General features: G+C 38.5%; 56 protein-coding genes and 1 riboswitch (2 of these 57 running past the window's edge). Of the genes, 21 read left to right on the forward strand and 35 right to left on the reverse strand.

The genetic code is table 11. From position 1 onward, the window contains the following. Together hfq and hflX are read left to right on the forward strand one after the other, a co-directional pair. On the forward strand, positions 1 to 8 hold the end of the coding sequence (gene hfq, locus L5B71_RS04945; protein ID WP_265757268.1) for an RNA chaperone Hfq. It extends 286 nt beyond the left edge of the window; only the last 8 of its 294 coding nucleotides appear in the window; its start codon lies off the left edge, out of view; the stop codon is at positions 6 to 8. Between the two features lie 2 nt (positions 9 to 10). Next, a complete protein-coding gene (gene hflX / locus L5B71_RS04950; RefSeq protein WP_265757269.1) occupies positions 11 to 1,387 on the forward strand; it encodes a ribosome rescue GTPase HflX in 1,377 nt (458 codons plus the stop codon). A gap of 25 nt (positions 1,388 to 1,412) precedes the next feature. Here the strand turns inward: hflX and L5B71_RS04955 are convergent, their stop codons facing one another. The 3 genes from L5B71_RS04955 to L5B71_RS04965 form a co-directional block, all read right to left on the reverse strand. Next, a complete protein-coding gene (locus L5B71_RS04955; protein WP_265757270.1) occupies positions 1,413 to 2,357 on the reverse strand; it encodes a sigma 54-interacting transcriptional regulator in 945 nt (314 codons plus the stop codon). Between the two features lie 95 nt (positions 2,358 to 2,452). Next, complete coding sequence (locus L5B71_RS04960) at positions 2,453 to 3,514, reverse strand: TIGR01620 family protein (protein ID WP_265757271.1); 1,062 nt, start codon at positions 3,512 to 3,514, stop codon at positions 2,453 to 2,455. Between the two features lie 22 nt (positions 3,515 to 3,536). Then, on the reverse strand, positions 3,537 to 4,940 hold the full coding sequence (locus L5B71_RS04965; protein ID WP_265757272.1) for a YcjX family protein: 1,404 nt from the start codon (positions 4,938 to 4,940) through the stop codon (positions 3,537 to 3,539). Positions 4,941 to 5,005: 65 nt separating this feature from the next. Between L5B71_RS04965 and L5B71_RS04970 the strand changes: the two genes are divergently transcribed. Genes L5B71_RS04970 through L5B71_RS04990 form a run of 5 tightly spaced genes read left to right on the forward strand, consistent with a single transcriptional unit; the run spans position 5,006 to position 10,416 of the window. Next, positions 5,006 to 6,688 carry an ABC transporter substrate-binding protein gene (locus L5B71_RS04970; RefSeq protein WP_265757273.1) on the forward strand — a complete coding sequence of 561 codons (1,683 nt, stop codon included), beginning with the start codon at positions 5,006 to 5,008 and terminating at the stop codon, positions 6,686 to 6,688. Positions 6,689 to 6,699: 11 nt separating this feature from the next. Continuing rightward, on the forward strand, positions 6,700 to 7,665 hold the full coding sequence (locus tag L5B71_RS04975; protein WP_265757274.1) for an ABC transporter permease: 966 nt from the start codon (positions 6,700 to 6,702) through the stop codon (positions 7,663 to 7,665). Continuing rightward, positions 7,655 to 8,545, forward strand: coding sequence for an ABC transporter permease subunit (locus L5B71_RS04980; protein WP_265757275.1), 891 nt, complete (start codon positions 7,655 to 7,657; stop codon positions 8,543 to 8,545). The genes L5B71_RS04975 and L5B71_RS04980 overlap by 11 nt, the downstream gene beginning before the upstream one ends. Positions 8,546 to 8,553: 8 nt before the next feature. Then, the gene (locus L5B71_RS04985) at positions 8,554 to 9,612 is read left to right on the forward strand and encodes a peptide ABC transporter ATP-binding protein (protein ID WP_265757276.1); all 1,059 of its coding nucleotides are present in this window, start codon (positions 8,554 to 8,556) and stop codon (positions 9,610 to 9,612) included. Positions 9,613 to 9,621: 9 nt separating this feature from the next. After that, positions 9,622 to 10,416 carry a peptide ABC transporter ATP-binding protein gene (locus tag L5B71_RS04990; RefSeq protein WP_265757277.1) on the forward strand — a complete coding sequence of 265 codons (795 nt, stop codon included), beginning with the start codon at positions 9,622 to 9,624 and terminating at the stop codon, positions 10,414 to 10,416. 36 nt (positions 10,417 to 10,452) lie between these two features. Here L5B71_RS04990 and L5B71_RS04995 read toward each other — a convergent pair whose 3' ends face one another. The 16 genes from L5B71_RS04995 to kbaZ form a co-directional block, all read right to left on the reverse strand. After that, entirely contained in the window at positions 10,453 to 11,184 is a 732-nt protein-coding gene (locus L5B71_RS04995; RefSeq protein ID WP_265757278.1) for a carbohydrate-binding family 9-like protein, read from the reverse strand. A 36-nt stretch (positions 11,185 to 11,220) separates the two neighbouring features. After that, positions 11,221 to 11,724 carry a YgjV family protein gene (locus tag L5B71_RS05000; RefSeq protein ID WP_265757279.1) on the reverse strand — a complete coding sequence of 168 codons (504 nt, stop codon included), beginning with the start codon at positions 11,722 to 11,724 and terminating at the stop codon, positions 11,221 to 11,223. A gap of 201 nt (positions 11,725 to 11,925) precedes the next feature. Continuing rightward, positions 11,926 to 12,876 (reverse strand): tagatose 1,6-diphosphate aldolase, encoded by a 951-nt coding sequence (locus tag L5B71_RS05005; protein WP_265757280.1) that lies wholly within the window; start codon positions 12,874 to 12,876, stop codon positions 11,926 to 11,928. 38 nt (positions 12,877 to 12,914) lie between these two features. Then, positions 12,915 to 14,069, reverse strand: a complete 1,155-nt coding sequence (gene nagA, locus L5B71_RS05010) for an N-acetylglucosamine-6-phosphate deacetylase (protein ID WP_265757281.1) — start codon at positions 14,067 to 14,069, stop codon at positions 12,915 to 12,917. A gap of 12 nt (positions 14,070 to 14,081) precedes the next feature. After that, positions 14,082 to 14,855 (reverse strand): transcriptional repressor AgaR, encoded by a 774-nt coding sequence (gene agaR / locus L5B71_RS05015; RefSeq protein ID WP_265757282.1) that lies wholly within the window; start codon positions 14,853 to 14,855, stop codon positions 14,082 to 14,084. Between the two features lie 132 nt (positions 14,856 to 14,987). Next, positions 14,988 to 15,779, reverse strand: a complete 792-nt coding sequence (locus L5B71_RS05020; protein ID WP_265757283.1) for a hypothetical protein — start codon at positions 15,777 to 15,779, stop codon at positions 14,988 to 14,990. A 50-nt stretch (positions 15,780 to 15,829) separates the two neighbouring features. After that, positions 15,830 to 17,455 (reverse strand): sulfatase family protein, encoded by a 1,626-nt coding sequence (locus L5B71_RS05025; protein WP_265757284.1) that lies wholly within the window; start codon positions 17,453 to 17,455, stop codon positions 15,830 to 15,832. Between the two features lie 21 nt (positions 17,456 to 17,476). Continuing rightward, positions 17,477 to 18,673, reverse strand: coding sequence for an anaerobic sulfatase maturase (locus L5B71_RS05030; RefSeq protein ID WP_265757285.1), 1,197 nt, complete (start codon positions 18,671 to 18,673; stop codon positions 17,477 to 17,479). A gap of 107 nt (positions 18,674 to 18,780) precedes the next feature. Continuing rightward, positions 18,781 to 19,422, reverse strand: coding sequence for an RpiB/LacA/LacB family sugar-phosphate isomerase (locus L5B71_RS05035; protein WP_265757286.1), 642 nt, complete (start codon positions 19,420 to 19,422; stop codon positions 18,781 to 18,783). Positions 19,423 to 19,454: 32 nt separating this feature from the next. Next, positions 19,455 to 20,504, reverse strand: a complete 1,050-nt coding sequence (locus tag L5B71_RS05040) for a glycoside hydrolase family 88/105 protein (RefSeq protein ID WP_265757287.1) — start codon at positions 20,502 to 20,504, stop codon at positions 19,455 to 19,457. A gap of 36 nt (positions 20,505 to 20,540) precedes the next feature. Further along, a complete protein-coding gene (agaF, locus tag L5B71_RS05045) occupies positions 20,541 to 20,978 on the reverse strand; it encodes a PTS galactosamine/N-acetylgalactosamine transporter subunit IIA (protein WP_265757288.1) in 438 nt (145 codons plus the stop codon). Between the two features lie 72 nt (positions 20,979 to 21,050). Further along, a complete protein-coding gene (locus L5B71_RS05050; protein WP_265757289.1) occupies positions 21,051 to 21,917 on the reverse strand; it encodes a PTS system mannose/fructose/sorbose family transporter subunit IID in 867 nt (288 codons plus the stop codon). Continuing rightward, complete coding sequence (gene agaW / locus L5B71_RS05055) at positions 21,907 to 22,677, reverse strand: PTS N-acetylgalactosamine transporter subunit IIC (RefSeq protein WP_265757290.1); 771 nt, start codon at positions 22,675 to 22,677, stop codon at positions 21,907 to 21,909. The genes L5B71_RS05050 and agaW overlap by 11 nt, the downstream gene beginning before the upstream one ends. A gap of 19 nt (positions 22,678 to 22,696) precedes the next feature. Then, complete coding sequence (gene agaV / locus L5B71_RS05060; RefSeq protein WP_265757291.1) at positions 22,697 to 23,185, reverse strand: PTS N-acetylgalactosamine transporter subunit IIB; 489 nt, start codon at positions 23,183 to 23,185, stop codon at positions 22,697 to 22,699. 14 nt (positions 23,186 to 23,199) lie between these two features. After that, positions 23,200 to 24,360: an SIS domain-containing protein gene (locus L5B71_RS05065; protein ID WP_265757292.1), complete on the reverse strand. Its 1,161-nt coding sequence runs from the start codon at positions 24,358 to 24,360 to the stop codon at positions 23,200 to 23,202. 15 nt (positions 24,361 to 24,375) lie between these two features. Continuing rightward, positions 24,376 to 25,659 (reverse strand): tagatose-bisphosphate aldolase subunit KbaZ, encoded by a 1,284-nt coding sequence (gene kbaZ / locus L5B71_RS05070; protein WP_265757293.1) that lies wholly within the window; start codon positions 25,657 to 25,659, stop codon positions 24,376 to 24,378. Positions 25,660 to 25,934: 275 nt separating this feature from the next. Here kbaZ and L5B71_RS05075 point away from each other — a divergent pair, with 275 nt between their 5' ends. Next, complete coding sequence (locus tag L5B71_RS05075) at positions 25,935 to 27,506, forward strand: sulfatase family protein (RefSeq protein WP_265757294.1); 1,572 nt, start codon at positions 25,935 to 25,937, stop codon at positions 27,504 to 27,506. A gap of 65 nt (positions 27,507 to 27,571) precedes the next feature. Further along, positions 27,572 to 29,065: a DUF2264 domain-containing protein gene (locus L5B71_RS05080; protein WP_265757295.1), complete on the forward strand. Its 1,494-nt coding sequence runs from the start codon at positions 27,572 to 27,574 to the stop codon at positions 29,063 to 29,065. Between the two features lie 95 nt (positions 29,066 to 29,160). Here L5B71_RS05080 and kdgR read toward each other — a convergent pair whose 3' ends face one another. Then, a complete protein-coding gene (gene kdgR, locus L5B71_RS05085) occupies positions 29,161 to 29,949 on the reverse strand; it encodes a DNA-binding transcriptional regulator KdgR (protein WP_265757296.1) in 789 nt (262 codons plus the stop codon). Between the two features lie 169 nt (positions 29,950 to 30,118). On the opposite strand from kdgR, the gene L5B71_RS05090 reads away from it, so the two are divergent. Together L5B71_RS05090 and L5B71_RS05095 are read left to right on the forward strand one after the other, a co-directional pair. Further along, positions 30,119 to 31,060, forward strand: coding sequence for a sugar kinase (locus L5B71_RS05090; RefSeq protein ID WP_265757297.1), 942 nt, complete (start codon positions 30,119 to 30,121; stop codon positions 31,058 to 31,060). A gap of 10 nt (positions 31,061 to 31,070) precedes the next feature. Then, positions 31,071 to 31,706, forward strand: coding sequence for a bifunctional 4-hydroxy-2-oxoglutarate aldolase/2-dehydro-3-deoxy-phosphogluconate aldolase (locus L5B71_RS05095; RefSeq protein ID WP_265757298.1), 636 nt, complete (start codon positions 31,071 to 31,073; stop codon positions 31,704 to 31,706). Between the two features lie 132 nt (positions 31,707 to 31,838). Here the strand turns inward: L5B71_RS05095 and efp are convergent, their stop codons facing one another. Next, on the reverse strand, positions 31,839 to 32,405 hold the full coding sequence (efp, locus tag L5B71_RS05100) for an elongation factor P (protein ID WP_103854617.1): 567 nt from the start codon (positions 32,403 to 32,405) through the stop codon (positions 31,839 to 31,841). Between the two features lie 34 nt (positions 32,406 to 32,439). Here efp and epmB point away from each other — a divergent pair, with 34 nt between their 5' ends. The 6 genes from epmB to L5B71_RS05130 all read left to right on the forward strand — a co-directional run bounded on the left by epmB (position 32,440) and on the right by L5B71_RS05130 (position 37,121). Further along, positions 32,440 to 33,453: an EF-P beta-lysylation protein EpmB gene (gene epmB, locus L5B71_RS05105; protein WP_265757299.1), complete on the forward strand. Its 1,014-nt coding sequence runs from the start codon at positions 32,440 to 32,442 to the stop codon at positions 33,451 to 33,453. Positions 33,454 to 33,546: 93 nt separating this feature from the next. Beyond that, positions 33,547 to 34,743 carry a LysM-like peptidoglycan-binding domain-containing protein gene (locus tag L5B71_RS10600; protein ID WP_265757300.1) on the forward strand — a complete coding sequence of 399 codons (1,197 nt, stop codon included), beginning with the start codon at positions 33,547 to 33,549 and terminating at the stop codon, positions 34,741 to 34,743. 177 nt (positions 34,744 to 34,920) lie between these two features. After that, the gene (gene raiA, locus L5B71_RS05115; RefSeq protein ID WP_265757301.1) at positions 34,921 to 35,241 is read left to right on the forward strand and encodes a ribosome-associated translation inhibitor RaiA; all 321 of its coding nucleotides are present in this window, start codon (positions 34,921 to 34,923) and stop codon (positions 35,239 to 35,241) included. A gap of 104 nt (positions 35,242 to 35,345) precedes the next feature. Beyond that, positions 35,346 to 35,389: riboswitch (PreQ1 riboswitch) on the forward strand. A 3-nt stretch (positions 35,390 to 35,392) separates the two neighbouring features. Then, on the forward strand, positions 35,393 to 36,076 hold the full coding sequence (gene queC, locus L5B71_RS05120) for a 7-cyano-7-deazaguanine synthase QueC (RefSeq protein WP_265757302.1): 684 nt from the start codon (positions 35,393 to 35,395) through the stop codon (positions 36,074 to 36,076). Next, positions 36,069 to 36,491 (forward strand): 6-carboxytetrahydropterin synthase QueD, encoded by a 423-nt coding sequence (gene queD, locus L5B71_RS05125; protein WP_265757303.1) that lies wholly within the window; start codon positions 36,069 to 36,071, stop codon positions 36,489 to 36,491. Before queC ends, queD begins: the two co-directional genes overlap by 8 nt. Before the next feature lie 3 nt (positions 36,492 to 36,494). After that, positions 36,495 to 37,121: a 7-carboxy-7-deazaguanine synthase QueE gene (locus L5B71_RS05130; protein WP_265757304.1), complete on the forward strand. Its 627-nt coding sequence runs from the start codon at positions 36,495 to 36,497 to the stop codon at positions 37,119 to 37,121. Positions 37,122 to 37,267: 146 nt separating this feature from the next. Here the strand turns inward: L5B71_RS05130 and L5B71_RS05135 are convergent, their stop codons facing one another. The 8 genes from L5B71_RS05135 to L5B71_RS05170 form a co-directional block, all read right to left on the reverse strand. Next, the gene (locus L5B71_RS05135; RefSeq protein ID WP_265757782.1) at positions 37,268 to 38,521 is read right to left on the reverse strand and encodes a capsule biosynthesis protein; all 1,254 of its coding nucleotides are present in this window, start codon (positions 38,519 to 38,521) and stop codon (positions 37,268 to 37,270) included. A 24-nt stretch (positions 38,522 to 38,545) separates the two neighbouring features. Then, the gene (locus tag L5B71_RS05140) at positions 38,546 to 40,576 is read right to left on the reverse strand and encodes a capsular polysaccharide biosynthesis protein (protein ID WP_265757305.1); all 2,031 of its coding nucleotides are present in this window, start codon (positions 40,574 to 40,576) and stop codon (positions 38,546 to 38,548) included. Positions 40,577 to 40,653: 77 nt separating this feature from the next. Further along, the gene (gene galU, locus L5B71_RS05145; protein WP_265757306.1) at positions 40,654 to 41,520 is read right to left on the reverse strand and encodes a UTP--glucose-1-phosphate uridylyltransferase GalU; all 867 of its coding nucleotides are present in this window, start codon (positions 41,518 to 41,520) and stop codon (positions 40,654 to 40,656) included. A gap of 20 nt (positions 41,521 to 41,540) precedes the next feature. Continuing rightward, positions 41,541 to 41,942, reverse strand: a complete 402-nt coding sequence (locus L5B71_RS05150) for a capsular polysaccharide synthesis protein (RefSeq protein ID WP_442780740.1) — start codon at positions 41,940 to 41,942, stop codon at positions 41,541 to 41,543. 46 nt (positions 41,943 to 41,988) lie between these two features. Next, complete coding sequence (locus L5B71_RS05155; RefSeq protein WP_265757307.1) at positions 41,989 to 42,624, reverse strand: capsular polysaccharide synthesis protein; 636 nt, start codon at positions 42,622 to 42,624, stop codon at positions 41,989 to 41,991. 29 nt (positions 42,625 to 42,653) lie between these two features. Then, positions 42,654 to 46,256 carry a CDP-glycerol glycerophosphotransferase family protein gene (locus L5B71_RS05160; protein WP_265757308.1) on the reverse strand — a complete coding sequence of 1,201 codons (3,603 nt, stop codon included), beginning with the start codon at positions 46,254 to 46,256 and terminating at the stop codon, positions 42,654 to 42,656. Between the two features lie 14 nt (positions 46,257 to 46,270). Further along, positions 46,271 to 47,374 carry a CDP-glycerol glycerophosphotransferase gene (locus L5B71_RS05165; RefSeq protein WP_265757309.1) on the reverse strand — a complete coding sequence of 368 codons (1,104 nt, stop codon included), beginning with the start codon at positions 47,372 to 47,374 and terminating at the stop codon, positions 46,271 to 46,273. Further along, positions 47,364 to 48,809, reverse strand: a complete 1,446-nt coding sequence (locus tag L5B71_RS05170; RefSeq protein ID WP_265757310.1) for a bifunctional cytidylyltransferase/SDR family oxidoreductase — start codon at positions 48,807 to 48,809, stop codon at positions 47,364 to 47,366. Before L5B71_RS05170 ends, L5B71_RS05165 begins: the two co-directional genes overlap by 11 nt. A 120-nt stretch (positions 48,810 to 48,929) precedes the next feature. On the opposite strand from L5B71_RS05170, the gene L5B71_RS05175 reads away from it, so the two are divergent. Genes L5B71_RS05175 through L5B71_RS05190 form a run of 4 tightly spaced genes read left to right on the forward strand, consistent with a single transcriptional unit; the run spans position 48,930 to position 52,698 of the window. Beyond that, a complete protein-coding gene (locus L5B71_RS05175; protein ID WP_442780734.1) occupies positions 48,930 to 50,117 on the forward strand; it encodes a polysaccharide biosynthesis/export family protein in 1,188 nt (395 codons plus the stop codon). Positions 50,118 to 50,126: 9 nt separating this feature from the next. After that, positions 50,127 to 51,260 (forward strand): capsule biosynthesis protein, encoded by a 1,134-nt coding sequence (locus L5B71_RS05180; protein WP_265757311.1) that lies wholly within the window; start codon positions 50,127 to 50,129, stop codon positions 51,258 to 51,260. Further along, entirely contained in the window at positions 51,260 to 52,057 is a 798-nt protein-coding gene (locus tag L5B71_RS05185; protein ID WP_265757312.1) for an ABC transporter permease, read from the forward strand. Before L5B71_RS05180 ends, L5B71_RS05185 begins: the two co-directional genes overlap by 1 nt. Continuing rightward, complete coding sequence (locus L5B71_RS05190; RefSeq protein ID WP_265757313.1) at positions 52,054 to 52,698, forward strand: ABC transporter ATP-binding protein; 645 nt, start codon at positions 52,054 to 52,056, stop codon at positions 52,696 to 52,698. The genes L5B71_RS05185 and L5B71_RS05190 overlap by 4 nt, the downstream gene beginning before the upstream one ends. A gap of 58 nt (positions 52,699 to 52,756) precedes the next feature. On the opposite strand, the gene hemB is transcribed toward L5B71_RS05190, so the two are convergent. The 6 genes from hemB to L5B71_RS05220 all read right to left on the reverse strand — a co-directional run. Next, a complete protein-coding gene (gene hemB, locus L5B71_RS05195; RefSeq protein ID WP_265757784.1) occupies positions 52,757 to 53,779 on the reverse strand; it encodes a porphobilinogen synthase in 1,023 nt (340 codons plus the stop codon). 78 nt (positions 53,780 to 53,857) lie between these two features. Further along, positions 53,858 to 54,628: a Sec-independent protein translocase subunit TatC gene (gene tatC / locus L5B71_RS05200; protein WP_265757314.1), complete on the reverse strand. Its 771-nt coding sequence runs from the start codon at positions 54,626 to 54,628 to the stop codon at positions 53,858 to 53,860. A gap of 9 nt (positions 54,629 to 54,637) precedes the next feature. Continuing rightward, positions 54,638 to 55,192 (reverse strand): Sec-independent protein translocase protein TatB, encoded by a 555-nt coding sequence (gene tatB, locus L5B71_RS05205; protein ID WP_265757315.1) that lies wholly within the window; start codon positions 55,190 to 55,192, stop codon positions 54,638 to 54,640. 3 nt (positions 55,193 to 55,195) lie between these two features. Beyond that, complete coding sequence (gene tatA, locus L5B71_RS05210) at positions 55,196 to 55,423, reverse strand: Sec-independent protein translocase subunit TatA (RefSeq protein ID WP_265757316.1); 228 nt, start codon at positions 55,421 to 55,423, stop codon at positions 55,196 to 55,198. A 126-nt stretch (positions 55,424 to 55,549) separates the two neighbouring features. Beyond that, positions 55,550 to 57,187, reverse strand: coding sequence for a ubiquinone biosynthesis regulatory protein kinase UbiB (gene ubiB, locus L5B71_RS05215; protein WP_265757317.1), 1,638 nt, complete (start codon positions 57,185 to 57,187; stop codon positions 55,550 to 55,552). 4 nt (positions 57,188 to 57,191) lie between these two features. Beyond that, positions 57,192 to 57,671: the 3' portion of a ubiquinone biosynthesis accessory factor UbiJ gene (locus tag L5B71_RS05220; RefSeq protein WP_265757318.1), read on the reverse strand. Its footprint extends 150 nt past the window's final position; 480 of the gene's 630 nt are visible here — the last part of the coding sequence; its start codon lies off the right edge, out of view — the gene reads right to left on this strand; it ends in the stop codon at positions 57,192 to 57,194.

Consider the following 57,671-nt stretch of genomic DNA (forward strand, 5'->3'; position numbering starts at 1 on the left):
CTGAATAATTTTGGGTAATTCAACCGTTCCAAATATAGCAGGGAAAAGTGCGGTAGAAAATTTAGAGGAAATTTCCACCGCACTTTCACCTTTTTACTCCTCTTCTTCATCACAAGATATGCCAGCAGATCGTGGCATTATTGTGCAAGCCTTTTTTTCTGCGGATAAAAATCTGGACGATTTAGCTGAATTCCAGCTTTTAGCTGAATCTGCCCAAGTAGAGGTTGCCACCATTATCACCACCAGCCGTGCTACACCACAAGCGAAGTATTTTATCGGGTTGGGTAAAGCAGAAGAAATTGCCCAAGCGGTAAAAGATCACAATGCCAATGTGATTTTGGTGAATCATTGCCTTACACCTGCGCAAACGCGAAATTTAGAGCATCTTTGTGAATGTCGCGTAGTCGATCGCACGGGGCTGATTTTAGATATTTTCGCCCAGCGTGCACGCTCTCACGAAGGGAAGTTGCAAGTCGAGTTGGCTCAATTAAAACACCTTGCGACCCGTTTAGTGCGGCGTAAAACAGGCTTAGATCAGCAAAAAGGTGCGGTAGGCTTGCGTGGACCAGGGGAAACCCAGCTGGAAAGCGATCGCCGTTTGATCAAAGTTCGCATTGCTCAGTTACAAAATCGCTTGAATAAAGTGGAAAAGCAACGCAATCAAAATCGCCAAACCAGAAAGAAAGCGGATATTCCGACTATTTCCTTAGTGGGCTATACCAATGCGGGCAAATCAACGCTGTTTAATTTGCTCACCAATGCAGAGGTTTATGCTGCGGATCAGCTTTTCGCCACCCTTGACCCTACCCTACGCCGTTTAAGCATTCCCGATATTGGCACTACGATTTTAGCAGACACCGTCGGCTTTATTCGTGATCTGCCACACGATTTAGTTTCTGCTTTTAAATCCACGCTGCAAGAAACCACGGAAGCCAGTTTGTTATTGCACGTTGTGGACTGTGCCGATGCTCGAAAAGAGGAAAATATCCACGCGGTGAATGAAGTTTTACAAGAAATCAACGCTAACCAAGTGCCTACTTTGCTGGTTTATAACAAAATTGACCAAGTGGAAAACCTTGCACCACATATTCAATATGATGAGCAAAATCGCCCTGTGGCAGTGTATATTTCCGCTCATTTGCAACAAGGTATTGCCCTATTATTCGATGCTATTCGGCAAAAATTGAGCAAAAGCATTGCGCAATTACAGCTTTGTTTACCGCCACAAGCGGGTAAAATTCGCCATTGGCTGTATGAAATGGATTGTATCCGTGAGGAAAACATCAGTGATCAAGGGGAATTTTTACTGAAGATAAATATTGAGCAAAGTGAATGGCAAAAATTATTGAAAAAACAACCGCACTTAATAGATTATTTAGGTAAATAAAGAACGTTTTTCCTTTGTTTGATCGCTATTTCCCGATACCATATTGTTTTAATTTATTCGCAATCGCTGTATGCGAAACGCCTAGTCTTGAAGCAAGCTTTCTGGTGCTAGGATATTCTTCATAAAATTTCTGCAGCACCATCGCCTCAAAATTATTCATCATTTCATCAAGGGTTTGATTACCAAATTGTTCAATACTTGGCAAACAGATTTGTTGTTGCTCCAAGCCTAAATCGGCAATCGTAAGCTGATTATTTTCGGACAATGAGCAGGCTCGATATAATGCGTTATATAATTCTCGCACATTGCCTCCCCAAGTATAATGAGTGAGATAATTCAATAAAGTCTCATCAAGGTGTGGAACCAAAATGCCTAATTCTTGGCTAATTTGATGAATAAAAATCTCACTAAGCACAGGTATATCTTCTTGGCGCTCACGTAGTGGAGGAATATTTAAGCTAAGCACATTCAAACGATGAAATAAGTCTTCACGCATTTTGCCTTTTTCCACATAATGGCTAAGGGGAACTTGCGAGGTGCAAATCACTCTCACATCGGCATAATGCTCTTTTTCTTCCCCCACACGGCGAAATGTCCCATCGTTAAGAAAACGCAATAATTTTGCTTGCAGGATCAAAGGTAACTCTGCGACACTGTCTAGTAGTACCGTACCACCGTTGGCGTACTCAAAAAAGCCTTGGCTTTCCGCTTGAGAATTAGCCCGTCCAAACATTTCACTTTCTGCATCTTCACTAGGTAAACCCGCACAATTTACGGCAATAAATTTATTTTCCCCTCGCGGGCTATAAAAATGGCAGGCTTTTGCAATAAGATCCTTGCCTGTTCCCGTTTCACCTTGAATGAGCAAAGGAGCGTCTAGCAAAGCAAATTTTTTGGCTTTTTCCACCATAGCTTTCATTTTATGGCTTCGCATAACCATCTGTGAAAAAAGATCTTTCTCTGCTGACATCACTCCTCCCGACTTGAACTTACTAGTGAAGCTTGCCCATCATTGTAAACTTTTTAGTAAAAATGGAAACAAAAATTTACAACTTTAGGTAAAAATTAATTACTTTGCTTTTTACCCGACAATAATAACGCTTTTAAATTAGATAAAACTTCTGTCTGAATATGTTTTAGACGTGGACGTTCTTCTTGTTTAAAAGCAAGTGGTCGGCAAAACTCCATCGCTTTAATACCAAGTCTTGCGGTGAGTATCCCTACGCCAATTCCTTGTGCAATACGAGCGGAAAATTTTGCTGTCACATCTTGCGAAAGCCAATCCATTCCAAACTCTTGTATTAGTTCTGTTGCCCCAGCAAAAGCCATATTTAACAATACCATTCGTAATAAACGCAAACGACTAAAATACCCCAATTCAATATGATAGAGTTTAGCTAATTGATTAATTAAGCGAATATTTCGCCAGGCTATAAAGAACATATCTATCACAGCTAGCGGACTAATTGCGACAATTGCTGCAGATTCAATCGCATTTTTGCTAATCAGCTTTTGTGCCTGCTTATCAATTGGCTTCAGTACAATTTGACTGAATAAATAAGCCGTTTCATTGGCAGAATACCCTTCATTTGTTTGTTTTTGCCATTGAATAACTTCCGGTGACTGTGGTGAAATATCCATTGTCTTAATAATATCTTGACATAGCTGTTGCACAGTTTGACTTTCTTGTGGAGAAAAACCTTGCAGAAGATCAGCCTGACTTTGATTAAGCAAAGATTGGCTTTTTTCTTGTAGAAGCATACGTTTTTTCAATTTCACCAGTTTACGCCATTCATTAATAATCGCACTAAGCCCTAATATCACTAATGAACTACCGGCAAGCGCAAAAGAAAAATAAATCCATTGCTGATTTTGCCACGTATCCACTAACCATTGCACTGATTGAGCAATCACTGCGCTGCCAAAAAAGATGACTGAACCAATAAGCCATTTTCTCCACCAACGGGGTTGAGGTTTTATCGCTTGCTCAAATTGAGGGCTGAGTTCACCCAGTTTATCTTCCTCATCAGGCGCTATCACTACATTTTCTTGTGAAAAAGTCTGCTTAGGTGCAAACGCTTGTTGTTCTTGCTCTTCAAGTGGGGGATGAAAAATTTGTTTTTCCATTAGTTATATGTCTCCATTGCATTCAATCTAGCTTATCTGCTAGCAAGAATTGTAACACTGCATCCATCCTTAAATGAGGGATTAGACCGTCTTGTTCAAGGGGCTGTGGTTCAAATTGGTCAAATTCAAAACGCTGTGTTTGCCAAAATGGGGCATTTGGCAAACGGCTCGGCACTTCACCTGGGTATAGGGTAATTTTTTGCTGATCCTTTTGCCTGATTCCTTGGATTGCGGAATACAGTTTTCCATTTTGATTTACCGTCACTTGCTGAGTTGCACGAATTGCGGCAATAACACTATATGCAGTTTCAATCCCTTCGTATTCCACATAACGCCCCCCTTCCTGCACTAACTGACGTAATAGGCTAGCAAGATTATGACGTTGCTCTTTAGTGATATGATCTGCTTTTGTTGCAAGGAACATTAATTTATCAATTTGGGGAGAAAATATTCGGTTAAGAAAGGTTCGCTTTCCATAGTGAAAACTTTGAAATAGTTGTTGCAATCCCTCTTGCATATCTAAAAATGCCTGTTGGCTATGATTGAGAGGTGTCAGACAGTCAGCAAGAATCACTTGTCGATCAAAGGTAGAAAAATAATCTCGATAAAAACCTTTTACAATATGTTGGCAGTAATAATCATAACGCTTTGCCAAAACAGCAAAATAGCTACTTCCAGAAGCCTTTTTTAACAAGTTCCATTGCTCTGAATTAAGGTGCACTAAGGGGAAAAACTGCACTGCTGGTGACCCTTCCAACTCACCTGGTAAAACAAACCGTCCCGGCTGGATAAAATGCAAGCCTTTCTCTTTACAAGCCAGTAAGAATTGCGTGTAATCTTTGGCAAGCTGTGCCAAAACCTCCTCATCAGCCTTAGCCAATAAATCAATTTGCGCTAATTTAGTCATCCATTGGCGTGCTAATTCAAGACGTTGTCCCTGCATAAATTCACGCTGCTGCTCACTCCATTGCTGAAAATTTAACTCAAGCAAAGGCAAGTCTAAAAGCCATTCACCTGGATAATCAAAAATATCAAGATACAATGTACTCGTTTCTTTTAAATGCCGTAATAACCCAGTTTGCTGATAACGGATTGCCAAGCGTGTTTCGCTTACACCACGAGTAGAATTTGGCCAATGAGGTGGGTCATCAGCTAAACATTTTAAATTATTTTCATATTCAAAACGTGGGATATGCATTAGTCGCTGCTCAATACGCTTCACCGCTAAAATGCGTTTCTCTCGCGCGGCATTAAACAATGGTAAATGCGTATTATCAACCATATTAATATGTAAAAGCTGATTTACAAGACTTGTGATAAATGCCGTCTTTCCACTGCGACTTAATCCCGTTACCGCTAAACGCAAAGTGCGATCAAACCCACGATCAATTAAATTATCTAGCTCTTTTTGAATATAATTAAACATTTTATTTCTCTATTTCAGTAATATACTTTAAAATTTACCCATAATTTATCACAAATATGCCTATTATGTTGACAAGAAAAATCATTACGCACGGTATTTCAATACTTGTGGGCTTAATAAGTTTATCTAGCCACGCGGCGCCAAGAATCCCCGATATACTCACTGAAAACGGATTAATTTATTGTACGCAAGCAAATGGTTTATCATTTAACCCACAAACCAGTGATGCTGGAACAAGTATGAATGTGGTTACCGAGCAAATTTACAATAAATTATTTGAAATTAAGAATAACAGTGCGAATGTTGAGCCAGTTCTTGCTAGAAATTATAGTTTATCCGATGATGGTAAGACGATTACTATCAATTTACGTAAGGGAGTTAAGTTTCATCAGACAGATTGGTTCACACCAACACGTGATTTTAATGCAGAAGATGTGGTCTTTTCGCTGAATCGAGTGCTAGGCCATAATACCGCGTTACCAAACTTAGAAACGGCTATGGATTATACAAATCCTCAATACCGCATTTTCCATGAACAGGCTCGTAAAGTGCGCTTTCCTTATTTTGAAAGCATTAAATTACGTGAAAAAATCCAATCAGTCATTGCTACAGCACCTGACCAAGTGCAAATTCATCTTTATCAACCCGATGCCTCTATTATCTCGCATCTAGCTAGCCAATACGCAATTATATTTTCTCAGGAATATGCTTTACAACTTAATGCAGATGACAACCTTTCTCAATTAGATACGTTACCTGTCGGGACAGGCCCTTATAAACTCAAAAATTTTATTCATAACCAATATGTTCGTTTAGTCCGAAATGACGATTATTGGCGTAAAAAAGGCAAAATTGAGCATGTCATTATTGATCTTTCTACCGATAGAACTGGACGTTTGATTAAATTTTTAAATGGTGAATGTCAAATTACCTCTAGCCCAGATGTAAGACAACTAGGAATTTTAAAACAATTTAATGAGCGCTATTATTTGAAATCAACAGAAGGCGTAAATTTATCTTATTTAGCGTTTAATTTTCTTAAACCGACAATGAATAATTTATACCTTCGCCGAGCTATTTCTCAAGGAATTGATCGCAGAAAAATTATTCATCGTATCTATCATAATACAGCAAGTGTAGCAAATAATATCATTCCTAATATTTCTTGGGCGGCAACGGTGAACACACCTGATTTTGCTTATGATTACAATCCACAAGCTGCCAAAGCTTTTTTACAAGATAAACATCTTAAATTAATAATGTGGGTGCTAAATGAGGAACAAGTCTATAATCCTTCTCCAATCAAAATGGCTGAGTTAATTAAGCAGGATCTTGCTAAAGTAGGCGTTGAGGTGTCCATTCGTCCTGTTACGCGCACTTACTTGATTGAACAGCTTAAGAATGGCTCAGAAGATTATGACCTAATTCTCACAGGCTGGCTCGCGGGGAACTTAGATCCTGATAGTTTTATGCGCCCAATTTTAAGTTGTGGCACGCTCAATGACATTACCAATTTATCGAATTGGTGTTATCAACCGTTTGAGCAAGCAATGAATAGTGCATTAAATACCTCTACTTTACGAAATCGACGTTATTATTATAATATTGCACAAGAAATTATTTTATCGGAGTTACCCATTATCCCCGTTGCGAATGTGAAGCGAATGCTAATCGCAAATTCTCGCGTTAAGGGATTAGAGCTTGCACCTTTTGGTAGTATTAACTTCGCTACGTTATCCTATCAATGAGGAAAAGAAGAATGATTTTATCTTTTTTTAGACATCTTATCTTGTTAGCAATTACTCTCATTGTTCTATCTCTTATTAGCTATGCTGTTCTTATGAGAGATCCACTGAATGAAACCTTAGCTGTACCTTATTTTTATTCAGGCTATTTACCTTATATACAAAACTTGCTGAAAGGCGACCTAGGGATTAGTTACAATGGTGGAGAATCGCTAAGCAATTTAGTATTAACCGTACTACCTCCGACTTTAGAATTATGTGTTAGTGCCATTTTACTTGCAATTATTTTTGGTATCCCATTAGGCCTAATCGGTGCAATGTATCGAAAAAAAACCTTAGGAAAAATGGTCCGCACTTTATCTGTTATTGGTCTTTCGCTTCCCGTATTTTGGCTTGCGCCTCTATTACTTTATGCAGCGGCTATTTATGGCTGGGAAATTGCTGCTATTGGGCAATATAATTTGCTTTATGAAATTCACCCCATAACGGGATTTCCTATTATTGATGTATGGTTTATCGATGAACCTTATCGAATCAAAGTAATTCAAAACGTATTGCAACACTTGATTTTACCTACTTTAGTACTGACTATCTGGCCAATGATGGAAATCATCCGTATTGTGCAAGGACGTGCAGAATATTTATTTGAACAAACCTATATCAAAATTGCTACGACAAGAGGTTGGTCTATGTGCAAAATTTTACGCGTACATATTTTACCTAACACCTTGCCACTGCTGGTTCCACAAATGACTCGTTTATTTACGCTTGTAATCGCACAATGTATGCTTGTAGAGGGTACATTCGGCTGGTCTGGTATTGGACGCTGGTTAATTAATGCTGTTGCACAGCAAGATTACAACAGTATTTCCGCAGGTATTATTGTGATTGGATTATGTATTATTGTGGTGAATTTATTGGTAGAAACCCTCACCTTCATTTTAGATCCGCTAAATAAGAAAGGCTGGTATGCAAGATAAAGATACTACTGCAACATTCCGTGATACGGGGACGCTAACAACAATTTGGAAACTTTTTCGGCAAGATAAAGTAGCACTCGCTAGTTTTTATCTTTTTTTGTTGTTTATTTTAACCGCAATTTTTAGCCCTTTCATTGCGCCTTATTCTAGTGATGCGCAATTTGTTGGTTTTGAATTAATGCCACCGTCTTGGGTAAATGGTGGAAAGATTGCTTATTTCTTTGGTACCGATGATATTGGACGTGACGTATTAAGCCGTTTAATTACTGGCGCACGCTATACACTAGGCTCAGGGCTGATTGTAGTAATTTTTACTGCGTTTTTAGGTGGCATAATGGGGATTTTGGCAGGGATGTCACAAGGAATTAAATCTCGTATCTTAGGGCATTTTCTGGATGCCTTTTTGTCCACCCCGATTTTGCTGATTGCAATCATTATTGCCACATTAATGCAACCTAGCCTTATTAATGCGATGCTAGCTATTACTTTGGCATTATTACCGCACTTTATCCATGAAATTTATCAAGCAATTCAGAAAGAGTTGAAGAAAGAATATGTCTTAATGCTCCGTCTTGAAGGCGCGTCAAATTGGATATTACTCAAGGAAGCAATTTTTCCAAATATTTGGGTAAAATATATCCAAGAGATCACTCGAGCTTTTGCTATTGCAATCCTAGATATTAGTGCATTAAGTTTTATTTCTCTAGGTGCACAAAGCCCTATACCTGAATGGGGAGTAATGATTAAAGATTCTCTCGAACTGATTTATCTTGCACCTTGGACAGTTATCCTGCCTGGACTAGCTATTATGGTAGTGATCTTAATAGCTTTATTACTTGGTAATGGTGTCAATAAAGCAATTGAAAGATATTATGAATAGGGATTCCTATGGCACTACTTGATATTCGCAATCTTTGCATAGAAATAAAAACACCAAATGGTCGCGTGAGAATCATCGATAATGTGAATCTTACCTTAAATGAAGGGGAAATCTGTGGCTTGGTCGGGGAATCAGGCTCTGGGAAAAGCCTGATTGCAAAAGTGATTTGTAACACCATTAAAGATTCGTGGATTGTTACCGCCGATCGCTTTCGTTTTAATGATGTGGAATTACTCAAGCTTAGTCCACATAAAAGACGGAAATTGGTTGGTAAAGAGATCTCAATGATTTTCCAAGAACCACTTACCAACTTAGATCCAAGCACAAAAATTGGTAAGCAACTTATTCAAAATATCCCATCTTGGACATTTAAAGGGCGTTGGTGGCAGTGGTTTGGCTGGAAAAAGCGACGTGCAATTGAATTATTACACCGCGTGGGGATTAAAGATCACAAAGATATAATGAACAGTTACCCCGATGAAATTACCGAAGGGGAAGGACAAAAGGTAATGATTGCCGCTGCTGTTGCCAATCAACCCCGCTTATTAATTGCTGATGAGCCGACCAACTCGTTGGAATCTATTACCAAGGTGCAAATTTTCCGCCTATTATTGAGTATGAACCAAAATCAAGGCACATCTATCTTGCTAGCAAGCAATGATATAAATAGTATCCGTGAATGGTGCGACAGTTTCAGTGTGCTTTATTGTGGACAAAATGCGGAATCAGGGCCAAAAGAAAGTGTGCTAAACACACCACACCACCCTTACACCAATGCCTTATTGCATTCTATTCCTGATTTTAAACAGCCGTTGCCACTCAAAAACCGCCTAGGTACATTGCGTGGTAGTGTTCCCCTGTTAGATCAACTGCCTATTGGCTGCCGCCTTGGTCCTCGTTGCCCATTTGCACAGAAAAAATGCATCAATAAACCGCCTACAAGACGAATCAAACATCACGAATTTGCCTGTCATTTTCCCCTCAATTTGCGTGAAAATCAGCGAAAAGAAAACGAAGACGTGATAACACCACTTATCATTAATACGGATGAAAATAACGAAGAATAGGAAAATTGAATGAGTGCATTGTTAGAAATTAAAAATTTATCCAAATCCTTTGATGATAATGTCGGAATTTTTTCATCTAGCCAGTTTGTTGCGGTGGAGAATGTCAGCTTTCAGTTAGAACACAAAAAGACCTTAGCCATTATGGGCAAAAATGGCTCAGGTAAATCTACTTTGGTTAAAATGATTGTAGGAATTATTGCCCCAAGTGCGGGGGAAATTTTGTTTAAAAATAATCCCCTACAGTTCGGCGATTACCACTACCGTTCACAGCATATTCGAATGGTTTTTCAAGATCCTAATAGTTCCTTCAATCCCAAACTCAATGTTGGGCAGATTTTAGATACCCCATTACGCCTTGCCACACATTTAAGCGAACAAGCTCGTAATGAAAAAATCTTCTCCACTCTGAAACTCGTTGGACTTTATCCTGATCATGCTAATATCAAAATCAACACGATGTCAGTAAGCCAAAAACAGCGTGTAGCCCTTGCTTGTGCCTTAATCCTTGAGCCTGAAATCATCATCACCGATGATGCACTTGGCTCACTAGATGCCACAGTAAAAACGCAACTAATGAATTTAATGCTTGAAATCCAAGATAAGCTGGGTATTTCTTATATTTATGTCGGGCAAAATCTGGGAATCATTAAACATATTTCTGATAATGTATTGGTGATGGATGAAGGAAAAATGATTGAATACGGCACAACCCGAGAAACGTTCATCCATCCTCAAAATGATATTACCAAACGCCTTGTAGAAAGCCATTTTGGGCAATTACTAACAGATGAATCTTGGCAATAAAAAGGCTGAATAAAACTCAGCCTTATATACAACAATTTATTTCTTCGGCTCTAACACAAATTCACCAAAAGAAGAGTTAATGTGGAAATTTGGTTTTTCGGTTTTTGGATCAACCCAAGTAATCCAGTTAGTTTGCTCTTTACCTTTTCCTTTCATAATTGAGAATTCTGCTCGGTAAGCTCCAGCACGAATTTTGCTACCTTGAATTAAATGATGTTCTTTTAATTCACTGAGTGCTATTTTACCCTCTAATGTATAACCTTTCTCCGTGCGAATCCCCACAGTTTCTAAAGTTTTTGGATCCCATTCTGCATTAATATTTTTTTCAACATCACGCAACATTGATAAAGTGCGGCCTTTGTAATCCATTTCTAAAGCAACATATTTCGGATATTTTCCATCGGCTTGCTGTTTATCAATTTCACCTGGTGCCATAAATAATTCTACACGGTCTTCACGCGCAACCATCCATTCGTGATCAGTTGTGTCATAAATTAAAACATTCGGATCTTCTACATCAAAAGAAAAATAAAAATTTTGATCATCGTGGAATGCCTTAAATTCTGTTTTTGGCATTTGCGCCTGCTCCCAAGGATTCACAAAATCTGTTACCCCTTTGACTTTGCCCCACACCGCTTCATCAAGCTTACCATCTAATACTGGCGCTTGTGATTCAAATGCCACGTTATAGCTCTTAGCAGGTGCTTCTGCTGCCGCATTCATTGAAAATAATGCCCCAAAAAGGGTTGCAATTAATAATTTCTTCATAAAAATTCTCCTATGAATTAAAGATAAAATGAATCATTATCTATGAGTTTGACGCATTAAACGAACAATGGTAATGGTGTTTACTACCATAACCGTACTTTCTAATAACACGCCGCCTAAAGATCCCACTAAAATATTATTTATTAACCAACAAGCTGAGCCGACTAGCATAAATAAACGCATTGGAATGCCTTTTAATAAAAATAATGAAATCGTTCCAATGGTTGAAGCAATAATAGGGAAAACTTGCCAAACGGAATCTGCAATCACATAGCCAAAAATAATCCCTAATAAAACAAAAAATAAGGCAATATATTTTGATAAAACAAAAATAGACATTGCCGTTCTTAAGGTGGAAAGCAACGAGCTTAATGCTGCCACATTCGCACCTAATAAAATAAAATGACTCATATAAGTGATATTTTGAATCAACATCACAATTTTGAGTTTTTTATCATTCTTTTGATAAAAACAAATTACCCCTAATATAAAAGCTAAAATACCAAGTAATTGTGGAATGTTTATAATATTGTCTAGCATAAAATGTATTAATTAATATTCTGTAAACTTATATCTCTAGCCAAACAAAATTGAATTTAAACTAGAATAAAGTTTCAGTCTATGAATAAGTTTTGATTTTGTGATCTTGATCTAAAATTTTCAAAACGATGTTTCAAATAAAAAGCGGTCTAAAATAGACCGCTCTTTTTATATGTATCTTCTCTGCATCACACCATCAGATTAAATGTCTAACGGCTGTGCTGTTTCTTTTAGTACGGCATTAAGGGCTTCAATATTAGCTTTACCTTCGTTGAGTAGCCATTGTTTTGCCGCTTCTGCACCCTCTGCTTTAAAGATTTCTGCTGCACCTGCCCAAGTAGCACGTCCACATAATACGCCGTTGAAATCACAGCCTGCGTCTTTAGCAAAACGGAGTGTATCTAAGAATAATTGCGCGCTCACACCTGCACTTAAGAAGATGAATGGAATCTCGGTGGCATCGCTTTGTTCTTTGAAGTAAGCTTTCGCTTGTGCTTGGCTATATACCGCTTCTTGCTCTGCAAACCCTTCCACAAATTTCATATCCACTGGTACTTCCACTTTTAATACATCAACACCAAAACGAGGTTCGGAGAATAATTTCATTGCTTCGATCACTTTACGTGGTTTAATTTTCGCATACGCTTTTGGATCAGAAATATTCGCGTCATAGCTCACAAGCTCTAAGAAGAATGGCATCTCTTCTGCTTTACATTCTGAAGCCACACGTTCTACAAAGGCTTCTTTACGATCATTCACTTCTTTGCCTTCGTCAATGTCGATATAAAGCAATAATTTGATCCCGTCTGCTCCTTTGGCTTTTAAGCGCTGTACAGACACATCGTCAATTAAGTCAGGGTAACGACCTGGTTGGGTTTTGTCGTAGCCTGTTTTTTCATAAGCCATTAATAAACCTGCGTTGGCTGCACGTTTTTCAGCCGCTTTCCAGCCCACTTCAGGATCAAGCAAAATAGATGAGGAATAAGGCGTTAAGTATTCAGATACCAATACTTTAAACTCTGCAAGCTGTTCATTACTTGCAGATTCGCCAAGCATGCGTCGTAATGCACCACGTTGGTCAATAGCTAGTGCTGCAATTAAATTGTCTTGGCTGCATAATTTTTTTAAACGTTCAGTTCTTAAATTTGACATTGTTTTCTCTCCATCTTTGTAAATATAAAATACTCAAATTATTCACCACAGTTATATACAGGCTCACCTTTAATATAAGTGGCTTGAACGTGTAACGCTTTGTCTAATAAGGTGAAATTTGCTTCTTTACCCACGGCAATATCACCAATGCGATCTGCCACACCTAAATAAGTGGCGGGAATAGTGGTAACCATTTGAATAGCTTCCCATACTGGCACATCGGCTTTAAATACCATATTGCGTAAAGCTTGATCTAGGCTGCAAGTGCTACCCGCTAGTGAACCGTCAAAGGTTCTTGCTTGACCGTCTTTCACTCGCACCGTTTGCACACCGAGAGTATATTCACCATCTGCTAAACCACCTGCACGCATACAATCTGTAATCAACACCATTCTACGATAAGTTTTTAATTTATAAGCTAAATTTAATACGGCAGGATGAACGTGAATGCCATCTGCGATAATTTCTGCCAGCATATCGTGATATAACACCGCCCCCGTACAACCTGGCTCACGGTGATGCAAGGCACTCATTCCATTGAATAAATGCACACCACAATCTGCCCCTAAATAATAAGCTTTAGTAATCTGCTCAAAGGTCGCATTGGTATGTGCCACTGAGACTTTGACGCCATTTTCTATCAACCATTTAATGGCTGGTTCAGCATTTTCAATTTCAGGCGCAACCGCTACGCGTAATAAAGTGCGGTCGGAAATTTGCAATAATTCTTCTAACTGAGAAATAGTTGGCGACATTAAATATTCTGTTGGATGTGAACCACGATGGCGTTCAGTGAAATACGGCCCTTCCATAAAGCTACCCAACAATTCTGCGCCAGATTGCTTACCTCGCTGGATATAATCTTTCATTCGTTGCATTGATGAAAGAATATTTTCCCAAGGGGCTGAAACGGTCGTTCCCACCCATGCGGTAACTCCGGTTTGTGGTAAGGCTTGTGCAATGGTAGCAAGGGCGGTGTCGTTTTCATCCATCACATCAGCCCCTGCTCGTCCGTGAATATGCACATCAATAAAACCAGCAGAAAGATAACTGTCGGGATAATAACGCACATCGCAATCAGTAGGCTTTTCTTCCTGGATACTTTCAATTTTACCTTGATTTATCACCACATATTTATTCAGTAATTCTCCTGATGAAGTCATTACTTTTTCGGGTTTAATGGCATAACGCATTCTTTTTTCCTCTTAATCTACAATAATCATTTCAATATTATTTTCTTGAAGTGCGGTCAAATATTCGGGAGAAATTCCAGAATCAGTAATTAATACATCAATATCGGCAAACTTGCGGATAATATGGCAGCTTTTCTTGCCAAATTTACTGGAATCGGTTACCGCAATCACTTGATTAGAAATATCACACATAATACGGTTCAAATTGGCTTCTTGTTCATTATGGGTGGTAATGCCAGCCTGAATATCAAACCCATCCACACCAAGAAAAACCTTGCTAAAACAGTAGTTAGCCAAACTTGCATCGGCTTGTGGTCCTGAGAAAGACATTGCATTTTTGCGTAATTTCCCGCCTGTCATTAACACTTCTACATTTTCGGCATCAGCTAATTCAGAGGCAATGTCCAACCCATTTGTCATAACAAGCACATTTTTAATTGTCGATTTTTTCAACGTAGCAGCGATTTCTCGCGTGGTTGTACCTGAATCTAAAATAATAATATCATCATCATTGATCAGTTTTAGTGCAGCTTCCGCAATCTTATTTTTCGCCCCTAAATTACGATGTCTTTTTTCGGCATTACTTAATTCTGCAATCATTCCTTTATTCGGTACAGCACCACCGTGAGAACGAACAATATAGCCATTTTTTTCTAAAAAATTGAGATCTTGCCGAATAGTAACCGTAGAAACAGAAAAGGTTTCAGCCAAATCCTCCACGCGTGCGGAAGAATTTTTATTGACTATTGCAACAATCTCCATTCGCCTTTCAATTGCACTCTTCATCTTTTCGTCCTTTAAGATGTTGCGTTAAAAAATTATAGCTCAAAATAAAGCCAAATGAAATAAAATGAGTTAAAAGAGATGAGCTTATAAACGATAAAATGTTGCTCACTTTCAACCCTTTATCTTTCATTCTTAAACATTTCTTCCTAGTACTTCAATTTGGCTTAATGCCGTAAATGGTGAAGGATCTTTCGCTTTCACAAAATGTGTTAATTGCAAATGCTCGCATTGACGTTTGGCAAATTGGAAAAACTGAGGTTGCCCTGTTCTTTCCAAATTTAAGAGCTCTTCTGAACCATCAGAAAATTGTACGCTAACTTGCTGCCACCACGCATCGTGTGGAAAATCTGCGCGCAAAATTAGCACAAGCCCATCAACTTCTACATTGCGTCCAAATTCAATTTTTAATTCTGCGTTCGGATCTTGTGCGTTACTCCAAGAAGTGAAAGGATAGGAACCGTGTGCATTACTGTCAAAAATACCATCAATGACATTGTATGACGCAAAACGAATGTTGCTCGCCACAATGTTGCTACTAATGCGTGGATAAACGCTCGTTTGCTGTGGTTGAAAATACGGATTAAAGGCAAGATTACCATATTGCGCCACTTCGTAATCTCTGGCAACACGTACCCATAGAAAATGAATGCCGCCTTGGAATGCCTTATCACTGTTAAATAAACGTCTGTCATCGCCAAAAGGAATGCGGTATTCAAAGCAATTTTCAGTTAAATAGACAAGGCTACTTTCAAGGCTATCTTCTAAACGTAATTTTAAATAACAAGGTGCATTATCTGTTTCAATACAAATGCGATCGCCTGCTTGATACTCACCTTTGTAAGTGAGCATTAAGAAATCAAACGCACTTTTACACAATTTAATATTATCATCTTTATCTAAAATGCTTAGAGTAATTTTTGTCATCATTTCTCCTCAAAAAAATCAGCCACAATAATAGTGGCTGACTAATCAGATTATTTTGCTTTTGCTGAAGCCTCAATGGCTTGGAATTCTTCTGGATTCCATACCATCGGTTTTGGCTGGGCGCTGATCCAGTCGTAGAACGCTTTTTGCAATTCTTTCACTTTTTCTGGATATTTATCTGCCACATCTTGGCTTTCTGCTGGATCAACTTTGTCGTGGTAAAGGTGAAGTTTGTTACTTCCGTCATTGTAGAAGTATAACGCCCAATCTTGATCACGAATTGCCCAAGCGCTTTTTGATAATTTTTCTAAGTTTGGATTTTTTGGTGCCTCATTAGTGTTATAAGTGATGTATTTCCAATAATCTGCCCAGAATTGTTGGTTTTCTTCACTATAATGTTTCGCACCAGGGCCTGCCCAATATAAGTATTTATGCGGAGAAACTTTTTCTTTCCCTTCTAATACAGGTAAAATATCACGGCCATCTAATTTCAATGAATCTGGCACTTTAATATTTGCTGCTTTCAATGCACTCGGCAGAATATCCATCGCAGAAATTAACATATCGTTTTTGCTATCTGCGGGAATATGTCCTGGCCAAGATACGATAAATGGTACACGTACCCCACCATTATACATTTGTCCTTTGAACCCACGATCCATACCATTTAATGGCATTGGCGCTTCGTGTACAGAACCGTTATCGGATAAGAAGAAAATAATGGTATTATCTAATTTGCCATCGGCTTTCAATTTATCGATGATTTTTCCAATACCTTCATCCGCTGCATTAATTGCCGCAAAATATTTATCCGCTTCAACGTTACCTGTATTGAATTGATCCATATATTTTGCCGGTGAAGCTTCTTCTAATGGAATGTGCGGTACGCTATAGGCAAGATTTAAGAAGAAGGGTTTATCGCCTGCTTTATCAATAAATTGTAGCGCTTCATTGGTTAAATTATGAGTTAAATAACCCGGTGCTTCGATAGGTTTGTCATTACGCCATAATGCAGGGGAATTCCATAATGCTGCCCCAGATACAAAGTAGCTATAAGAATAATCAAAACCACGATCTGTTGGGAAATAGCCTTTATCTGGTACAGATGAGAAGTTATCGTGATAATCACGAGTTTTCACATCATCAGGCTTAGTGATACGTCCAATTTTTCTGTCTTTGTTTACGCGTGCATTGTGATATTTCCCGATATTTGCAGTGGTGTAACCGTTTTCTTGGAACAACGCAGGTAATAATTTCACATCAAGTGGAATACCGTTAAATGAATCATCGTTACTATAAATACCAAACGAAGCAGGATAACGTCCTGTTAAAATCCCTGCACGAGATGGCCCACAAACAGGGTGAGCAACGAACGCATTGGTCATTTTTACCCCGCTAGCCGCTAATTTAGATACATTCGGCATTGCGCGTTGTGCAGCATCGATCATTTTATCTAAATCACCTTGATAACGCGCTGCAACAGGACGTTTGCTTAGTTCATTTTTGTCTAACGAATCAATGGCAAAGTCTAGTTGCCCCGTACCAAGATCATCCATCACTATCACTAAAACGTTCGGATGCTGAGTATTGTTCGTTTGTGCATAAAGTGGCTGAGCTGCCGCACCACCTACTACTAATGCTGATAACAAACACTTATTGAGTAATGAAAGTTTCATTAAATTCTCCTTTATTAGGTGTTAGTTGATAATTCGCATAATCTCTTCTGCTAAACCACCTTGTTGAATAATATCGCGCATACGATGCATTAAAGGTGCAGTTTGGCGGAAGAAAAGTTGGTAAGAAGGACAAAGATAATTGTGTTTAAATTTTTCCCCTTTCAGATTCACAATACGGTGTTTTGGACAACCGCCTTGACAAATCATTCGTACATCACATTTTTCGCAAGCTTTAGTGAGCGTTTCTTTTTTCGCATTACCAAATTTTTGTTGCTTAGTTGAAAGGGCAATTTGATTGAGTGGCTGTTTATTGACATTGCCTAAACGATAATCAGGATAAACATAGTGGTCACAAGAATACACATCACCATTGGCTTCTACGATCATCGCTGTACCACAGGTTTCCGTATGAATACAGCTGGTTGATGGATAGCCTAACCATTGCCCAAGTAAGTTATCAAATTCACGCACGAAAATACGCCCTACATCTTGGCGAACCCATTCGGTAAATACATCTAACAAGAAATGTCCATAACCATCTGCTGGCACAGAAAAAGGTGCCATTCGATAATTTTTACCTGGGTTATAATCACTGCGTTGCAAGGAATAATTAGCCACTTCTACAATAGGAATAAACTGCATAAAGGTTGATCCCAGCTCTTTCAATGCATGGTAGGTTTCTTTCCCTTTATTCCAGTTTTTATCATTGATCACAGTAAGCGTGTTGAAATCCACTTCGTATTCTTTGAATAAATCAATCGCTTTTTTCACCCGTTCAAAGGTAGGTTGCCCATTGACAGAAATACGATAGCGGTCGTGAACATCACTTAATCCGTCTACCGAAATCCCAATAAGAAAATTATTCTCTTTAAAAAACTCTGCCCATTGGCGATTAATCGCAATGCCATTGGTTTGAAAACCATTGGTGATGGTCTTGCCATTAGCAAATTCTTTCTGAAATTGCACCGCTCTTTTGAAAAAATCTAAACCAAGTAAAGTTGGCTCACCACCTTGCCAAGCAAAATCAACGTGATCACCTGCGTGGGATTCAATGTAGTTTTTAGTGTATTGGCGTAACGTTTCTTCTGACATTAGGCGTACATTATGCGTTAGCACCTGCTCTTTCTCTAAATAAAAGCAGTATTCACATTTAATATTGCAGTGAAAGCTACTTGGCTTTGCCATCATATGAAAATAAGCGGGTTGAGATTGACACATAAACGACTCCTAATGTGAAAGATATGATAGAGAAAAGATAATTTTAGTTTAAACAGAATTATCTTTGAAAGGGGAAATGTCCTTTTTCCCCTTACATCAATAGCAAATTAGCTATTTAATACTTCAGTAACGTAAGCGCGAATTTCATCATCTTGACAGTTGTCGAAGAAGCATTGTTGGAAACGCTCGCCACTTACTGCGGTTTTTACCAATTCAGGATCGATCGCACGTAATGTATCTAAGTAGTTATCTTTTGCTACCGCTGCTTTCACTTGATTTAAGATGCCAGCATTGCGTACTTGCGGCTCGCGACGTTCTACAGGGTAACCTTGCCCACGTTCACCTTCAAATGCTTTTTCAAACATATAACGAACGTTTAATTCAGCCCCCCAGCCAAACCCTTTCGCAAATGCTAAAGCTAATGCATTACCATTATTAATTTGAGAGAATAAGAATGCATCAGCAGGATCTAAACAGTAACCACATACAACCCCAGGATGAAGATTTAATGACATCAACGCACCTTGACCAGTTCCGCAACCAGCGATCACAAAATCAACAGCCTTAGAATTAAGCAAAATACTCGCCATAATCCCTAAGTGGATATAGGTTAAGTGGTGATCTTGCTCACTGTTCATTCCCACGTTATAAACACTATAACCTTTTGGTTCAACCACGTTTTTTAATTCATTTAAAATAATTGGGTTTTTCGCCGCTTGGCTATTTTCCATCATTAATGCAATTTTCATTTTTCTTTCCTTTAATTAAATAAAATCAATCATTATTTCGCTTGTAGCTGATAAATCTCAGCTCCAGCTAACAAGAATGCGCCAACACCATAATCAATATTGTGTTCCGCTTTTACTTCTCTTGGATTAAATGCAGGCAATTGGATCCAACCTAATTTTCCTTCAGAATCCACCGCACTTACTAATCCCGCCCACGCCTTCTCAACCGCAGGTTGGTATTTTTCACGCGCTAATACGCCTTGATTTACCCCCCACGCTAAAGCATAGCAGAACAATGCGGTAGCGCTACTTTCTTTGGCTGGGAAAGTTTGTGGATCAAGTAAGCTTGCACGCCAGAAACCATCTTCTTGTTGGAATGGTAAGAGCGTTTCCGCAAGATGGCGATAAAGTGCTAAATAACGCTCACGATCTGAGAAATCTGCCGGCATATCTCTGAATAAACGTGGAATGGCAGCAATAACCCAACCTACGCCACGCCCCCAAAAGACTTTCTCACCATTGGCTTCACGCAATTCACCGCCTTTACCATCTGGAATATAACGATAGTCGCGGTAGAACAAACCGGTTTCTTTATCTTGTAGATGATCAACAGAATCCCACCAAGCTTGGTTCGCATAATCACGATATTTACTTTCACCCGTTAATGTGGATAAAGCAAAAAAGACTTGTGGTGCCATAAAGAGTGAATCGCACCACCACCAGTCTTCACGCCCTGGTTTTGGATTCGCCAATATATCTTCGACAAAATTAACCGTCGGTTCTAACGCTTCTGGCTGGTTAAATAAAGGATACACATCAAGATAGGATTGCGCACAAACCAAATCATCGGCAAAGCGTAAATGAGGCCCAGTGCGAAAACCTGTGTGTAAGGTGTAGCTTAATACACCATCTAAAAAAGTTTGTTCACCTGTTACTTTCCACGCATTAGAAACGCTCGCCCAAAATACGGCGCGATCCCAGTCGGTATCTTTAATAAATCTAACACGACCTGTACGGCGTACCACAGTACGAGTTTGATTTGCCGCCTGCCATTGATAAACCTTTTTCATCAATGCAAGGGTTTGCTCTTGTTGAGGTTTCATAAACTCTTCCTCTTACATAGTTGATAAGCTAAATGCTTATAATCCGTCTGTTTCGTCTTGTTCATCTTGCGAAAGTGCGGCAAGATCTTGGCGCAAATCTTTAATCTGGCTAAATTCGCCATTCGCTAGGCAATCAGTTAATTCACGCAAGGTGAATTCTTCGCGTTCTAATGCTGCATTTACAATCATTGATAAATTCGCACCTGCGACCACTTCTACGTTAGGATCTTGTAATAGAATATTGACAGCTCTATTACAAGGCGAACCACCATAAAGATCCACTAAAAACAATACACCATCACCTGTATCTACTCGTTGTTTTGCCGCAAGAAGTTGAGCTTCTAATTCATCAGTAGACATTGATTCTAAAAAATCAACAAATTCTAACTGTGCTTGCTGTCCAGCAATAGCCTCTACAGCTGAACGCATACCTGAAGCAAAATTAATGTGACCTGATACTACTATACCTAACATAATTGTTCCTTATCTATACTAGTAAGGAAATGGAGAATCCCCATTTCCTTATTAACTATCGTTTATTATCAATTAAATAATACCAATTAAGTGTCCAATCACACCAAAAGCAAGTGTACTGAAAATAAGAACAGGAGGTTTAGCCCAGAATCCAGTCCCTTTCACGAGTTTAAACATTAGGAACACTAACGCCAATGGTAAAAGATTAGGCATTATCTTATCGAAAAGGGCGGTCTGTAATTCTACTACTTTACCACCTAACTCAATGGTTGCTGTAGTCTTAAATCTTATAAAGGTAGCACATAATGCCCCAATTACGAAGATCCCCATAATATTTGCAGCTTTTGCCAAGCGCTCAGTTGAATCACTCATATTCACCATCGCGGCTGTACCGGCTTTATATCCCATAAACATCAAGCTGAAGTACACAAAGAAGTGTAAAATCTGATAAAGGATAAAGAATACAAATGGACCTGCAACAGAACCTTCAATCGCGATAGACGAACCTAAAGCCAAAGTAAGTGGCATAATCGTCATATGGTCAATACCATCCCCAATCCCACCTGTTGGCCCCATACCTGCTACTTTCATTACATTGATAGTAGAAGGTTTTTCTTTATTTTCTTCCATCGCAATAGCAGTACCAAGCAAGAAAGTAAACAGTTTTGGACTCGCATTAAAGAATTGTAGATGATTTTTTAATGATTTAGCCAAATCATATTTATTATTACCGTGGATTTTTTTCAATGCTGGAATGATTGAATATGCCCAACCACCACCTTGCATACGCTCGAAGTTAAAGTTACCTTCCATGAACAAACCACGAATCGCACATTTCCAAAGATCGCCTTTTGTAATTACTTTACGAACAGTTTGGTCTTGATATGCATCAATATCATCAACAAGGCTTACTTGATTATTTACATTTTTAGATTCCATCTTCGAACTCCTGTGCTTGAGATTGGTTGTTATTATTGCCATTACCTGAGAAGTAGAAATAAAGTACTGCGATTGAACCACCGATGATTGCAACAGCCATAATTGGTAGTTTTAGGTAAGTCGTTGCAACGAAACCGATGAAAAATACCCCCGCAACTTGTTTTGACCACATAATTTTTAATAACATTGCAAAACCGATTGCTGGAACTAAACGCGCACCTAAGCCTAAACCTTCTAATAATGCTTTTGGTGAATTGTTGTTGATCCAATCTGCAGCGTGTTCACCGAAGTACACGGTAACAAAAGCAACAATTGCGTATAATAATGAGCGTAATGAAATAGTTGAAATTAATAAGAAATCAATTCCATTTGGATTAGCTTGTTCAGCATATTCATCCGCTTTTCCCATAGTAAATGAAGTTAATGCAAAGAAACCGATAACCAACATTTGCATTAACACCGCAATTGGCATACCTACACCCATTGCAACTTCCGCACTTTGCCCTGTCATTGCTGCGAAAGCAACCGCTGCAATAGTACCCATTGTTACATCTGGCGGCTGAGCCCCAGCATTAGGCACTAAACCTAACCAAGCTAATTCAAGTGTTGCACCTGTAATTAAGCCTAATTGTAAATCCCCCATAATTAAGCCTACAACAGGCCCCGTGATTAACGGACGGTGGATATTTAATGCGACATCGTATTTATCGATACCACAGAAGAACGCCCAAACGGCGACTAATAATGCTTCAGTTAACATAAACGCTCCTTATTGAGTATTAAAGATATTGTTTAATATCGATTTCTTGTGCGTCCGGCGTATTTTGGATTGTGCAAGTTACCCCTGCGTTCACCATACGGCGGAATGCGTCAAGATCCTTTTCATCAACAGAAACCGTTTTGGTTAATTGCGTTTTGCCTTCGTGGAAATGCATATTACCGATATTGCAATGTTTGATAGGCACCCCACCTTCAACTAAGCGGGCGACATCTGTTGGATTGTTACATAAAATAAAAATCTTTTGTTGTGGTGATGCTTTATGAATCACATCAATGGTTTTTTGGATTGTGAAGAAACGCACAGCGTATTCACCACCCGCTGAAGCTTTCATTCCTGCTTGCATAAATGCTGCATTTGGGCCTTCTGCTGCTTCATCGTTCGCCACTAAAATTAAATTAGCTTCCGAATGTTTACCCCAAGTAATACGGATTTGTCCGTGTAGTAAACGCTCGTCAATTCGTGTCCATACAATATTAGGTGCTGACATAAAAATCTCCTTAATTATGAATTAAATGGGTGAATAATAACACCTTGAACCACTCGGTTTACTTCACCTGTTGGGCAAGGATTGTCAGTGGTAATACCACGACTGAAAGAACTATAAAATGAATTTACTTGTGCAAAGACAATGTATGGGAACAACAAGGCATAATCTGGTGCATTGCTAAAGCCTTCCACTTCAATCACATCATTGCCTTCCACACCAGCCTGTGCGGTTAAACACACAACGCGACTTGCAATATTATCGCGACGTAATTCATTATATAAATCAACATCATATAAACGGGTATAAGGTTGATTTGATAAAAATTCCACCACAACAGTTTTAGGATTCACAATAGATTTAGGTCCGTGACGGAAACCTAGTGGTGAATCATAGGTTGCAACAATGCGTCCTGCGGTTAATTCCAAAATTTTCAAGGCAGATTCCTGCGCAAGGCCTTGTAAGCCACCGCTGCCTAAATAGATAATGCGTTCCATATCGACTTTAGAAAGCTGGCGAGCATAATCCACATAGCGTGGAATCAGTTTTGCTGTGGCATCGCAAATAAATTGTAGTTGTTCAACCACTGACCCTTTTGGCAATAAGAACACGGAAAGTGCTGATAACATCATTGAACTAAAGCTAGATGTCATTGCAAAACCGCCATCATTAGTTTGTGGTGGCATTAATAAGGCTAAAGTGCGGTCATTTTTTTGCGCATTTTGATATAACGCGCCTTGCTCATTACAAGTAATAAATAAATGATAGCAATTGGTTAAACATTGATTAGCTAATTCTACTGCTGCCACACTTTCCGGACTGTTACCTGAGCGTGCGAAAGAAATTAATAACGTTGGCACATCCTGTGCAAAATATTGGTAAGGATTAGACACGATATCCGTTGTCGCAATGGATTCCACACGTTTATCTGTTAAAGTTAAAACGAAAGGCTGTAAGGAATGCCCCACGAATGCAGAAGTTCCTGCACCAGTGAAAATCACACGTCCGTTTGCCGCATTCATTACAGGTGCAATAAAATCTAAAATTTGCTGGCGTTGTGCTTCCACAGTATGTAATGCTTGCAACCAAGCCTGAGGCTGATGCTCAATTTCTTTTGCGGTCATAATGGCTTTGCCTGCCACTAATTCGCTTTCTGAAAACCCTAAATAACTTGTCATCTTATCTATCCTCAATTATTTATTGAAAAAACTTGCTAAAGCATATTGACGAACAACAGCACGCACTTTGTCTAGCACTAAATCTTTACCACGCGGAGCAAGCGTTCCTTCGCGCACGGCAACATATTGTTCTGGTAAATATTGGCTTAATAGCGGTAATGGAATATCGACATTATCAAAATTCGCTAACAATTTCTCTACCGCCGCACCAATTTCAGGATTTGTCCAGTAATAACGAATACGATCGCTAAAGCTAAAACTTCTTGCAAAACGTTGCTCTAACTCTGTACCGTGATAGTATTTTTGCCAGTTTTCTGGGTGTGCCAACATTTGCTCTTCAAGCACAGCAAGCAAGTTAGAACGTTGTTCTGCTGGGAATAAATAATCTTCCATTGAGCATAATGCATATAAGCCTTCGCGTAATGCGAAAGTTAACGCTGGTCCTACTTTCAAAATCGCAAAATGATTTTTTACTAAGGCTTTGTAAGCCTCTTCTGTTTGATAATCGGTAGAATGGGCTTCAAACACTAAATTTTCATAATCGTTTACCACTTGACTTAAGGCTTGGGCTTTCTCAGGAATAAAATCAATCACTTTGGTGTGGTCAAACTCTACCCCTGGCTGCACCACTAAACCAATTACGCGTGACCAAATATTTTCTAACCCAACACGCGCGAAAGCTTGTTGGTGAGCATTAATCGTGGCTTTCGCTGCACTTGGTGAAGTTACTTCTAATTCGGCAATTTCTTCTGCTTCCCCACCAGGTACAGGAACTTCTGTGCCAACAATGTATACAATACGATCTGCAAAACCATTTTTTGCTGCGGTTTGTTCTGCAATCACAGCCAGACGTGCGGCACGTTCAGCCACAATTTCATCAGAAAGTGGAACAGGATCGCCTTTGCAAGACATACTGCAATCTAAGTGGATTTTTTCAAATCCTGCTGCAACATAAGCTTCAATCAGCTTCTCTGCATTTGCCATTGCTTCATCCGCGGTCAATCCTTGCCAACGGTTAGGTCCTAAATGGTCACCACCTAAAATTAATTGATCACGCGAAAAACCCACTTGATCAGCAAGTTGTTCAACAAAATGACGAAAATCTGCTGGTGTCATTCCTGTATAACCACCAAATTGATCCACTTGGTTAGACGTCGCTTCAATCAATAATGGTGTGTTATCTTGCTTCGCTTGTAATAATGAGGCTTCTAATACGAGAGGATGAGCAGAACACACGGAATAAATCCCCACGGCCTCCCCTGATTTATGTTGTTTGATTAATTTCAATAATATACTCATTTTATTTAATTTCCTTTTTTGACATTAAGGGGATTTTGTAAGCTTTTACTTTCAAATTGTTTTGACAAGATTATAACGAAAGAAATCAAAAGATAGAAATACAAAAATCGAAATATGTGATCTAATTCACAAAATTACATTTTTTTTATAAAACGACGTTTTAAAATGTGGAGATTGGCATTTTTTTATGAAAAAATATCTTTACTTTGTTCAATAAAAAAGTACTGAAAAGTGTAATAAACCTACCCTACTTAGTGAAAATAAGGAGTAATCAGATGAGTATTTCACGCCGTAATTTTATTAAGGGCGTTGCAACCACTGGTGCAGCAGCGGCTCTGTCTTCTACTGCTGCAGTAAATGCAGTCGCCAATACTAATGATAAAAATCAAGCAAAAAAATCTAGTAATCCGCCACTTAATCTACTCATCGTATTTCCAGACGAAATGCGTGCAATGGCGCAAGGCTTTAAAAAACAAGATCCTGCAATTACACCACATTTAGATGCTTTTGCAAAAACAGCCAAAGTAATGGATCAAATGGTATCAAACTATCCTCTTTGCTCGCCATTCCGTGGAATGTTTATGACTGGTAAATATCCGCAACATAGTGGCGTAACTGGTAACACCCACGATTATGGCGGAAAAGTAGGGATTGAACTTTCGCCTTACTCAAAATGCTGGTCTGATGTACTTAAAGATGAAGGCTATTCTTTAGGTTATATTGGTAAATGGCATTTGGACGTACCAAAAGAACCTTACATTAAGAGTTATAATAACCCTATGGAAGGTCGTTATTGGAACGACTGGACGCCGCCAGATCGCCGTCATAGCTTTGACTTCTGGTATTCTTATGGTACTTATGATCTCCATTTAAAACCGATGTACTGGGGTAATGATACACCGCGTGAATACCCTGAATATGTCGATCAGTGGGGACCAGAACATGAAGCAGATATGGCGATTAAATATCTTCGTAATGAAGAAAACAAATATCGTGACCCAAGCAAACCATTTGCTCTAGTAGTATCAATGAATCCACCACATTCTCCTTACGATCAAGTGCCTCAGAAATATCTTGATATGTATCCACAAAGCTCTAAAGAGTTAAATACTCGTCCAAATGTAGATTGGGATAAAAAATACCAAGATGGCTACGGTCCACAGTATTTCAAAGAATATCTAGCAATGGTTTCAGGAGTGGATGAGCAATTTGGACGTATTCTTGCTGAACTTGATAAACAAGGATTAGCGGACAACACATTAGTCGTGTTCTTCTCCGATCACGGTTGCTGTTTAGGTGCTCACGGCGCACCAACCAAAAATAATGTGTACGAAGAATCAATGCGTGTTCCAATGATGTTCCGTTTACCAGGTAAAATTCCTGCTGGTGTAAACGAAAGCCTAATGTCTGCGCCAGATATTTATCCAACGATTCTTGAGTTACTAGGTTTGAAAGAGAGCATTCCTGATAGTGTCGAAGGGGTGAGTTTAGCAGAACAAGTGCTACACGATAAAGGCCTTAGCCCAACATCTCAGCTCTATCTATTTGTGCCTTACGGTCAACCATCTTTCGGCAGACGTGGGGTGCGTACCGCAACGCATACACTAGAGATAGATCGTCAAGATGGCGAACCATTGAAATATAAACTCTTTGATAATGTAGCAGATCCATATCAGATGAAAAATATTGCTGATAGCAACCCTGATCTAGTACAAAAATTAATCAAAGAAGAATTATTACCTTGGTTAGAGAAAACAGGCGATTCTTGGCGTCCAGTGGAATTCATTACCGGACCAACGAAAAAAATGAAAAAACAAGCCGAAAACTGTGCAGCACCAAAAGCCTAGTAACAGTAAAGGCTTAATAGCACGCTCTCACTGAATTTTCAGTGAGAGCAATTAGGAGCGGATAAATGCCAACCAAACCCGATATTCGTTTTACTGAACGTCCTTATTTAGCCCACGAACATCCTAGCTTGTATGATTATTGGCGGACATTTAAGGAGAGATTGCAGCGCTCACTGAAACGAAAAGCCTTGTTGAGCAAAACTGATCCTCTTATTGATAAACAGCTTAAACAGGCATTTACTGAAAATTCCTCCTTTTCACAAGAAAAGTTTGAATTATTGGTGAGTTATTTTATCCGTTCCTTTCTTCATTATGCCAATGATGGCTATGCCCGCACTGATTACTACGGCTATCCATCGGAACAAGGAATGGTTTCCGATTCGATTGAAGGAGCAGCACGCAATTATCCTTTGCTTGCAGCCTATTTAAATTATCAATCTGATACCACGCATCCCCTTTTTCAGCAAGTTCAACAAGCCTTATCTGCAGGCTTTCTCAATGCCACCAATCCCAACCATTCTGGCTACTGGGGAGAATTAAAAAGTTTTCAACAAACAATCTGCGAAAGTGCAGACTTTGCCCTTGCCCTTTGGTTGAGTAAAGAACAGATTTGGGTCCATTACAATACCCAACAAAAACAGCAAATCATCGATTGGCTGCGCCAAATCAATCAAGTACAAACCGTGGACAACAATTGGCATTTATTTATTTTATTAGTGCAATTCGTGGTAAAGCAGCTTGCTGGCATTGATGAAATCAACCACGAACGCTACCAACGGATTAAAGAATTTTATGTCGGCAATGGTTGGTTTAGAGATGGTGAGAAAGGCAATTTCGATTATTACAACTCTTGGGGCTTTCATTATGGGCTATTTTGGCTCGATCAAATTTCCCCCAATTTTGACCGCTCTTTCATTCAACAAAGTGCGGTGGAATTTTGTCAAGATTTTCACTATTTATTTGCACCACAAGGTTTTGCTTTTTTCGGGCGCAGCCTACCCTACCGTTTCGCCGCGCCTACCGCTTTAATTAGCACAATGATCCAACAACAAAAAAGCAATGGACAAGGCAAACGTATTTTATCTTGCCTGACACATTTTTTTATCCAACAAGGCGCGATTCAAGAGGGCAATGTCACCCAAGGGCTATTCCAAAAAGATAGGCGATTGATTGATCCTTATAGCGGAGCGGCAAGTGGTCTGTGGTCACTGCGCCCTTTTATTTTATTACTTTATGGCAGCCAGAAAATCAATTTCTGGCAAACGACAGAACAGCCCCTTGCCATTGAGCAGCAAGATTACGATATTCGCATTCCTGCCATTGATTTGCGCATTATTGGTACACAAGCCACCCAAGAAATTGTGGCACTGTTTGAGCATCAACAATATCCCAATGCCCCTTTTGCCCAAGCCTGTTTACACCAACAAAATAGAATAAAACACGCTATCGAATGGCTTTGCGGACGTTCTACCAGAGAGAAAAATAATTTATTGCGCAAAGGTGTAACGGCCTTTTCATCAAAATTATCCCTTTATCTTCCAAACAAAGCGAAAAAATAGCGAAAAAACATCGCACTTTTTCTATACTAATTATATGCAAATACCTAAAAATTAAGGCGGAATATTTCAACTCCACCTTAGTTTTATTCCTTGTATTACTCTGCCACAGGATAATGTTGATAACCAAGCTGTTTAGACACATTGCGCCCTGCTTGATGCAACATTCTCACTAAATGCGCTAAGTTTTCTTTTTCAAAACGCACGATCGGCAAGGAGACAGAAATGGCTGCCACAATATGCCCTAAACGATCATAAATTGGTGCAGCAACGCAATGCAGGCCTACTTCTTGTTCTTCTTTATCTTCCGCATAATGCTGCTCGCGAACCAACGCAAGCTCTTGTTTTAACTCTTCAATATTTTTCAGCGTATTTTCTGTATGCTGAACAAACTCGATATCTCTGAGCAATATTTGTAATTCTTGCTCAGAAAGCGCTGAAAGTAATACTTTACCTATTGCAGTACTATAAGAAGGGTTTCTGCGCCCAATGCGAGAATGCATTCTTAAGCTATAAGTGGAATCAATTTTGTGTAAGTAAATGATCTCACTACCCTCTAATGCACCTAAATGCAAGGTTTCGCCTGTTTGCTTAGCAATCACTTCCATTTCTTTATTGGCAAGATCGATTAAATCCACATATTCTAAGGCTCTTGCACTAATTTCAAATAATTTTAATGTAAGGCGATATTTATCACTTTCCCCTTCTTGGGCCACAATTCCAATAGATTTCATCGTTTGTAAGAAACGATAAATCGTGCTTTTAGACATCATTAAACGTTGAGCGAGCTCTGTTACACCTATTTCTTTCTTCTCACTCAGCGCATCGACTATGCCAAACACTTTTAGAACGGAGGAAACCGCATCTGGTTGGGTATCTTTTTCCATATTTTTAGCATCTCAAAAGTAAAATCAACTATCTTAAGTATATTAACACAAGCAATAATTTTGAAAAGCAGCAAAATAAAATGAAACCTTATTTCAATTTCATTGAAAGTCATACTTAATCGCCTTATAATCGGCATTATTTCACTCGCTTTGCATAAAGGAGGAAACCGTGAAAAAAATTGCAATTATCGGTGAATGTATGATTGAGTTAAATGGTGAACCATTTGGTAATATGTGGCAGACCTACGGTGGCGACACGCTCAATACTGCCACCTATTTATCGCGCGTAAGTTCCGCAAAAGACATTGAAGTGCATTATATTAGCGCAATGGGGGCAGATAAACTCAGCCAGCAAATGATTCAGCACTGGCAACAAGATCAGATTCACACCGACAACGTGCTTATCAATCCCGATCGCCAAGCCGGGCTTTATCTAATCCAACTCGATAAATTTGGCGAACGCACCTTTCTTTATTGGCGCTCTGAATCTGCCGCACGTTACTTACTGCAACACCCTGATTATCCACAAGTGCAACATAAATTAGCAGAAATGGATATGATTTATCTTAGCGGCATTTCCCTTGCCATTTTGCCAGATGCCGATCGTTATACACTTATTGAACAGCTCAAACAGCTTACAAAACAAGGCGTGAAAATCGCCTTTGATAGCAACTATCGTCCGAAATTATGGGAATCAGCAGAAAAAACGCAAGAAATTTACACTGCACTTTACCCACTCGTTCACCTTGCGTTGGTCACTTTTGATGATGAACAAGCACTCTGGAACGACAACGATCCTGCGCAATCAGTACAACGCTTAAGAGAACTTGGAGTTAAAAATATTGTCTTGAAACAAGGCAAAGAGGGGGCATTATTCTGTGATGAACAAGGTAACCAACAAAATGTTGCCACCACACCAGTGGAGCGAGTTGTAGACACCACTTCTGCAGGTGATGCTTTCAATGCTGGCTTTTTAAATGGCTACTTACGCGATAAATCACCACAACAATGTTGCCAACAAGGCAATCAAGTGGCAGGTATCGTCATTCAGCACAAAGGCGCAATTATTGATAAAAACGCCACAACACACCTAATTGATCAATTTAACTGAGGAATAAACAATGGACACAGCTCAAATTATTGCAAAACTTCGCCAATTAAAAGTAATCCCAGTGATCGCCCTTGATAACGCACAGGATATTATTCCTCTTGCGGAAACCTTGGCGACTAACGGCTTACCTGTAGTTGAAATCACTTTCCGCTCAGCAGCGGCAGAAGAAGCGATTCGCTTAATCCGTCAGAATAACCCTGATATTTTAATTGCAGCAGGTACAGTGCTAACAAGTGAACAAGTAGTACAAGCTAAAAATGCTGGCGCAGATTGTATTGTTACCCCAGGCTTTAACCCGAAAATCGTAAAACTTTGTCAAGAATTGGATATTCCTGTAATGCCAGGGGTGAATAATCCAATGTCTATTGAAGCGGCATTAGAATTAGGTGTAACTGCAGTGAAATTTTTCCCTGCCGAAGCCTCAGGTGGCGTGAAGATGATCAAAGCTTTACTTGGCCCTTATGCACAATTACAAATTATGCCAACGGGTGGCATTAGCGTAAACAATATTAAAGACTATCTCGCCATTCCAAATGTCGTGGCTTGTGGTGGTTCTTGGTTCGTAGAAAAATCCCTTATCAACAGCCATAACTGGGAAGAAATCGGCCGTTTAGTGCGTGAAGCCGTAGCCATTACCAACGCTTAACTGCAAAACAAAGTCTTAAAATAAAAGTGCGGTGGAAAATTTTGAAAAATTTGCACCGCACTTTCGTTAATAAGCGCTATATAAAGAAAAAGCCGTTAATCATAACGGCTTTTCTATCATTCAATTTTGTGATTACTTCACACGCGAAACATATTCGCCAGAGCGGGTATCAACTTTGATTACTTCGCCTGTTTGTACGAATAATGGCACACGCACAACTGCACCAGTGCTTAATGTAGCTGGTTTGCCGCCTGTTCCTGCGGTGTCACCTTTTAGACCTGGATCAGTTTCTACGATTTCTAATTCCACAAAGTTTGGCGGGGTTACAGAAATTGGTGCGCCGTTCCATAGGGTTACAATACAATCTGCTTGGTCTAATAACCATTTTTCTGCATCGCCCACCGCTTTTGCGTCTGCTGAATATTGTTCAAATGTTTCTGGGTGCATAAAGTACCAGAACGCATCATCTTTGTAAGAATAGGTTAAGTTTAAATCCATTACGTCAGCCGCTTCTACGGACGTACCTGATTTAAAGTTCACATCTAACACTTTGCCAGAAATCAATTTACGAATGCGAGTACGGGTAAACGCTTGACCTTTTCCCGGTTTTACAAATTCATTTTCAACGATCACGCAAGGCTCGCCATCTTGCATAAATTTTAGACCTGGTTTGAAGTCAGTGGTAGTATATGTAGCCATATTATCCTCAAATAAAAAGAGATTGTTTTTAAAAGTGCGTATTTTAACCCGAAATATCCCCATTAGAGAAGTAGAAAATTGGGCAGATCATCTCGCAAATGCCATTTCTGATCCCAAAATCTTGCTGGAACACTTAAATCTTCCCCTTTCTCTTTTTGAAAAAGATTTTACTGCGCGCAAGCTATTTGCGTTGCGCGTTCCCTTACCTTTTGTGGAACGAATGGAAAAAGGCAATCCAAATGATCCGCTCTTTTTGCAGGCGATGACCTCTCATTTAGAATTTTTACAAGCGGAAGGGTTTAGTAAAGATCCCTTAGAAGAACAACAAACCGCCGCACCAAATATTTTGCATAAATACCATAACCGTTTGTTATTTATGGTAAAAAATAGCTGTGCCATTAATTGTCGCTACTGTTTTCGCCGCCATTTCCCTTATGCTGAAAATAAGGGCGATAAGAAAAATTGGCAAAAAGCCTTAAACTATATTGCACAACATTCAGAAATTGATGAAGTGATTTTCTCTGGCGGTGATCCGCTTATGGCGAAAGATCACGAGCTGGAATGGTTGATAAAACAATTAGAAAACATCCCACACTTACAACGTTTACGCATTCACAGCCGTTTGCCTGTGGTGATTCCGCAGCGTATCACTGACGAACTTTGCGAACTGCTGGCACAATCTCGCTTACAAACGGTGCTGGTTACCCACATCAATCACCCCAATGAAATTGATGAGCATTTGACGCACGCAATGGCAAAACTGAAAAATGTTGGCGTAACCTTGCTTAACCAAGCAGTGATGCTGAAGAATATAAACGACAATGCTCACACGCTAAAAGCCTTGAGTGAGCAACTTTTCCGCATTGGCATTCTGCCCTATTACTTACATTTGTTTGATAAAGTGGAAGGCGCGAGCCATTTTTATCTTGATGATGAAAGTGCGGTGAAAATTTACAAAGAATTACAAAAGCTCACTTCAGGCTATTTAGTGCCGAAATTAGCACGCGAAATTGCCAATGAACCAAATAAAACTTTATATTCTGCCTAATTGATAATGGAACAATGACAAAATATCCTTTAAAATAAGCTAAATTTGCACCGCACTTAGTTTAGTGCTTTTTATTAACATAAGGTATCAACTGTGACTGAACAACATAAACCCGAAAATAATGCAGCTAACACTACGCAAAATGAACTTGATTTAGAATTTAATCAAATGGAACCGATTACCCCTAAAAAACCGGTTAATCAAGAACCTTCTTTATTTGATAAAGCAAAAGAAGTAGTCAGTTCATTAGGCAAAAAAGAAGAGACTTTAACAGAAACCAATACATCTGAAACACGCGAAAGCGAAGTGTTGGTAGGAAATAATGGTACAACGGAAGAAGTGGTGGTTGAACAAAGCACGCAAACACAAGATGAGCCAGTTAGCAAAAATCTTCATAAACCTGAAAGCTGGGCCATTTTAGGTTTTATTCCACCAAAATACCGTCGTATTTTTATTGTTTTATTACTTGCTGTGATCATTTTGTTGATTATCTCTTGGTTAAAACCAAGTTCTGATACGGTAAATGCCTTTGAACAGCCATCCAACAGCATTCCAACCCAGTTCCAATCGCTCAATCAAGCACAACCAATGGAAAATAATGTGTTGGATAACTTAAACCAAGGGCAACCTGCACAACAAGCAGATACACAAAATGCTCAAAGTAGCCGTGAGAATGCTCAAACTACTGTGGCAAATGCAGAAAATAATGCAAATAATGCTCAAAACAATCCTGCTACAACCCCTGAACCTGTTGCGCAACCAACACCTCAAATGGAGCAGCCAGTAGCAGTAAAACCTCAACCGACAGTTGTTGCGCCAAAACAAGTGGTAGAACCAGTAAAAACGGCAAGCAAACCTGCGGTGGCACAAGCACAGCCAAAGCCACAGCCTAAACCTGTGGTAAAAGCAACAACGCAAACAACTAATGCAAACAAGTCAAAAACGGAAAACAAAGTCCAAACCGTGAAAAAAGCCGAGCCTAAAGCGGAGAAAAAAGTCCCTGTAGTGGAAGCAAAACCAGCAACAAACAAAACTGCTGGCACAAGCAAAACCCTGACCATTCCGCAAGGTGTGTCGCTTATGCAAGTCTTCCGCGATAACAATCTAAATATTTCTGATGTAAATGCGATGACAAAAGCGAATGGTGCTGGCAATGCCTTGAGCAGCTTTAAACCGGGCGATAAAGTGCAAATTTTAGTCAACACACAAGGTCGTGTGGAACAGCTTCGCTTAGCAAACGGTAGCACCTTTATTCGCCAATCTAACGGTACTTATCAATACAAAAAATAATCTCCTACCAACAAGCGGGCAAATCAGAATGCCCGCTTTTTTTATTGTATTCTTTTGCGAAAAATTTACGCAAATAAATGAAAAAAGGCTTGAAAAAAATTAGCAACAGGGCTATGTTGTAAATGGATATTTCAATCCTAAGTAGAGATACTTATCATCAAACAAGAGGGAAATGTTATGACTCTAAATATTACCAGTAAACAAATGGACATCACCCCTGCAATCCGCACTCATATTGAAGAAAGACTTGCTAAATTAGGAAAATGGCAAACTCAGCTGATTAATCCTCATTTCATTTTAAATAAAGTACCAAAAGGCTTTTCAGTGGAAGCCTCTATCGGCACACCATTTGGTGATTTGTTCGCAAGCAGTGAATCGGAAGATATGTACAAGGCAATCAATGAAGTAGAAGAAAAACTTGAACGCCAACTCAATAAATTACAGCATAAAAGTGAATCACGACGTGCTGAAGAACGTTTAAAAGATGCATTTAATTAAAATTTTTTGAATTTAGCCCGCACTTTTGCGGGCTTTTTCTTTGTTTAAGCTCACCTTTATTGTACAATACCGCTCTCATTTTGTTAGCTGAATCAACTTCAGCGATGACCGTGGTTCGCAACCCTCCCACGCAAAAAAACTAGGATATCTTATGACAACATTCAAAAATCACAATCGCAAAGCGGTTGTTATCTTTTCTGGTGGGCAAGATTCTACCACCTGTTTAATTCAAGCAATTGCCGATTACGGCGTAGAAAACGTGGAAACCATAACCTTCCAGTATGGTCAACGACATGCTATTGAATTGGAAAAAGCCAAATGGATCGCGCAAGATCTTGGCGTAAAGCAAACTGTCATTGATACGTCGGTGATCAAAGCTATCACGTCAAATGCCCTGATGAATGAAGATACAGAAATCAAGCAAGAAAAAGATCAGCTGCCAAACACCTTTGTGGACGGGCGCAACGCCTTATTTCTGCTTTACACTGCCATTTATGCCAAAGGGCAAGGTATTTCTGACATTATCACTGGCGTGTGCGAAACGGATTTCAGTGGCTACCCTGATTGCCGTGATGTGTTCATCAAATCAATGAACGTTACCCTTAACTTAGCGATGGATTACCATTTTAATCTTCGCACGCCGTTAATGTATCTTACCAAAGCACAAACTTGGGCGCTGGCAGATAGCTTAGGCGCGCTAGATTATGTTCGCAATCATACCCACACTTGCTATGCTGGTGTGGAAGGTGGCTGTGGCGAATGCCCAAGCTGTGTATTACGCAATAAAGGCTTAAGCGAATATTTACAACAAAAAAGTGCGATGCAAAATGTTTAAAGTTTCTAAAGAATTCAGTTTTGATATGGCGCATTTGTTAGACGGACACGATGGCAAATGCCAAAACCTGCACGGCCACACTTATAAATTACAAGTTGAAGTGCAAGGGGAGCTACACGCCAGCGGGGTGAAAAAAGGAATGGTGATGGATTTTTCGGATCTCAAACTGATCGTAAAACAACACATTCTCACGCCAATGGATCACGCCTTTATTTATGATGAAACCAGTGAGCGGGAAAGCAAAATTGCACAGCTATTGCAAGATCTCAATTCCAAAACCTTTGCAATGCCCACTCGCACTACTGCAGAAGAAATGGCACGCTTTATTTTTCAACGCTTAAGTGAACACTTGCCGATTAGTGCCATTCGCTTGTGGGAGACGCCCACTTCATTTTGTGAGTATCGGGAAGATTAATGAATGGTAGAATTGATTTCTAATCCAAGCTACCCCATTGTAGAAATTTTCCAAAGCCTGCAAGGGGAAGGCGCAAATACGGGAATGCCAAGCATTTTTATCCGTTTCGGCAAATGCAACTTGGCTTGTCCTTGGTGCGATACGCCTTATAATAATTTTGAGCCGTGGTCGTTACAGCAAATTTTAGCTAAAGTGCGGTCGTTTTCGGCCAAAAATATTATCATCACAGGAGGCGAGCCAACCGTTCAGCCACAACTAGGCTTATTGCTTGATCAGCTTAAGGCAGAGGGCTATTTTCTTGCCATTGAAACCAATGGATTAAAGCCTGTTCCTGCACAAATTGATTACATTGCCACCAGCCCAAAACGAGAATATGCGCTGAAATATCGCCAACGCTGTATTACGCAAGCCAATGAAGTGAGGATTGTGGCAGATGATGACGTGCAAGAATTTTGTGCATTCATCGAAAGCCAAATTCAGGCTCAATATTATTATTTATCCCCCTGTGAAACAGATGGAAAAATGAATCTCCATCATACAATTTCGCAATTAGGCTTGCTAAATCAACGTAAAGATAAACCTAAATGGTTGTTAAGTATCCAAACACATAAATTAATTGGTATTGAATAAAAAATTACTACTCAAAGCGGTGAGAAACAATAACATTTAATTAGCTATGGTTTTATAAATTAACAGAAATAGTAGGATATTTAAAATCAAACCACCTTATCAAGGTAAATAATCTCCCTTTGATAAGGTGGCTAAATAACAATTACTTATTCTACACTCTTCATATCAGTCTCTAGTAATTTTTCTTCAGGTAAAATCACCTTGTTGTAAAAACTCCCATTAATCTGTGTTTTATTTAAGTGATAGAGATGATAAGCCTTAAATGCTTCTTGATCTGGTTTCTGCGGCCGTTGCCAAAATTCTTCTAATGATCCTTGGTGGGTTATACCTGGAATATCATAATTAGCCCGTCCTAATGTGATAACTGGCATATCATGGATTAACGCAGATAGACCACTTGTACTATTTAATGTTACCATTGCTTTTCCATCACGAAGTAATACAGGCATTGGTATATCATAGACATAAAATAAACGACCTTGTAATTGGGGGTAGTCTGAAAGGTAACGCTGAATAATAGGTTTATAACTAATAAAACCTCTATCCATTGGGTGATGTTTTACGATTAATTTTAGCGAATTAGGGGCGTGTTTTACAAAAGAATCTAACACATAGATCAAAAACTGCGCTACACTATCAAAATCACAATGTACTCTTACTTGGCTGTCATCATAAACTTGTAAAGGAAGTATATAAAAATCACCTAATTTTCCTTGTCTTATTTTTCTGATAATAATCCGTTCTTTAGGCCAATTACAAATACGCTTAATCCCAGAAATTAACCATAATTTTATATAATAGCTTATATTATATTTCCTATGATGCTTGTAGTTAGGGAACATTTTTGCTTTATATCTAGCGTACACATAATAACAAGTTGCCAATTTAGCAATTGGAAAAAAACCTTTTGCAACAGGAATTGGCGTTGGTAATTGTTTAAGTTTATTAGCTTGCTGTAAAAAGAAATGCTTATCTCTAGGAATTGGGGAAAAGGCATTTACACCACCTTTCTCCAAAGTAACATAATGAGGGCGAAAATATCCCTCTTCAAAAACCCAAAAAGCATATTGAAATTGATAAGCGACAGATTTTGCTACTTTATGATAGGGACGATTATCACCAAAGCAGACAATCGTATCAATTTCATATTTTTTACAAAATGTAATCAGAAAAACATTAAAGTTTTCTATCCTATCAGTATAATCAAAAATATATTCATTGCTTAATGCAGAGGAAAAAAATTTTTTATCTCCCGCATTAAAATTTAATTTATATACTTTTTTCTGCTGTACTTCACATAACCAATCTGCAAAATCTTTAAAAAAATAGCCTATTGGCCCCTGCAATAACAAAATATGTTTTGCAGACAAGCAAAGATCGATTAAATTACCAGCAACCATCATTTTCTCTCCAGTTCTGAGAGATTATTTTAACAAAAATGTTCGTATAAAATAATCATATTTTCCAAATTTTTTGCCTAACCAACTTTTATATAACCCTGTATCCTTTAACTGATTCTTTTGTGCTAATAGAATATCAATCGCTGTTCTGGCATCGGTTAGTTGCCTTGTATTGGGATTAAGATAAAGCGGATAATATAATAACGTTCCCGCAATAAGTTGTCGTAGCGTCAACCTTTTACTCCTACGAGGTAATGCATACGCATCCACTGTCAATCCCCAATGCGCATAAAATGGCGACCCATAACAATATACAGTCTTGCCTCGTAATAATGCTTCAAAGCCAGCTAAAGAGGTCATTGTATGTACTTCATCAACAGCTTGGATACAATCTAAAATATTCGCCTCTGTTACAATCTGATCTGCATAAGTTAATGCTTGTTCTTGAGCGATATGCCCCTTTCGGTTTCCACTCAAAACATCTGGATGCGGTTTATAAATAATGTAAGTATTAGGGTGAGATTGTCTCACTTGTTGTAACAACGTAAGATTTGATTGACATTGCGGTGAACCAAAGCGAATAGAGGCATCATCTTCCACTTGTCCTGGCACTAAAAGCACTTTTTTATCTGTATTTGGGCGGACAAATCCCGCAGAGCCTACATTATATTTACCGATATTAGCTTGGATCAGCTCTTGCTGTATCTGCCGAGCTAAATCTTCATCTTTTTCTGAGAAAGCGGTATTTTGCAAAATAGATTCGAGTTGCGAAGGCTGTTGTGGATTAAAATAAATCCCCAAAGGATCAACCACTAAAGAAAGTGGCGCAACAAGGTTCGAGCCTAACCCAACAGAACGAATAAAGCCATCTTCCATTCGCCAAACGGGAATATTATTTTCCTCCGCATAAGCGATAAACGCTGATTTTCCTTGTCCCCATAGCAATAATTTCACATTTTCATCAAGTTGAATTTTCTTAAATTTAGCAAGTGAACGGACGAAATGTAAACGACAATTTGGTAAATGAAAAAAAGGTTTTAATACCGTTTTTTTCCACAAGGAAAGCCCAATGCAATAAAAATCCCCCACTAATACAGATTGCCAGTGCTTAACCCAATTTAAATAATGAATGACATCAAAAATATCGCCAGCCTCCCCTGTAAAGGGATTAATGTAGCGGCTATACTGAAAATAAGCGGCATAGAAAACGTGATTTAACGTACGGGGATTGCGACGTTGCTGTGTGATAAGTTCCGTAACAAAAGGGTGGCGATCATCGGTTAATCCCCAGCCAGCAAACCAAGGCACACCAAAAGTTACCACTTCTTTACCTTGTAACAATGCCTCAAATCCCATTTGCGAAGTAACGCAGTACACTTTATCCACCTGAGATAATAAGGTTGGTGGATTAATGTCTTGGCTAATGATTCTCACACGCGGTTGATCTAATAACTCAGTTAAATATCCCCGTTTCTTCCCTGCAATCACATCAGGGTGTGTTTTCACCCAAATTTCAGCATCAGAATTTTCTTGCAATGCTGCTTGCAACATCTGGCAAAAACTATTTTCATCAGCCAAACCATATTGCACCGCCATATCACCAAATGTCTGATCAATAACCAATATGATTTGATTTTTATGTTCTGTGGCTACTGGCTCGCAAGGTGCGTGATTATATTTGGATAATTGCCATTCACGAATCAATGCCATTGCCTGATAGGATTGATGCGCTTGCTCATCATTCAAAGTACAATCAGCAATTAACTTTTCTAATCGAGAAGATTTTTCTGCTGCATAGTAAATGCCCACATCGTCCACAACCAAAGAAAATGGCGGGTATCCATCAACGCCTAATCCAATAGAACGGAGAAAGCCGTCCTCAAGCGCAATATAACGCAAATTATGCTTTGCAGCATAATCCCGCGCTTTGTTTGCCGTTGGACGAAATCCCCAACCTACCACCGAATTTTCAAAGGAAAATGTTGGGTTATCCTTTAGAAAATTGGATAGGTTCGGGATTTTTTTGATTCCAGAGGAAAAGATAATTGGGGTCATGGCGATCTGGTTGCTATCTTTTTATTTAAATTAATTGGGTACTTATCTGCTGTTTTTAAATATATGAAACTCAATATTTATACAAACTGTTTCAGCAATTCTTTAAAATCATCTCTTAATTCGGGATGTTTTAATCCATAAGCAACTGTTGCTTCTAGGTAGCCTAGTTTACTGCCACAATCATAGCGTTTGCCTTCGAAAGGATGTGCTAAGACAAACTCATGATCAAGCAGGCGGGCAATGCCATCGGTAAGTTGAATTTCACCACCAGCGCCACGAGGCAAGTCTGTGAGCAAATCAAAAATACGCGGTGTAAGAATGTAACGACCGACCACCGCAAGATTTGATGGTGCTTCTTCTGGTTTTGGCTTTTCTACAATATTTGTAATTCGTTGATAATTTTTGAGCTGCTCTACTTCAACAATGCCATATGAGCCTGTTTGTGTGGGATCAACTGTTTCTACACCTAATACACTGTTACCGCTTTGATTATAAATATCGACCATTTGTTTGAGTGCGCCTTGTGGAGCGTCAATTAAGTCATCTGCTAAAATGACGGCAAATGGTTCATTTCCTACGGCAGGGCGAGCGCATAACACGGCATGCCCCAAACCCAAGGCTTCGGCTTGGCGAATAAAAATACAGCTTACATGGTCTGGCAGAATATTTTTCACATAGCCTAGCAATTTATGCTTTTCACGCATTTCCAATTCGGTTTCTAGTTCATAAGCTTTGTCGAAATGGTCTTCAATTGCGCGTTTATTGCGTCCAGTAATGAAGATTAATTCTGTACAACCTGCTGCCACAGCTTCTTCGGCAGCGTATTGAATTAATGGCTTATCCACTATTGGCAGCATTTCTTTTGCACTGGCTTTCGTAGCGGGTAAGAAACGTGTTCCCATTCCCGCTACAGGGAAAACGGCTTTTTTGATTTTTTGAGCCATATTATTTAGATCCTTTATTCTTAAGGCTTATACGCCAATAATTGTTCTAACACACTGTTTTTAATAATTTTTTCAGCGTTATATTTGTAGGTTAATTTATGAATAAAGGATCCATTCAATAATTGATTAAACTCTTGCTTTGAAATAACCTGGTTGTAAGCACGCAATATTGCTAGAGCATTGCGAGGGTGGATTTTCAACATTCTATCCCAATCTTGGCGATACTCATCATCAATCCAATACATCATTTCAATAATGTCGTGTGTCATAAAGTAGTTGGTTAGGTAGCCTTTGGTATTCCACCATAAAATTAACATTTCACAGACCATTGATAAAATATAATTGTTAGGCTTGCTATAAATAAACCAGTTTCCAACACGAGAGTTTGCATAGCAAAATAAAAATTGCTCTTGTTTTCGAATTTCTTGTGTTAGTTGATAGAAATCTTGTGTTAATAAACACGTTGCGTCAAGCCAAAAGCCCCCCCCATTTCTCTAATAACTTCATACGAAGAATATCAGTAAAATGAGCTTGGGAAATATCAGCTTGAATTTCACTTTTTCGGAAACTTACCCAGTCTTTATAATTCTCAGAGTTTAAAATAATTAATTCAAATTTGTCTTTGGGAATATGCTTTTCTAAACTTTTACGGCATGTTGAGACAATAGGAGGCAAATTATTATCATTATCCCAATATGTAAATACTTTAATTTTTTCAGACGGCGTTGCAACAGCATTTTTGATGCGCTGATGAACTTGTTGTTTTACTTTTGCAAGATTTTCATACAAGAACATTGCCATCTCATGGCGTTCAGCAAACATGGCTTTATGTATTTTAAAAGCGTGCTTTGCATCATAGGGAGCTTTTAATAGATGCTCTACCACATAGGCTTCTATTCGAGTGGCATAAGAATTAAGCTTGTTTTTATTCATCTCAGAAGCTAGGCTAAGAAGTTCATTTGCTAGATTATCTTGCTTTGCTTGTATATCTGCTTGCATTCGGCTGAGCTGTGATTGTTGCATATTGAATAGCTCACCAACAGTTTGGGTAATACATTCAGTTTTTGAAATAATTGTCTCAAATACAGATTCTTTAATATCCATGTATTTTGCCTTTTTATTTTAATAAAATATTAGCGGTTAAGGTTTTTTCGCACTAATCTACTCATCATACGACCAACAGCATGCTGTTCATTGAATAAGTGTTTTAGTTTTGATACCGCGGGGTTCTTCGCATCTTTAAAAAATGCATAGGGATCACGTGCCAATTTACGCATTTTTCGACTGTTATGTCTTGATTTGCTGAAATCTAGTGGATTTTTACCTTTAGCAAGTGCGGTCTTTTTTTGCACCTTTTTCTGTTCAGCAGTGAGTTTTTGTTTTATACGAGCACCATCAATATTATGCACCCAATCTTTGTGAGCAGTAATATAGCCGTATTCTGTAAGCAAACGTGGTACGCCACCTTTAAGCCAGTCAATTGCGGCTACTTCTATAGTATGACCTTTTTTCAAATATAAGTCTTTACGTTTGGTTGTGTCATTGAAATTAACATCCAAGTAAAAGCTGTTATTTTGAATGGATTCTACAGTAAACGGCAGTTTATCACTGACAACGTAAGTTTCTAGTGGATTAACAGCGTATGCTTTTTTCATCACTTTGCCATTAAATTTAGGCAAGTTGTAATTTTTCTGAATTCGTTGATAGTAATCAATGGTTTTTTGATCACTTTTGGCTAGAGAAATTTGAATGGACTGGGTTAATTTATCTAGCTCTTGTTTAGATGCAATTCCTTGTAATTGATCAAGTGTAAGGGCTTTGGCATAAGCCTTCTCGATGCCAAAGCTGGAAATATTGTCTTTTAGCTCACTAAATACGTTACAGATAAATTGATCATCATTGTGACTCATTTGATATTGATAGGTAAATTGTGCTAATGATGAGGTAAAGTAGTCTTCATCAACAAGATCTAGCGATAAAAAGTCTTCGGTAAATTTTAATAGACCGTCTGAAATCAATTCACTTGTAGTGGCATCACGATGATTGATAATGGGTTCAATACGACCATTTATTTCAATATAGCCAGGGATACTATCGTATGGAGTTTGAGCAAAAATTGGCTCAAAAAATGAGAAATTTTGCGGTGCTAAAATAAAGTTGTGACGCACTGATGTACCGATGTCATCAGTGAAACTGCGTACATAATAAAATGGGTTGGTGATGTCTTTATCAAAAGCATCATTGAGCAAACGGCTGAAAGTATCTTGCGTGTAGCCTCTTCCCCAAAATTCAACAAAGGCAAATTTTTCATTTGGGTTGATTTCTTGCTGAAGATAGCGGCGAACAATTTTGCGTTTTTCTCGTGCAATATCCAACACTTTTTGACGGTATGTTTGAGAATCAGATAAAATTTTGCGGATATTTTCTGCCACTGCGCCCCGCAAATGCTTAGCTGTTTTAAGGCTTTCAAATTCTGGAAAGAGTTCAAGCAATTCTTCTTCGCTTAGATAACTTGCTTTTACAAGGTCGTCAAAGCTATCCATACCGACAAAATTACCAAACTGCCAAAAGGTTTCATCATCAACTTTATTGATGAAAGAAGGCAAGCGCCATGCTTTACGTGAGCCGTAGATATATTTCGTTTTAAGTTTATATTTTTTTGTGGTGATAATTTTATCGGCAATCTGTTTGAGGAAATGACCATCTCGAGAAATAAAGTATAGGGTTTCGTATCCGCGTTTAATGGCATCACGAACTGCCCAATTGATATAGCTGACAAGTGCAGAACCAACATAAGCATAGTTGTAATACTTGGTTTCTAGCAAGACGTTATCCATAGTTTTAATTAATTCGCTACGGTAGCGATGCATTTTGGTCGCCAAACGGTAGGCAGGATAGCGGTTGTAATTATCCATAGCACTCACAAGAGCGTTTTCAAATGGGATAAAATCGTCTATATCGTGCGTTGCAGTTTGAATACCATAACGGCGCGGTACGGAGCCATCTGCGTGTTTATTATCACCATAATGTGTCCATTTGCTGTATTGGTAACCAATTTCAAAGAAAATGTGCTGATAGAGTTTGCCTGTCGATTTTTGATGCCCGATTGTTGATGAAAGATATAAAGGAATATCTTTCAGACGGCTATCTGCACGATCAAGCATAGCTCGAATTACTTTTTCTGGTAGATACATATCGCTGACCATAATGACATCATGGCCTTCTTGCTTTAAGCTGAAAAGATAGTCGATGCGTTGTTGAATTGGCTCTACATGGGCAATCTCGGCGTCAATTTCTGCTTGTTTGAGAAAGTTGGTTTGTACATCAGTTAGCTGCAAATTTTTTTGTAAACGGCTATAGATGTCATCTAGAGTAACTTCAATTTTATCTGTTTTCCGTTCAAATGTTGTTTTGCGCATCATATCGCGAACATCATGTTCAGCGCGGTTGCGTAAAGTTACCCAGTTTTCTGTAATTTGTAGCGGAAATTGAATGCCAGAGGCTTTAGCACGATCTCGGACGTAATCAAAAATACTGAATGGTTTAAGTGTAGAACGGCGAATCAGTGTGTCGAAAATATCAAATGAATGTAGTTCTTTTAAAGGTACTGGGTTAAGAGAATGATTATCTACTGCCGTAATAAGTTTAGACATGGCATTGTCTTTTTCAACAAAACTAAAAAAGTATTTTTGTAAATAAGCTTTGCGCTCATCTGAAATGGTAGGAATATTACTGCTGTTAAGCTGCTGAAGCAGACTTTGGTAATTTTTAATTATTACACCTTCAGTTAAATCCATATAATCACCGATGAGTTCCAAATCTTGTTGATAGCTATCTAGATCAGGAACATAGCGGATAAACTTTTCTACGCCCGCATCAAGTAAGTCGTAAAAAATACTGGAATAGTCAATAATTGCAACATCAATAGCATAAAAAGCCTCATAGATGTCATAATCATCATTCCAAAATAAAATATGATTACTGTTACGATATTTTTCAGCCATTTCAATGACGTAATTATCTTTTTTCATGAAAGGGTGAACTTTTACAATAAATAGATTATTGTTGCGAGCGCATATTTGTTCAAGCTGTGCAAAATCAGGTAATAGGTTGCCTAGTACGCCTTCAACTGCGCCAATTCGGTAAGTGGGTGCAAATAAAATCAGATTATCATATGAGTTTGCAGGTTTTGATAATAATGTATCCAATTCGTAAGTATGAATACCGCCTGCTTTATATACTTCATTGCGTGGATATTGACCACGAATAATCAATTCTTTACTGATGGCAGTATCTTCTAGGAAATGGTCTTCCATTGTTTGAGATGTTGTGAGAAAAAGAACATTATTTCTATAAAGATTATAGTTTTTAATATATTTACGGACAACGCTATCAGCCAATACCGAATTCATACCTAGTGCCAGCTCAATATGCTTTAAACCAACACCATGCCAAGTATTAAAAATTTTAATATTTTCATTCATTTCTGCAGGATATGATTCTCTGAAATTTTCAGTTACATATACATCCGCAGCTAAAAATAACTTTTTACTTTTTTCACTGGTTAAGAAAGTAATATTGTTAATTCCCGTATTCTTTTTAATTTCTTTTGCATCTTCTTCGTTATCAGCAATCCACCAACATTCGTGAGTTTCTTTGCAATACTGATTCATATAAAGAAAGAGAGCTTTGGGGTTTCCTTGCCAAGCATAGGTACCAAATAGCCAAAGTTTCATAGTAATATTTCCTTTTATAATTTCTCTAAGATAGATACGATTCTTTTATTAAGTGGAGTTTTCGAATATGAGTTATCAATTATATAATCTTTTAGCTGAGAAAACCCTTCCATAGAAAATATAGGAATTGACGAATTATTTTGAAAAGTTATCAAGTTATTTTGATAATATTGATTGCATTTCAAACTCAGTAAGTATTCTTTCTGTTCTCTCGAGCAAAAAAGGTAATAGGGGATACTTTCATTCAATAATTGAGTTTCAACAGCCGATACATCACATAATCCAAAAACTGCACTAAAACCTTGCAATGTGTCAACTAGATGCACGCCTTTTCTCTTGATTTTCCAAGCTTGAAATAAGGAGAAATTTAAGTGCGGTTTAAATAAAATCAATTTTTTAGATTCTTTAAGTAAATTTTCAATAAGACGTAGTAGAAATTCTTTATACTCTACTAATCTATAACCCGTATTAGGGTGAGGTCGAATTACAATATAATCTGTTTGGTGATATTGACTTAGCTGTAAAATCGTTTGTGTAACAAGTTGCGTATAAGACAAACTTGAATAATTTTCTTGCGGAATTCCTCCTTCCCAAGTTGGCGCATAAAAAATTACAGGTGTAGTATTATTTGACAGACCGGATAGTCCTGTTTTACCTACGAATGTATCACCTCCTGTAATTAATCTTTCTGAATCTGAGGGAGAAAATATTTTATGTTTAAAAAAGCGATCAATTCCAGCATTACCAGCTGTCATTATATAATCATAGATCCGAATAATCGGTTTTACTGAAGATATTTTGTTACTTTCTCCGTGAGTGATAAATATATGAGTTAAATTTCGATTTGCAACTGCACGGCAATTAGATTGTGCATTAAAGGGATAAAAAACAATACCTTCTTGTAAAGCATCAAGATCAGCCGCTTTTACAAAACGATATGTGATATTCATTTTTTGAAAAAGATGAGAAATAACTTTTGCTGATTTATGCTTATACTTTTTAATAAGAAGAGTGGTATTTCCCCTAGGGAAAATACCATTCTCAAAAAAAGTAATAATCTGTTTTGCTGTACCAACAATTTTACTATCTAAGTAGATAAAATAGGGTTTATTTTTCATTATTTTCGAATTCTTTTAGTAGATCTGAAATATACATCTCATCATTTAAAATGACATCAATAATATTACCTGTTTCTTTACTTTCTAATACCATTAATGAAGCAAATGCAACAGTTTTAGGATTTAGTAAAGTTCCTTCTGGCTCAATACCAAAAGCTTTTGTTCTCATCGGAGTTTTAGTTCGTTCTGGATTAATACAGTTAATTTTAATGTTATCTGGCATCCACTCTTCCGATAGGGCCTGAGTTAAATTTACTATTGCCGCTTTTGTAGAAGAATAAATGGCATAAAATGCCCTTCCTCGTGTATAAGAACTAGATGTGAAACTCAACAATGAACCGTGTGATTCTTTTAAATAAGGATAAGATGCCACAGCAACATTAACCATTCCAGTATAATTTACATTAATGCTATTAGAAATTTCTTCATAATCCATTAATGATAAGGATTTATGATTTAAAATTGCAGCAGTATTTACAACATAGTCAATACATTTCTCTTTTTGATAAATATCAGAGAATGCTTGTTTTAAAGCATCTATATCCGTTATATTGACTCCATTTGAACGGCTCAAACTATAAGTTTTTATACCAATTTTTTTTGCAATTTGGATAATGTCTGCACCAATACCATAACTTCCACCAACGACAACTAACACATTATTTTTCATATTATATAGTCTTTCTAAGGAAGTTATATTTCTTAGCGAAAAATGGCTTCGACTCTGAAATAATTTATCAGCAATAAAAAGATCAACAGGGCGAGTTAATTTTATATTTGTTTCTGAACCATCAACAATTGCAATTTTTTCACTAGGTATTGTTTTCAATACTATATCGCAATCACAAGTCCCTTGAATATCTGATTGTAGGTAAATGTTGTAAGCTTTCTTTATAACCCCCAATCGGAAAGCTTGAGGTGTCTGTCCTTGATAATATTCACTTCGCTTTGGAATGTCTAAAATTTCTTTAGTATCTGGATTGACGTGGACGATAGTGTCTGTTGCCGGAATAGCAACATCTACAGCAACATAGCTGTCTAGCTTCTCTATACACTTACTGATAATTTCAGCCGATAACAATGGACGAACAGAGTCATGGATTATTAACTTACAGCTGTCATCTTCTTCTTGTAATGCTTGAATAGCCGATAAAGTAGAATCCGTTCGCTCTTTTCCACCGAATATAATTCTATTAACTTTTGAAAATCCAACTTTTGTAACTAATTCCTCAATCCTTCTATAATGATTACGTTCAGCAACAATCACTATTTCATCAATTTCAGAATGTTGTTGAAATATATTAATTGTATGTTCTAATGCTGTTTTGCCAGCTATTTTAGAAAATTGCTTAGGGTACCCTAAACCCATACGAGAACCAACTCCTCCGGCAAGAATAATGCCAAAAACTTTAGCTTTCATATTTAAACGCCCCATAGATTCTGCCCTATAAAATTTTAATAATTTAATCTATACATTGTAAATGTGATACTATAAAAACTCAAGCGTATTATAGACCAACACTGAAGTGTAAGTTATACTATAGAGAATATGAGAATGTTGATTTCATCTAACAACTTTAAGGTTAAATTTATGCGTAATTTATCTATTTTTATAACTTGCTGCTTACTTACATCCTGTGCCAATTTACCCACATCAGGGCCAAATAAAGGTAGCATTGAAAAAATAGAGCAACAAAATACTAATATTCCTGCTGTTCAGTTAATTAAGTTAGATGATAAAGTAGTTGGAACTAGCCCTTTTCAGAAACAATCATTCCAAGAGCTATCTCCCTCTAAGCAACGTTATCAAGGTGTTGTAAATTCGGGTGATTTATTAGACATCACTCTTTGGGAAGCACCTCCTGCAATTCTATTTGGTAGTGTTCTAAATGAAAGTGGTATATCATCAAGCCAAAGTACTCGCCTTCCGGAACAAATGGTCAGTAATAATGGCAGAGTCACTATACCTTTTGTCGGTTCACTGCGTGTTGCTGGAAAAACGCCTGAACAAATTCAATCGGAAATTATCAAACGATTGCAACCAATAGCCAATGAGCCACAAGCAATTGTTCGGATTATAAAAAATAATTCAGCCAATGTTACGATTCTGACCCAAGCAACCGCAATGCGTATGCCACTAACTACTTATGGAGAACGTGTATTAGATGCGATTGCGAGTGCCGGAGGAGCCAGCGGATCACCAAAAGATATCTCTGTTCAGCTTACTCGAAATAATCAGGTTAAAACAATTTCATTAGCAAAATTAACCAGAGAACCGCAAGAAAATATTCTCCTTCGTGCTGGTGATATATTAAGTTTACAGAATAATCCTCTTTCATTCACAGCAATGGGAGCCGTAGGACATAGCAGTGAAATACGTTTTTCTAGTGAAGGATTGAATTTAGCTGAAGCAATTGGTCGAATGAGTGGATTACGAGATGAGCGAGCCGATCCGAGAGGTATATTTGTATTTCGTTATGTGCCCTTTGAGAAGCTACCGCCCAATACGCAAAATGAATGGTTAATGAAAGGCTATCACCAAGGAATGAATATTCCAACCGTTTATCAAGTAAATTTACTTGAACCAAAATCAATGTTTTGGATTCAAAATTTTGCGATTGAAGATAAAGATATCGTCTATGTATCGAATGCGCCATTAGCTGAATACCAAAAATTTATTCGTATAATTTTTGGCACGACAACACCAGCATTATCAACAATCAATCGTATTAATAATCTGTAGGTGCATGATATGGAACAGCATATTGAAAAACCGATCGCTCAAAAGAAAAAAAGACTCGCTTTGCATAAAATAAACCCGTTATTCTGGATAACGGTCATTATCCCTACTTTTTGTTCGCTCTTTTATTTTTCAATTTGGGCTTCAGATGTTTATATTTCAGAGTCCAGTTTTATTGTGCGATCTTCTCGTAGTCAAGCGAGTTTAGGTGGAATGGGGGCATTATTACAAAGCATTGGATTTGCCCGTTCTCAAGATGACACCTTTACGGTACAAGAATTTATGCGCTCTCGTAATGCATTAACTTCCTTAGAAACAGATCTACCAATAAAAGAATTCTATAAAGAAGGCGATTTTTTCAGTCGTTTTGCTCCCTTAGGATTATTCGATTCGCAAGAAGCATTCTATCAATATTTTCGCGATCACTTGTCAATCAGTATTGATTCATTATCTGGCATTGCAACCTTAAGTGTGCGCACCTTTGATGCAACATCAGCGCAAGAAATTAATAATGCCTTGCTCAATCTAGCTGAGAAATTAGTGAATCAGCTTAATGATCGTGCGCGTGGGGATACCATAAAATTTGCCCAGCAATCGGTTAATGAAGCAGAAAATCACTTAACTGAAACCTCCGTTGCATTAAGTCAATATCGTGTTAAAAATGAAATTTTTGATGTAGCAAGTCAATCAGAATCCGTATTAACATTAGTACAGAAATTACAAAATGAATTAATTTCGATTCAAACTCAGCTTGATCAAGTAAGAGCTTTATCACCGAATAATCCCCAGGTCAAAGTGTTAAAAGCAAGACAAAAAAGCATACGAGAAGAACTGTCTCAACAATTAAATGTAGTCTTTGAAGGCAAAAAATCGTTGACTACGCAGTCGGCTGAATATCAGCGATTAATCTTAGATAACACATTAGCTAAACAGCAATTAACGGCCGCAATGTCTGCATTACAAAGTGCAAAAGAAGAAGCTGGCAGACAGCAATTATACCTAGAAATTATTGCTAAACCTAATCGTCCCGATTTAGCCTTAGAACCTCATCGTTTATACAATATTTTGGCAACATTGATTCTTGGCTTAGTGATTTATGGCGTATTAACACTATTACTAGCTGGTGTAAGAGAGCACAAAAACTAATGCGGTATGGCGAACAAACTTCATTACGAGAATCATTTGAGATCCAGTGGCGCGTGCTAAAAGCATTATTGCTACGCGAAATCATTACTCGTTATGGACGTAAAAATTTAGGGTTCTTATGGTTATTTGTCGAACCCTTTATGATGACCCTTGTTATTGTATTAATGTGGCACTTCTTTAGGGCAGATAGATTTTCTACGTTAAATATTGTTGCTTTTGCAATCACAGGCTACCCATTATTGATGATGTGGCGTAATGCATCTAGTAGAGCAATTGGTGCAATTGATGCGAATATGGCATTATTATATCACCGTAATGTTCGCCCCTTGGATACCCTTTTTTCCAGAATGACGTTGGAAATTATGGGCGCGACTGTTGCTCAGATTTTGATGCTTGCCTTTCTTGTGATGATCGGTTGGGTTGAAATGCCAAGCGATGTATTATATATGCTTTTTGCTTGGTTCTTAATGGCTCTGTTTGCCATTGGTCTAGGTTTAATCATTTGCTCACTCGCTTATTATTTAGAATTTTTTGGTAAAATTTGGGGTACATTAACATTTCTAATGTTTCCTATCTCAGGTGCCTTCTTTTTTGCAAATAGCTTGCCTACCAATGCGCAATCTATATTACTATGGTTTCCTATGATCCACGGTACAGAAATGTTTAGACATGGTTATTTTGGTTCCAGTGTTATAACAATGGAGTCACCAAGCTATCTTCTTACCTGTGACTTAATTATGTTACTGGTAGGATTACTGATGGTTCGTAGTTTTAGCGATAGGATCAATACAAGATGATTAGTGTAGAAAATGTATGTAAGGAATACTATAACAGAACAGGCCCAGTTAAAATATTAAATAATATTAATTTTAAACTTGAGAAAGGCGAGAAAATTGGTATTCTGGGTCGAAATGGCGCAGGGAAATCTACCTTAATCCGCTTAATAAGTGGGGTTGAAGCCCCAACTTCAGGGTGTATACGCAGAGAAATGAGCATTTCTTGGCCACTCGCTTTTAGTGGTGCGTTCCAAGGGAGTTTAACGGGAATGGATAATTTGCGTTTTATTTGCCGTATCTATAATGCCGATATTGATTATGTAACCACTTTCACGGAGACTTTTTCTGAATTAGGTGATTATCTATATGAACCAGTAAAAAATTATTCTTCGGGAATGAAAGCTAGACTCGCGTTCGCTTTGTCTTTATCCGTTGAGTTTGACTGCTATCTTATTGATGAGGTTATTGCTGTTGGTGACTCTCGTTTTAGTGATAAATGTCGCTATGAGCTGTTTGAGAAACGCAAAGATCGTTCTATTATTCTGGTTTCACATAGTCCTTCTGCCATTCGTCAATATTGTGATAATGCAAAGGTATTAGAAAAAGGCCGGCTACTTGATTTTGAATCAATTGATGAAGCATATAACTATTACAATCAATAAAATCTTTAAACATTAACCATACCCGCACTCGAAAGTGCGGGTAAAATTTTCTGTATTTCTATTTACCCTGCCTTTCTAAATAAATCCACTCTGCTACTTGTTTAGCAAAATAAGTCAAGATGCCGTCTGCTCCCGCGCGTTTAAAACAAAGTAGGCTTTCCATGATACATTCTTTTTCTTTCAACCAACCATTTTGAATGGCCGCCATATGCATTGCGTATTCCCCCGACACTTGATAAGCAAAAATTGGCACCCCAAAGTGTTGCTTAACGCGGTACACCATATCTAAATAAGGCATTCCTGGTTTTACCATCACCATATCCGCCCCCTCTTGAATATCTAACGCTACTTCTTGCAAGCCTTCATCACTGTTGGCTGGATCGAGCTGGTAGGTTTTCTTATCGCCCCCTTTGAGATTAGTTGATGAGCCTACCGCATCACGGAATGGCCCATAATAATTTGAGGCATATTTCGCGGAATACGCCATAATTTGCGTGTTGATAAAGCCTTTATCTTCAAGTGCGGCGCGAATTTTGCCAATTCTTCCATCCATCATATCACTTGGCGCAACTATATCCGCCCCCGCTTCAGCATGGGAAAGTGCTTGCTTCACTAGCACTTCAGTGGTGACGTCATTTAACACATAACCATCATCATCAATAATACCGTCTTGTCCGTGTACCGTGTAAGGATCGAGCGCCACGTCTGTGAGCACACCCAATTCTGGATACGCCACTTTGAGCGCTTTGACCGCACGTTGTACTAAGCCATTAGGATTATAAGCTTCCTCCGCCATAAGGGACTTTTTGCCTTGTTCAATAACAGGAAACAACGCAATAACTGGCACGCCATACTTCACTAATAATCCCGCTTCGATTAGCAATTGATCTAAAGTTAAGCGTTCCACTTTAGGCATTGAAGGCACAGATTCGCGGTAATTTTCGCCTTCAATAATAAACACAGGATAAATTAAGTCATCTGCAGTGAGCTTATTTTCTGCCATTAAACGTCGGCTGAAATCGTGCTTGCGCATACGGCGTAAACGGCGTGCAGGAAAACCCGTGAAAATTTGTTGAGTCATCATTATTCTCCAAAATCTTTTCATTATAAGTATAACGGGCGAACACATTGGTTCGCCCTAAAAATGGTTGGAAAGAAATTATTCGTTGTTTTGTTGTTCTTCGCTATCACTGTCCGTGTCATCTTTATCTTGTTTCGGGCGATAAAAACGTGCAAATAACAATCCTACTTCAAATAATAAACATATAGGAATCGCAAGCAAGGTTTGAGAAAAAATATCTGGTGGCGTGAGCAACATGCCGACTACAAAAGCCGCAACGATGATATAAGGGCGTTTTTTCTTTAAATCATCAACCGTAGTAACACCGGACCAGCATAGTAAAATAATCGCTACAGGCACTTCGAAACAGACACCAAAGGCTAAAAATAAGGTGAGAACAAAGTCTAAATAGCTACTAATATCAGTCGCTATGGCAACCCCTTCAGGAGCGGTTTTAGTAAGGAAACCAAATACAAGAGGAAACACCACATAATAAGCAAATGCAACACCTAAATAAAACAGCATAGTACTGGAAAATAATAGTGGGTAAATTAACCGTTTTTCATGCTGGTACAATGCAGGTGCAATAAATGCCCACACTTGGTAAAGTAAGAATGGCACAGAAATAAATACTGCAACGACACCGGTTAATTTCAACGGTGTAAAGAAAGGGGTTGCAATATTGGTTGCAATCATACTCGCCCCCGATGGCATTACACTTAATAATGGGGAGGCAACAAAATTATAAATATCATTAGCAAAATAAACCAATCCTAAAAAGATGACCGCCACAACTAACACGCAACGCAACAGACGATCACGCAATTCAAGTAAATGGCTAATTAAAGGTTGGGTTTCTTCAACAGTCATAAAATCCCTTTATACTTTTTCTGAGTGAGATTCTGTTGGGGAGACAACATCAGCAAGGTTATCATCTTCAGGATAATAGGCACTGGTTAGCGCCAGTTGCGATTCATCTTGCTCTGCAAGTTCTGCAATATCGGCTGGCGAAAGTGTATTTTCTTCTCCAGATGTATCGCCCTGAGCAATGCCTTGCTGCACTATTTCTTCAGAATTTTGCACCGCACTTTTTAATTCTTGCACTTGCTGCTCAAAGGATGTTTGCGAATTTGCAGCTTTTTCTTCTAAATTGGCTTTAATTTTTTCCGCAGAAGCCTTTAACTCTTCCACTGTTTGGCTCAATTCAGGAGAAAGCTGCTGTAAGTTAAGGTGTTCCGCTTTTTTGATACTTTCCTGCAATTCCTGCAATTTTAATTCTTGACTCAGCTCATTTTGAACATTTGCAGCTAAGCCACGAAGTGTACGAATCCATCCCATCACGGTACGAATCGCCACAGGTAAACGTTTAGGGCCTAGCACAACTAAGCCCACAATGGAAATCAACAGTAATTCAGAAAAACCAATATCAAACACGGATTATGCCTGTTCTTTGTCTTTTACAGTTTCAGCCGTCGCTTGTTGTGCGTCACCACTAATTTTTTTCGGCTCCGCTTGTACTTCCTCATCTTTCATTGCATTTTTAAACCCTTTCACTGCAGTGCCTAAATCAGAACCTACATTACGCAATTTTTTTGTGCCAAAAAAAACTAATACAATCAAAAGAACAATGAGTAACTGCCAAATGCTTACGCCACCTAAACCCATTTTAAACTCCTGTAATTAACTTAAACCAAAGTGTGTCAAAATATAACTTTTTTATTCATATTCGACAATAGCCAATTTATATTATTTCACATTTTATTGATTTATTATCAACTTTAGCAATCCTCTTTATGGCATTATTAACGCAACTAGCCAAATCAATGCACCCATTGCTAATAGACCAACACTTCCCCATAGAGGCAAAGCAGAAAACTGCCATAAACTCCCCAAGAAAAGGATCGCTCCCATTATCACAGCAAGGGCTTTTTTCTGCCAACGTTGCTGTTTTGCCAGCTTTTTATTGATCTCGTGCAATTGCTGGCGAATTTGCGTTTGCTGTTTCAATGCCTCCATTAACGTAGCAGGGAATTGTGGCAAATGCTCAGTAATATAAGGCAGGCTGCCCTTTAAATTTTTTGCTAAGGCTTTCACGCCCATTTGTTCGTCCAACCAATTTTGTAAGAACGGTTTGGCGGTGTCCCATAAATCTAGCTGAGGGTAAAGCTGACGCCCTAAGCCTTCAATGTAAAGCAAGGTTTTTTGTAATAGCACTAATTGCGGTTGCACCTGCATATTAAACTCACGTGCCACGTTGAATAAATTGAGTAGTACTTGTCCAAAAGAAATTTCCGATAAGGGTTTAGCAAAAATCGGCTCACACACTTCTCGGAAGGCCTGTTCAAATTCATCAATATTGGTGTCTTGTGGTGTCCAACCTGCATCAACGTGCATTTGCGCCACTCGGCGATAATCACGGTTAAAAAAGGCGACAAAACTTTCCGCTAAATAGCGTTTATCGTTATCGTTCAAACGCCCAACAATCCCACAATCAATGCCAATATATTGTGGATTTTCCGGGTGCTGTGGATTAACAAAAATATTCCCTGGGTGCATATCAGCGTGGAAAAAGCTATCTCGGAACACTTGGGTAAAAAACACTTGTACGCCACGTTCTGCCAGCAATTTCATATCCGTGCCGTTGGCTTTTAGGGTTTCTACATCAGAAACAGGAATACCGTAAATACGCTCCATTGTGATCACATTGCGGTAGCAAAATTCTTGATACATTTCGGGAATATACAACATTGGGCTATCAACAAAGTTAGCTTTGAGCTTAATGGCATTGGCCATTTCGGTGCGTAAATCTAGTTCATCTCGCAAGGTTTTTTCATATTCTCGAATCACTTCGACTGCACGCAGGCGATGGCCTTCGCTTGATAGTCGAGGAATCCAGCTAGCGAGTTTATACATCCAGCTTAAATCGGCTTCAATTTGTGGCTGAATATTAGGACGTAGCACTTTCAGCACCAATTCTTTCCCCGCAAGGGGCTGTTCGGCGTTAAATTTTGCCGTATGCACTTGTGCGATAGAAGCGGAAGCAAGGGCAGTTTCATCAAAATCATCAAACCACGTTTCTAATTTGCCCCCAAAGGCTTGTTCAATTTGTTCACGCGCCAGTTTGCCGTCAAAAGGTTCAACTTGATCTTGCAATAATGCCAATTCATCCGCAATATCAGGGGGGAATAAATCTCGTCTGGTGGAAAGCATTTGCCCGAGTTTGATCCAAACCGGCCCAAGCTCTTGTAACACAAGGCGTAAACGCAAACCAAACGCCAGATCTTTATGCTGATTGCGTAACCAAAATAAGGTTTTGCGCCAACAGCGCAAAGGTCGCGTGTAGGCGTTGTGGGGCAAGGCTTCATCAATGCCGTAAATTAAAAAAGTGCGGATAATTTTGTATAAACGTTTGAAATCGCTAAAAGTCATCAGGTTAAATTCGGTTCTTTTCAAGTTGAGCTAATTTTTGTTCCACAAGTGCGGTGTGTTTTTCCAGCGTTTTTACTTGTTCGCAAAAATCTGCAATGGCAAGGCTTGGCGAGATCACTGCCCATTCTTCTGTTAAACGTTCCCCCCAATATTGCTGGCTTTGTTGCAATTTTGTTTTTGCCATTTGGGCAAAATTGCGTAAAAAATTCACCGCACTTTGTGCCACCACATCCCCCACAAAAGGGGAAAGCAATTCGGCAGGATCTTTTTCTAAAAATTCCAACAAGGCGGTAAAATCTTGCAAGACTTGCAAATCCCCTTGTAGCTGAATAGATTGATCGTTCAAATGGGCTGATAATTGTTGCTTGCTGGGCATTTGTAGCAATAACTGCGCCTTGAGATTCACCGCACAATCCACTTCACCTTCATATTGATTGAGCAGATCAATGCGCTGTGGTGAAAAAACAAAATAAATAGGGAAATC

The organism is Avibacterium sp. 21-586 (genome assembly GCF_026226775.1).
Taxonomy (GTDB): Bacteria; Pseudomonadota; Gammaproteobacteria; order Enterobacterales; family Pasteurellaceae; genus Avibacterium.

What these genes read in the sequence shown, in the direction of transcription:
- L5B71_RS04955 (WP_265757270.1), bottom strand. Translation starts at nt 2,357, where the DNA reads ATGTCAGCAGAGAAAGATCTTTTTTCACAGATGGTTATGCGAAGCCAT.
- L5B71_RS04960 (WP_265757271.1), bottom strand. Translation starts at nt 3,514, where the DNA reads ATGGAAAAACAAATTTTTCATCCCCCACTTGAAGAGCAAGAACAACAA.
- L5B71_RS04965 (WP_265757272.1), bottom strand. Translation starts at nt 4,940, where the DNA reads ATGTTTAATTATATTCAAAAAGAGCTAGATAATTTAATTGATCGTGGG.
- L5B71_RS04970 (WP_265757273.1), top strand. Translation starts at nt 5,006, where the DNA reads ATGTTGACAAGAAAAATCATTACGCACGGTATTTCAATACTTGTGGGC.
- L5B71_RS04975 (WP_265757274.1), top strand. Translation starts at nt 6,700, where the DNA reads ATGATTTTATCTTTTTTTAGACATCTTATCTTGTTAGCAATTACTCTC.
- L5B71_RS04980 (WP_265757275.1), top strand. Translation starts at nt 7,655, where the DNA reads ATGCAAGATAAAGATACTACTGCAACATTCCGTGATACGGGGACGCTA.
- L5B71_RS04985 (WP_265757276.1), top strand. Translation starts at nt 8,554, where the DNA reads ATGGCACTACTTGATATTCGCAATCTTTGCATAGAAATAAAAACACCA.
- L5B71_RS04990 (WP_265757277.1), top strand. Translation starts at nt 9,622, where the DNA reads ATGAGTGCATTGTTAGAAATTAAAAATTTATCCAAATCCTTTGATGAT.
- L5B71_RS04995 (WP_265757278.1), bottom strand. Translation starts at nt 11,184, where the DNA reads ATGAAGAAATTATTAATTGCAACCCTTTTTGGGGCATTATTTTCAATG.
- L5B71_RS05000 (WP_265757279.1), bottom strand. Translation starts at nt 11,724, where the DNA reads ATGCTAGACAATATTATAAACATTCCACAATTACTTGGTATTTTAGCT.
- L5B71_RS05005 (WP_265757280.1), bottom strand. Translation starts at nt 12,876, where the DNA reads ATGTCAAATTTAAGAACTGAACGTTTAAAAAAATTATGCAGCCAAGAC.
- nagA (WP_265757281.1), bottom strand. Translation starts at nt 14,069, where the DNA reads ATGCGTTATGCCATTAAACCCGAAAAAGTAATGACTTCATCAGGAGAA.
- agaR (WP_265757282.1), bottom strand. Translation starts at nt 14,855, where the DNA reads ATGAAGAGTGCAATTGAAAGGCGAATGGAGATTGTTGCAATAGTCAAT.
- L5B71_RS05020 (WP_265757283.1), bottom strand. Translation starts at nt 15,779, where the DNA reads ATGACAAAAATTACTCTAAGCATTTTAGATAAAGATGATAATATTAAA.
- L5B71_RS05025 (WP_265757284.1), bottom strand. Translation starts at nt 17,455, where the DNA reads ATGAAACTTTCATTACTCAATAAGTGTTTGTTATCAGCATTAGTAGTA.
- L5B71_RS05030 (WP_265757285.1), bottom strand. Translation starts at nt 18,673, where the DNA reads ATGTGTCAATCTCAACCCGCTTATTTTCATATGATGGCAAAGCCAAGT.
- L5B71_RS05035 (WP_265757286.1), bottom strand. Translation starts at nt 19,422, where the DNA reads ATGAAAATTGCATTAATGATGGAAAATAGCCAAGCGGCGAAAAACCCA.
- L5B71_RS05040 (WP_265757287.1), bottom strand. Translation starts at nt 20,504, where the DNA reads ATGAAACCTCAACAAGAGCAAACCCTTGCATTGATGAAAAAGGTTTAT.
- agaF (WP_265757288.1), bottom strand. Translation starts at nt 20,978, where the DNA reads ATGTTAGGTATAGTAGTATCAGGTCACATTAATTTTGCTTCAGGTATG.
- L5B71_RS05050 (WP_265757289.1), bottom strand. Translation starts at nt 21,917, where the DNA reads ATGGAATCTAAAAATGTAAATAATCAAGTAAGCCTTGTTGATGATATT.
- agaW (WP_265757290.1), bottom strand. Translation starts at nt 22,677, where the DNA reads ATGTTAACTGAAGCATTATTAGTCGCCGTTTGGGCGTTCTTCTGTGGT.
- agaV (WP_265757291.1), bottom strand. Translation starts at nt 23,185, where the DNA reads ATGTCAGCACCTAATATTGTATGGACACGAATTGACGAGCGTTTACTA.
- L5B71_RS05065 (WP_265757292.1), bottom strand. Translation starts at nt 24,360, where the DNA reads ATGACAAGTTATTTAGGGTTTTCAGAAAGCGAATTAGTGGCAGGCAAA.
- kbaZ (WP_265757293.1), bottom strand. Translation starts at nt 25,659, where the DNA reads ATGAGTATATTATTGAAATTAATCAAACAACATAAATCAGGGGAGGCC.
- L5B71_RS05075 (WP_265757294.1), top strand. Translation starts at nt 25,935, where the DNA reads ATGAGTATTTCACGCCGTAATTTTATTAAGGGCGTTGCAACCACTGGT.
- L5B71_RS05080 (WP_265757295.1), top strand. Translation starts at nt 27,572, where the DNA reads ATGCCAACCAAACCCGATATTCGTTTTACTGAACGTCCTTATTTAGCC.
- kdgR (WP_265757296.1), bottom strand. Translation starts at nt 29,949, where the DNA reads ATGGAAAAAGATACCCAACCAGATGCGGTTTCCTCCGTTCTAAAAGTG.
- L5B71_RS05095 (WP_265757298.1), top strand. Translation starts at nt 31,071, where the DNA reads ATGGACACAGCTCAAATTATTGCAAAACTTCGCCAATTAAAAGTAATC.
- efp (WP_103854617.1), bottom strand. Translation starts at nt 32,405, where the DNA reads ATGGCTACATATACTACCACTGACTTCAAACCAGGTCTAAAATTTATG.
- raiA (WP_265757301.1), top strand. Translation starts at nt 34,921, where the DNA reads ATGACTCTAAATATTACCAGTAAACAAATGGACATCACCCCTGCAATC.
- queC (WP_265757302.1), top strand. Translation starts at nt 35,393, where the DNA reads ATGACAACATTCAAAAATCACAATCGCAAAGCGGTTGTTATCTTTTCT.
- queD (WP_265757303.1), top strand. Translation starts at nt 36,069, where the DNA reads ATGTTTAAAGTTTCTAAAGAATTCAGTTTTGATATGGCGCATTTGTTA.
- L5B71_RS05130 (WP_265757304.1), top strand. Translation starts at nt 36,495, where the DNA reads ATGGTAGAATTGATTTCTAATCCAAGCTACCCCATTGTAGAAATTTTC.
- L5B71_RS05135 (WP_265757782.1), bottom strand. Translation starts at nt 38,521, where the DNA reads ATGGTTGCTGGTAATTTAATCGATCTTTGCTTGTCTGCAAAACATATT.
- L5B71_RS05140 (WP_265757305.1), bottom strand. Translation starts at nt 40,576, where the DNA reads ATGACCCCAATTATCTTTTCCTCTGGAATCAAAAAAATCCCGAACCTA.
- galU (WP_265757306.1), bottom strand. Translation starts at nt 41,520, where the DNA reads ATGGCTCAAAAAATCAAAAAAGCCGTTTTCCCTGTAGCGGGAATGGGA.
- L5B71_RS05155 (WP_265757307.1), bottom strand. Translation starts at nt 42,624, where the DNA reads ATGGATATTAAAGAATCTGTATTTGAGACAATTATTTCAAAAACTGAA.
- L5B71_RS05160 (WP_265757308.1), bottom strand. Translation starts at nt 46,256, where the DNA reads ATGAAACTTTGGCTATTTGGTACCTATGCTTGGCAAGGAAACCCCAAA.
- L5B71_RS05165 (WP_265757309.1), bottom strand. Translation starts at nt 47,374, where the DNA reads ATGAAAAATAAACCCTATTTTATCTACTTAGATAGTAAAATTGTTGGT.
- L5B71_RS05170 (WP_265757310.1), bottom strand. Translation starts at nt 48,809, where the DNA reads ATGGGGCGTTTAAATATGAAAGCTAAAGTTTTTGGCATTATTCTTGCC.
- L5B71_RS05175 (WP_442780734.1), top strand. Translation starts at nt 48,930, where the DNA reads ATGTTGATTTCATCTAACAACTTTAAGGTTAAATTTATGCGTAATTTA.
- L5B71_RS05180 (WP_265757311.1), top strand. Translation starts at nt 50,127, where the DNA reads ATGGAACAGCATATTGAAAAACCGATCGCTCAAAAGAAAAAAAGACTC.
- L5B71_RS05185 (WP_265757312.1), top strand. Translation starts at nt 51,260, where the DNA reads ATGCGGTATGGCGAACAAACTTCATTACGAGAATCATTTGAGATCCAG.
- L5B71_RS05190 (WP_265757313.1), top strand. Translation starts at nt 52,054, where the DNA reads ATGATTAGTGTAGAAAATGTATGTAAGGAATACTATAACAGAACAGGC.
- hemB (WP_265757784.1), bottom strand. Translation starts at nt 53,779, where the DNA reads ATGACTCAACAAATTTTCACGGGTTTTCCTGCACGCCGTTTACGCCGT.
- tatC (WP_265757314.1), bottom strand. Translation starts at nt 54,628, where the DNA reads ATGACTGTTGAAGAAACCCAACCTTTAATTAGCCATTTACTTGAATTG.
- tatA (WP_265757316.1), bottom strand. Translation starts at nt 55,423, where the DNA reads ATGGGTTTAGGTGGCGTAAGCATTTGGCAGTTACTCATTGTTCTTTTG.
- ubiB (WP_265757317.1), bottom strand. Translation starts at nt 57,187, where the DNA reads ATGACTTTTAGCGATTTCAAACGTTTATACAAAATTATCCGCACTTTT.